This window comes from Staphylococcus sp. GDY8P119P (assembly GCF_017892075.1).
In the GTDB taxonomy this organism is placed as follows: Bacteria; Bacillota; Bacilli; order Staphylococcales; family Staphylococcaceae; genus Staphylococcus; species Staphylococcus ureilyticus.
In genome coordinates this window covers 173,014-230,684 of the sequence record NZ_JAESKJ010000001.1, presented here as the reverse complement: position 1 = coordinate 230,684, position 57,671 = coordinate 173,014, and the positions used below count along the sequence as shown (strand labels likewise).

At 32.6% G+C, this 57,671-nt stretch carries 47 protein-coding genes and 1 pseudogene (1 of these 48 running past the window's edge); 10 read left to right on the top strand and 38 right to left on the bottom strand.

Features of this window, described 5'->3' with window-relative positions:
- Positions 1-27: 27 nt before the first annotated feature.
- From KA830_RS01015 to KA830_RS01000, 4 genes are all read right to left on the bottom strand, one after another.
- Complete coding sequence (locus KA830_RS01015; RefSeq protein WP_070037364.1) at positions 28-1,098, bottom strand: NAD(P)-dependent alcohol dehydrogenase; 1,071 nt, start codon at positions 1,096-1,098, stop codon at positions 28-30.
- A gap of 19 nt (positions 1,099-1,117) precedes the next feature.
- A complete protein-coding gene (gene xylB / locus KA830_RS01010; protein ID WP_046206971.1) occupies positions 1,118-2,602 on the bottom strand; it encodes a xylulokinase in 1,485 nt (494 codons plus the stop codon).
- Between the two features lie 16 nt (positions 2,603-2,618).
- A complete protein-coding gene (locus KA830_RS01005) occupies positions 2,619-3,914 on the bottom strand; it encodes an MFS transporter (RefSeq protein WP_239436884.1) in 1,296 nt (431 codons plus the stop codon).
- 199 nt (positions 3,915-4,113) lie between these two features.
- Positions 4,114-5,139, bottom strand: a complete 1,026-nt coding sequence (locus tag KA830_RS01000; protein ID WP_204179986.1) for a LacI family DNA-binding transcriptional regulator — start codon at positions 5,137-5,139, stop codon at positions 4,114-4,116.
- Positions 5,140-5,601: 462 nt separating this feature from the next.
- Here KA830_RS01000 and KA830_RS00995 point away from each other — a divergent pair, with 462 nt between their 5' ends.
- Positions 5,602-7,581 carry a helix-turn-helix domain-containing protein gene (locus tag KA830_RS00995; protein ID WP_204179985.1) on the top strand — a complete coding sequence of 660 codons (1,980 nt, stop codon included), beginning with the start codon at positions 5,602-5,604 and terminating at the stop codon, positions 7,579-7,581.
- An 85-nt stretch (positions 7,582-7,666) separates the two neighbouring features.
- On the opposite strand, the gene KA830_RS00990 is transcribed toward KA830_RS00995, so the two are convergent.
- Genes KA830_RS00990 through KA830_RS00980 form a run of 3 tightly spaced genes read right to left on the bottom strand, consistent with a single transcriptional unit; the run spans position 7,667 to position 10,442 of the window.
- Positions 7,667-9,127 (bottom strand): ABC transporter ATP-binding protein, encoded by a 1,461-nt coding sequence (locus KA830_RS00990; RefSeq protein WP_204179984.1) that lies wholly within the window; start codon positions 9,125-9,127, stop codon positions 7,667-7,669.
- Positions 9,128-9,136: 9 nt separating this feature from the next.
- Positions 9,137-9,856 carry an energy-coupling factor transporter transmembrane component T gene (locus KA830_RS00985; RefSeq protein WP_046206766.1) on the bottom strand — a complete coding sequence of 240 codons (720 nt, stop codon included), beginning with the start codon at positions 9,854-9,856 and terminating at the stop codon, positions 9,137-9,139.
- Between the two features lies 1 nt (position 9,857).
- Positions 9,858-10,442, bottom strand: coding sequence for an MptD family putative ECF transporter S component (locus tag KA830_RS00980; protein WP_204179983.1), 585 nt, complete (start codon positions 10,440-10,442; stop codon positions 9,858-9,860).
- A 559-nt stretch (positions 10,443-11,001) separates the two neighbouring features.
- Here KA830_RS00980 and KA830_RS00975 point away from each other — a divergent pair.
- Positions 11,002-12,339 carry an aspartate aminotransferase family protein gene (locus KA830_RS00975; protein WP_064209400.1) on the top strand — a complete coding sequence of 446 codons (1,338 nt, stop codon included), beginning with the start codon at positions 11,002-11,004 and terminating at the stop codon, positions 12,337-12,339.
- A 14-nt stretch (positions 12,340-12,353) separates the two neighbouring features.
- Entirely contained in the window at positions 12,354-13,445 is a 1,092-nt protein-coding gene (locus KA830_RS00970; RefSeq protein WP_239436883.1) for a YkvI family membrane protein, read from the top strand.
- A gap of 82 nt (positions 13,446-13,527) precedes the next feature.
- Here the strand turns inward: KA830_RS00970 and KA830_RS00965 are convergent, their stop codons facing one another.
- The 5 genes from KA830_RS00965 to pgsB are packed head-to-tail and all read right to left on the bottom strand — an operon-like array spanning position 13,528 to position 17,967.
- Positions 13,528-15,120, bottom strand: a complete 1,593-nt coding sequence (locus KA830_RS00965) for a gamma-glutamyltransferase (RefSeq protein WP_019470032.1) — start codon at positions 15,118-15,120, stop codon at positions 13,528-13,530.
- Between the two features lie 2 nt (positions 15,121-15,122).
- Positions 15,123-15,281 (bottom strand): hypothetical protein, encoded by a 159-nt coding sequence (locus tag KA830_RS00960; protein WP_019470031.1) that lies wholly within the window; start codon positions 15,279-15,281, stop codon positions 15,123-15,125.
- On the bottom strand, positions 15,271-16,341 hold the full coding sequence (locus tag KA830_RS00955; RefSeq protein ID WP_064209259.1) for a CapA family protein: 1,071 nt from the start codon (positions 16,339-16,341) through the stop codon (positions 15,271-15,273). The genes KA830_RS00960 and KA830_RS00955 overlap by 11 nt, the downstream gene beginning before the upstream one ends.
- A 14-nt stretch (positions 16,342-16,355) precedes the next feature.
- Complete coding sequence (gene pgsC, locus KA830_RS00950) at positions 16,356-16,808, bottom strand: poly-gamma-glutamate biosynthesis protein PgsC (RefSeq protein WP_046206761.1); 453 nt, start codon at positions 16,806-16,808, stop codon at positions 16,356-16,358.
- A gap of 1 nt (position 16,809) precedes the next feature.
- Entirely contained in the window at positions 16,810-17,967 is a 1,158-nt protein-coding gene (gene pgsB / locus KA830_RS00945; RefSeq protein WP_046206760.1) for a poly-gamma-glutamate synthase PgsB, read from the bottom strand.
- 425 nt (positions 17,968-18,392) lie between these two features.
- On the opposite strand from pgsB, the gene KA830_RS00940 reads away from it, so the two are divergent.
- The 3 genes and pseudogenes from KA830_RS00940 to KA830_RS13875 all read left to right on the top strand — a co-directional run.
- A complete protein-coding gene (locus KA830_RS00940) occupies positions 18,393-18,725 on the top strand; it encodes a hypothetical protein (protein WP_046206759.1) in 333 nt (110 codons plus the stop codon).
- 141 nt (positions 18,726-18,866) lie between these two features.
- The gene (locus tag KA830_RS00935; protein ID WP_210134055.1) at positions 18,867-20,024 is read left to right on the top strand and encodes an ArgE/DapE family deacylase; all 1,158 of its coding nucleotides are present in this window, start codon (positions 18,867-18,869) and stop codon (positions 20,022-20,024) included.
- A gap of 324 nt (positions 20,025-20,348) precedes the next feature.
- Positions 20,349-20,534: pseudogene (locus KA830_RS13875) on the top strand (IS5/IS1182 family transposase); the annotation flags it as partial.
- 10 nt (positions 20,535-20,544) lie between these two features.
- Here the strand turns inward: KA830_RS13875 and KA830_RS00930 are convergent.
- The 15 genes from KA830_RS00930 to KA830_RS00860 all read right to left on the bottom strand — a co-directional run bounded on the left by KA830_RS00930 (position 20,545) and on the right by KA830_RS00860 (position 37,021).
- Positions 20,545-21,513 (bottom strand): alpha/beta hydrolase fold domain-containing protein, encoded by a 969-nt coding sequence (locus KA830_RS00930; RefSeq protein ID WP_204179981.1) that lies wholly within the window; start codon positions 21,511-21,513, stop codon positions 20,545-20,547.
- Between the two features lie 104 nt (positions 21,514-21,617).
- Entirely contained in the window at positions 21,618-22,139 is a 522-nt protein-coding gene (locus KA830_RS00925; RefSeq protein WP_046206756.1) for a GNAT family N-acetyltransferase, read from the bottom strand.
- Positions 22,140-22,364: 225 nt separating this feature from the next.
- A complete protein-coding gene (locus tag KA830_RS00920; protein ID WP_204179980.1) occupies positions 22,365-22,694 on the bottom strand; it encodes a thioredoxin family protein in 330 nt (109 codons plus the stop codon).
- A 115-nt stretch (positions 22,695-22,809) separates the two neighbouring features.
- On the bottom strand, positions 22,810-23,793 hold the full coding sequence (locus KA830_RS00915; RefSeq protein ID WP_210134054.1) for a D-cysteine desulfhydrase family protein: 984 nt from the start codon (positions 23,791-23,793) through the stop codon (positions 22,810-22,812).
- 28 nt (positions 23,794-23,821) lie between these two features.
- Positions 23,822-24,337: a VOC family protein gene (locus tag KA830_RS00910; RefSeq protein WP_046206753.1), complete on the bottom strand. Its 516-nt coding sequence runs from the start codon at positions 24,335-24,337 to the stop codon at positions 23,822-23,824.
- A 145-nt stretch (positions 24,338-24,482) separates the two neighbouring features.
- Positions 24,483-25,046: a GNAT family N-acetyltransferase gene (locus tag KA830_RS00905; protein ID WP_204179977.1), complete on the bottom strand. Its 564-nt coding sequence runs from the start codon at positions 25,044-25,046 to the stop codon at positions 24,483-24,485.
- 184 nt (positions 25,047-25,230) lie between these two features.
- Positions 25,231-26,625, bottom strand: a complete 1,395-nt coding sequence (locus KA830_RS00900; protein WP_046206751.1) for a YfcC family protein — start codon at positions 26,623-26,625, stop codon at positions 25,231-25,233.
- 459 nt (positions 26,626-27,084) lie between these two features.
- The gene (locus KA830_RS00895; RefSeq protein WP_046206750.1) at positions 27,085-28,827 is read right to left on the bottom strand and encodes a pyruvate oxidase; all 1,743 of its coding nucleotides are present in this window, start codon (positions 28,825-28,827) and stop codon (positions 27,085-27,087) included.
- A gap of 81 nt (positions 28,828-28,908) precedes the next feature.
- Positions 28,909-29,595: an LrgB family protein gene (locus KA830_RS00890; protein WP_046206749.1), complete on the bottom strand. Its 687-nt coding sequence runs from the start codon at positions 29,593-29,595 to the stop codon at positions 28,909-28,911.
- On the bottom strand, positions 29,596-29,952 hold the full coding sequence (locus KA830_RS00885; RefSeq protein WP_164987245.1) for a CidA/LrgA family protein: 357 nt from the start codon (positions 29,950-29,952) through the stop codon (positions 29,596-29,598). It abuts the gene before it with no gap.
- A gap of 452 nt (positions 29,953-30,404) precedes the next feature.
- Positions 30,405-31,280, bottom strand: a complete 876-nt coding sequence (cidR, locus tag KA830_RS00880; RefSeq protein WP_046206747.1) for a cidABC operon transcriptional activator CidR — start codon at positions 31,278-31,280, stop codon at positions 30,405-30,407.
- Positions 31,281-31,526: 246 nt separating this feature from the next.
- Positions 31,527-32,987, bottom strand: coding sequence for a Na+/H+ antiporter NhaC (gene nhaC, locus KA830_RS00875; RefSeq protein WP_081338766.1), 1,461 nt, complete (start codon positions 32,985-32,987; stop codon positions 31,527-31,529).
- Between the two features lie 428 nt (positions 32,988-33,415).
- On the bottom strand, positions 33,416-34,390 hold the full coding sequence (locus KA830_RS00870) for an SMP-30/gluconolactonase/LRE family protein (protein WP_210134053.1): 975 nt from the start codon (positions 34,388-34,390) through the stop codon (positions 33,416-33,418).
- A 196-nt stretch (positions 34,391-34,586) separates the two neighbouring features.
- A complete protein-coding gene (locus KA830_RS00865) occupies positions 34,587-35,867 on the bottom strand; it encodes a hydroxymethylglutaryl-CoA reductase, degradative (protein ID WP_046206745.1) in 1,281 nt (426 codons plus the stop codon).
- Positions 35,867-37,021 (bottom strand): thiolase family protein, encoded by a 1,155-nt coding sequence (locus KA830_RS00860; RefSeq protein ID WP_064209250.1) that lies wholly within the window; start codon positions 37,019-37,021, stop codon positions 35,867-35,869. The genes KA830_RS00865 and KA830_RS00860 overlap by 1 nt, the downstream gene beginning before the upstream one ends.
- 102 nt (positions 37,022-37,123) lie before the next feature.
- Here KA830_RS00860 and KA830_RS00855 point away from each other — a divergent pair, with 102 nt between their 5' ends.
- Positions 37,124-38,296: a hydroxymethylglutaryl-CoA synthase gene (locus tag KA830_RS00855; RefSeq protein WP_210134052.1), complete on the top strand. Its 1,173-nt coding sequence runs from the start codon at positions 37,124-37,126 to the stop codon at positions 38,294-38,296.
- A gap of 236 nt (positions 38,297-38,532) precedes the next feature.
- Here the strand turns inward: KA830_RS00855 and KA830_RS00850 are convergent, their stop codons facing one another.
- The 9 genes from KA830_RS00850 to KA830_RS00810 all read right to left on the bottom strand — a co-directional run bounded on the left by KA830_RS00850 (position 38,533) and on the right by KA830_RS00810 (position 52,356).
- A complete protein-coding gene (locus KA830_RS00850) occupies positions 38,533-40,092 on the bottom strand; it encodes a BCCT family transporter (protein WP_204179973.1) in 1,560 nt (519 codons plus the stop codon).
- Positions 40,093-40,257: 165 nt separating this feature from the next.
- Positions 40,258-40,791: a methylated-DNA--[protein]-cysteine S-methyltransferase gene (locus KA830_RS00845; RefSeq protein ID WP_046206741.1), complete on the bottom strand. Its 534-nt coding sequence runs from the start codon at positions 40,789-40,791 to the stop codon at positions 40,258-40,260.
- Between the two features lie 271 nt (positions 40,792-41,062).
- Positions 41,063-42,448 (bottom strand): MFS transporter, encoded by a 1,386-nt coding sequence (locus KA830_RS00840; protein WP_064209248.1) that lies wholly within the window; start codon positions 42,446-42,448, stop codon positions 41,063-41,065.
- A gap of 214 nt (positions 42,449-42,662) precedes the next feature.
- Positions 42,663-43,355: an alpha/beta hydrolase gene (locus KA830_RS00835; protein ID WP_204179972.1), complete on the bottom strand. Its 693-nt coding sequence runs from the start codon at positions 43,353-43,355 to the stop codon at positions 42,663-42,665.
- Positions 43,356-43,400: 45 nt separating this feature from the next.
- Entirely contained in the window at positions 43,401-43,865 is a 465-nt protein-coding gene (locus KA830_RS00830) for a hypothetical protein (protein WP_204180005.1), read from the bottom strand.
- Positions 43,866-44,193: 328 nt separating this feature from the next.
- Positions 44,194-45,369, bottom strand: coding sequence for a M20 family metallopeptidase (locus KA830_RS00825; RefSeq protein ID WP_064209399.1), 1,176 nt, complete (start codon positions 45,367-45,369; stop codon positions 44,194-44,196).
- Positions 45,370-45,445: 76 nt separating this feature from the next.
- A complete protein-coding gene (locus KA830_RS00820; protein WP_210134051.1) occupies positions 45,446-46,843 on the bottom strand; it encodes an MFS transporter in 1,398 nt (465 codons plus the stop codon).
- 335 nt (positions 46,844-47,178) lie between these two features.
- Positions 47,179-49,461: a transcriptional regulator AryK gene (gene aryK / locus KA830_RS00815; protein WP_204179971.1), complete on the bottom strand. Its 2,283-nt coding sequence runs from the start codon at positions 49,459-49,461 to the stop codon at positions 47,179-47,181.
- Between the two features lie 357 nt (positions 49,462-49,818).
- Positions 49,819-52,356, bottom strand: a complete 2,538-nt coding sequence (locus KA830_RS00810; RefSeq protein WP_204179970.1) for an MMPL family transporter — start codon at positions 52,354-52,356, stop codon at positions 49,819-49,821.
- A gap of 148 nt (positions 52,357-52,504) precedes the next feature.
- Between KA830_RS00810 and KA830_RS00805 the strand changes: the two genes are divergently transcribed.
- Complete coding sequence (locus KA830_RS00805) at positions 52,505-53,059, top strand: TetR/AcrR family transcriptional regulator (protein WP_064209242.1); 555 nt, start codon at positions 52,505-52,507, stop codon at positions 53,057-53,059.
- A gap of 108 nt (positions 53,060-53,167) precedes the next feature.
- Here KA830_RS00805 and pruA read toward each other — a convergent pair whose 3' ends face one another.
- Positions 53,168-54,712, bottom strand: a complete 1,545-nt coding sequence (gene pruA, locus KA830_RS00800) for an L-glutamate gamma-semialdehyde dehydrogenase (RefSeq protein WP_204179969.1) — start codon at positions 54,710-54,712, stop codon at positions 53,168-53,170.
- 345 nt (positions 54,713-55,057) lie between these two features.
- Entirely contained in the window at positions 55,058-55,489 is a 432-nt protein-coding gene (locus tag KA830_RS00795) for a DUF4064 domain-containing protein (RefSeq protein ID WP_070037304.1), read from the bottom strand.
- Positions 55,490-55,661: 172 nt separating this feature from the next.
- Between KA830_RS00795 and KA830_RS00790 the strand changes: the two genes are divergently transcribed.
- Entirely contained in the window at positions 55,662-57,353 is a 1,692-nt protein-coding gene (locus KA830_RS00790; RefSeq protein ID WP_107365376.1) for a BCCT family transporter, read from the top strand.
- A gap of 224 nt (positions 57,354-57,577) precedes the next feature.
- Positions 57,578-57,671, top strand: the beginning of a protein-coding gene (locus KA830_RS00785) for a putative hydro-lyase (RefSeq protein ID WP_204179968.1). It continues 692 nt past the right edge of the window; 94 of the gene's 786 nt are visible here — the first part of the coding sequence; the start codon lies at positions 57,578-57,580; its stop codon lies off the right edge, out of view.

Here is a 57,671-nt window from a genome sequence, read left to right as displayed (position 1 = left end):
GTGATTTTAGATCTTCTTATAATACTATTACTTTAATTTCCCATTAGGATAAACCATAACTTTTAATGATCCGCTTTTATTGGTTCTTGCTCTTTCCATTGCCTCTTGTGCATCTTCCAAATCATATGAATCGGTAAACATTGTATTTAAATTAGCTGCAGTTGAAGATAACATCTCAAGGCCCATTGGATAAGTATTGGCATATCTAAAGATACCTACGACATTAATTTCATGGTTAGCGATAAAAGGTATATTTAACTCAATATTTTCTTGTTGTGGCAAGCCAACTATTGCTAAAGTTCCGCCATTGTTCAAGACCGCTAGTGCATTTTGTAAGGCTGTTGGATTACCTGCAGTTTCAAAAGCATAATCTACACCGTTATGATTTGTTATTTCATTGATACGGGTAATAACATCTTCTTCTTTAATATTTATAACATGTGTTGCACCAAGTTCTAATGCCTCATCCAATCTTATTTGTTCAAGATCTGACACTATAATTCTTGTAGCACCAAAAGCTTTTGCTGCTACAACAGCCATCAAACCAACTGGGCCCATACCCATTATTACTACCGTGGAACCTGGTTGAACGTTTGCACGTTTACATGCTTGTACGCCAACTGAAAATGGTTCATTTAATGTTGCTTCTTCATATGATAGTGCATCAGGAATATGGAATAAAAATCCTTCAGGATGACTTATATATTGACTAAAAGCACCATCAATAGGAGGCGTAGCTAAAAACTTAACATCAGGACATAAGTTATATTTACCAGCTTTACAGTATTCGCACTCTCCACAGGGAACTCCAGGTTCAATAGCAACTCTATCCCCGGGTTTAAAATGTGTTACTTTTGAGCCGATATCAGCAACGATCCCTGAACATTCATGTCCTAAAATCAATGGTTTTTCAACAACAAATTCCCCTACACGACCGTGTTCATAATAATGAACATCCGATCCACAAACACCTACCGCCATCACTTTTACTAAAACATCTGTAGGTCCTAATTTAGGAACGTCTACTTCTTTAAGTTCCATCTCAAATGGTTTATTTAATAATGAAATGTTCATAGTTTCTGGAATATTATTATTCATTTTAAATTCCTCCTAATAGTTAATTAATATTTAATAAGTTTTCTGTTATCGTTTTTGTCTGAGCGTATATATTCTTATAAATTTCAAAATACTGTTTATATTTTTTATGATTTTCTATATTTGGTTTATATGTCTCTCCTAGCGCTATAAATGTTTCAGCACATGCTTGCATTGTATTAAACCAACCTAATCCATATGCAGCTAACATGGCTGCTCCTACACCTGGACCTTCTTCATATTTCAATGCAGTGACCTGAGTATTGAAAATATCTGCTTGCATTTGTAACCAAAAACTACTTCTAGCGCCACCACCAATCGAAATAATTTCATCAATATGCCTACCGTTTTCTCTCATATATACAATGGATTCATATAGTGAATAAGTAATGCCTTCCACTGTAGCTCGTGCAAAATCCGCTTCTTCTGTATTACTATTTATCCCAATGAAACTTCCTCTAATATATGCATCACCATGTGGTGTTCGCTCACCTTGAATGTATGGTGAAAACAACAAACCATTTGCTCCAATAGTAGATTTCTCAGCAAAATTCAAGATTTCATCAAATGAATATGCTTTAAAAAGCTTTTCTTTGAGCCAATTTAAACTATGACCTGCACTTAATGTGACACCCATTGCATACGACATATTAGGCATGGCATGTTTAAAGAAGTGAATGTTATGTCCATAATCTACTTGATTATTTGTAGTACACGATAAAATCACACCTGAAGTTCCTATACTACATAACGTTTGACCTTCATTAATAACACCTGAACCTAAAGCGCCACATGCATTATCTGCACCACCAGCAAAAACAGCAATATCTTCTTTAATGTTTAGTTCTTTTTTAACTATTTCTGTAACATTACCTACATAACTATGCGACTGTACTAACGGTGGGTATATATCACCAAGTTCCAACTTGTCCCCAATTTCTTTTTCCCAGTCATTTGTTTTTGGATTGAAAAGAAGCGTACCTGCTGCATCACTATATTCCATAGCAATATGACCTGTTAGTCGATAGCGTACATAATCTTTAGGTAACAAAAACACTTCTAATTGTTGCCAATAATTTGGTTCGTTCTGTTTCATCCATAAAAGTTTAGGTAATGTAAAACCTTCAAGTATAGGATTATTTAAAAGTGTCTTCCCAAATTTGTTTTCTAATTCCTCGCATTGTTTAGTAGTTCTAGTGTCATTCCATAGTATTGCATTTCTAATAGGTTGGTATGTTTTATCCAGTGGTACTAAACCATGCATTTGTCCAGAAAACGAAAGGGCGCTAATACGTTTATTTGTCATTGTCTCTGTATTTATTAACTTTTTTATACCTTCTTTTACTGCCTCCACCCATGATTCAGGATCTTGTTCACTGTAGCCAATATATGGCTGACTCAATTTCAAAGGAATACTTGATTGTTCAATAACATGACCGCTTTTATTCACAGCAATAATTTTAACTGAACTCGTACCTATGTCTATACCAAGTACAACCTGTTCCAATTTACATCTTCCTTTCTTAATAATTTTCAATTTGTGCATTTAATGCTTCAACTTTATCGTCCCCAATGCCTGGTTGATGAACTTTAATATAATAAGTGATTGCTGCACCTACGAAATAGCAAATGGCAAAAGCCCATACGACGCCAACTTCGTTGAATAAAGGTAATATAAGCGTGGCAATTAATGGTGCAATAAAATTACTCAATCCAGCAGCAAGATTATGTGAAGAAAGTGTAGCACCAATATGATCAGGCTCTAAAGCTGTAAAAATTGCAAAAATAGGTACAAATGCTGATTGTGTAATACCGAATAATACTGCACATAAAATTGCAATTGCAAACACATCACCACTAAGTATTGGTAAATAATAAAATAATAATGTCGTGATGCCACAACCGATACAACCAAATAACATCACTTGACGTTTCCAACCAATTTTATCAGCAATAATACCCCAAACTACATCACCAACGATACACGTCACATGCATTGTTCCCCATGTCCATAACCATTGTTGCATTGAAAATCCAATAGTTTCCGTGAATAATACTGGAAAGATAATAACTAGCCCAAACAAAGACAATTGATTAATGATGCGTACGATAAAGACTTTAATAATTTCTGGATTCTTATAAACTACGCCGATATCTTTTAATACTTTAGTATATCTTTGTTTAACCGAAAGCGTTATATTCGGCTTTACATCCCGGTTTCCTACAACGATAAATGCAATTAAACCTCCTATAAAAATCCATATTAATGACATCCATAGTGTTCCATTAAAACCTATAAATGGAATAGTGAAACTAGGTAAATAAGTACCAATTACCCCCATTCCAACTGAGAACATTGCCCAAAACCAACCAATTGCTGTGGCTAATCTTGCTTTATCAGTGATATAGGTTACCCATACTAAGAAACCATACAAAAACAAAGGATAACCTAATCCTCTAATACCATATAACACTAACATCATAGGCAAATTTTCCATTCCTATTCCAAACACTAAAAAAAGCACGTGGAAAATTAACCATATTATTGTTCCTAAAGCCATTATTTTCCTAGGACCGTAAACATCAGATAAAACAGCCGCTAACCAAGAACCCACAACTACCATCACGCCATATACAGTAAACACTAAGGAAGCTTGACCACTAGAAAAACCGATATCAACAATATTTTTTGATAAAAATGCCTGTTCAATCCCATCTCCTGTCATAAAAATAAATATAGCTATAAGTGCAATAAAAATAATTTTCGGGATTCCCATCCATGTTTTTGGACTATCTTTAGAAATTGTAATGTTATTCAAAATATTTCCCCCTTATTTAAAAATATAACTAAAATAAACTTAAACGTTTAAGTTTTAGCGATTAAGTTAACGGGATTAAAATCAAATGATTTCAAAAACCCGTCTTGTTTAAACAATTCATAATACAATATCTACTCCAATGTATATAATCATAACAACAATCAACAAGTATCAGACTTGGAATACATTTTAGTTTTTATCATAATGACTTATCTTTTATAAATGAACAAGATTCACGTATGATTAGTTTTGTATTTAGTTCAATCGAAGAGACATTTTCCCCTTGAATTAGATGATTGATCATTTCGCCTGCGACACGACCTATCTCTTTTGTAGGTTGTGAAATGACAGATAATTTTGGAGTATAAATTTCATTCCAGTAACTATCATCAAAACCAATGATAATCATATCTTGAGAAATTTTTTTGCCACTTTCTTTTATTGCTTGTAAAGCACCTAATAACAATAAATGATTAGTTGCCACAACAGCTTGAACCTGTTTGTTAATTAATGATTTAGTCGCATGATACCCACTGTCAATTTGTGCATCCGTACCCAATTGCTGATTGCTATAATAAATGAGTTGCTCATCTAACTTAATATTATTTTTTTTCAACGCATGTTCATATCCAGATTTCCGTTCTGACGTTGTGCTTATATCAGGATTCGCTAACAGTAACCCTATATTTTTACAGGTACTATCAATAATTCTCTGAGTTGCATCAAACGCTGCTTTCTTGTTATCCACGCTTATAGAAGGTAAATATGTACCATCTACTTTCCTATCTATGGTCAAGATAGGTGTTTGGCTCCACTCTTTCTTAAATTTTAATTTAGACTTCACTGGAACTAATATAATAGCGCTTACATTTTGCGCGATAAATGTTTCTATCAACGCTTGTTGTCTTAACTCGTTTTCCTCAGACGACACAACAGCTACATGCAATTGATGTTTTTGACATTCGTTGTTTAATTCTGTCAGTATCTCAGTAAAAAAAGGATTTTGATCAGGTACAATAAAAACAATTAAATTAGACTGCCCTGTTTTTAAACTTCTTGCAAATTGATTCGGTTCATAATGCAATTTATCAATTGCATCTAATACTTTCTGCCTCGTCTTTTTACCTAATTCAGTACTTTTGTTATTCAATACATTGGAAACGGTCGCAATTGATACCCCAGCAACTTTTGCTACATCATGAAGTGTAGGTTTATTTTTTTCCATGCCACTCACCTTAAACGTTTAAGTTATTTGCTTCGACTTATTCATGTCAGCTAGATTCATTATATATATTCACCACAATAAATGCAAGCGCTATCATAAGTATTGAGATTTTTTCTTTTTCAAGTAAATTAAATAGAAACCTATCATTTTATTACTTCAAAAGGCATTTTATTTTCCAAAATAGTGATTTTTCTATCTATACTCATATCCAAAATACGAATTATTAATTCTTAATATCATTTTAACAAACTTTATTTGTAACCTAACTATTTTGTCTGTGTCAGTTGTACAATAACGTTAATCATTTAATTGTGAGTGTAACAAAATAAAGTAAAGGTGATCTTTGTGATAAGCTCTCTATCAATAAAAAATCATTATATGACTGAGTTGGCAAGATGCATAAATGAAATTATTATTTTAATTCCTATAAATAAATCATGTAAAATAAATTTAAATGGATCGATGATAACTATTGATCACGCTTGTATAATCAATAATGCAGACCTTTATCAATATATCGATATTGATAATTTAATAGAACTTAAGATTCCATTACCTTTATTTATAGAAAAAGATAAATCCATCGCTAATGCTTTGTTTGATATCAAACAAATTAAATATATAGAGCAATTTCGAAACTTAGTTTTGCAAAAATTACAGAATCATACTCAAAATAGAAAATGTATGCATCTTTATATATCTAATATTATTGAGTTTTTACTTAAAGAAGCAAAAGTTGATTTAGACGATCAATATCTACCTATTTTGTATACTAAACACCCTCTGGTTCAACGTTTGACTCAATACATACATAAACACATCAATGAACCTTTAACTACAAAACAAGTATCTAATGCTTTTTATATATCACAATCATATATATCTATTTTATTTTCCAAAATATTAAATATGAACTTCAAACAATATACAAGTTCTCTTAAAATTGCATTATCTTTATTTGATTTATTAGAGAAAGAACAAAGCATTTACGACGTCGCATTAAAATATAGTTTCACTAATGTTAGTACATATTCTAAAAATTTCAAATTCTATATAAAGATGCCGCCAAAATTCTATATTCATCAATTCAGAAAAAATGATTTAAATTCACTATACCAAGTTTCGTTAAGCACTCCCAACTTAAGCAAGACTATCAACAAATTATATAATTTTTCTCATAATCAACATATTTCGTCTAATCAAATCGTCTTGAATAAACTGAAGTATACTCAGAAATTTAATATGACACGTACTTTTATCACGTTTAATGATTTACATAAGTTAATCTCATTTAATCAATCTACTTTTTCAATTAATATGCTATCGCTAATTTCAAAACCAAATTTAATTTTACTTCACACTAATTTCGATGATTTAAACAAATTAGACCATCACAATGTATTTGCAGCAATCAAACAATTGCTTATCAAAGGTTTTGAAATAACTTTGAAAGTTGATAATCCATCCTTTTCACAATCAATTGATTACCAAATTATAAAACTATTGACTTCATTAACGCTGCTTAATGAACATATTTCAAATGTTAGTTTACTTATTGAAACAAACCATAAAACATTTAAAAATGACCAAAGATTAATTGATAACTTTAAACAACAGTTCCCCACTATAAAATGTGCGGTTAATGTTGGACATATCTTGGAAAACAGTGGAAACTTTTCAAGATTTCAAAAAAATATTAGTTCATTAAATGCTGATTTTTATTTCATTGATACAGATTGGTATTTACTAAAAAACATTATATCAAGAAACTGGTTCAACACTGATAATGCTTTTGATACCCATCAGACCATTATGTTATTTTTAAACCAATTACATCCAACTATTGCCAAAAAAGTGGTTTTTAATAATCTCACACATTCCAATTTAAAACATTATTATAAAGATATGTCCATTTCACCACATATCTTACTGATGCATTTGCTAATTGATTTTCAAACATTAATTGGTGGCTTTGCATTTCCATATTTTTCTGAAGATGATGAACAATTTATGCTGATTAATCATAATTGTAGTACCATGCCAATCGTTCACGTTTTCAGTTTATTAAAACCTTTTTTAAATTTGCATATCGCTAAATTCCCTTATGGTTTAATTGGTAAATCTAAACATCATTTTCACATGCTATTATTTAATAGTTTAAACTATTCAACACCAACATCTGACCTAATTGCAAATATCGTTCATAATTACATCACTGATTTTCCAGTTTACACACGAGTGCTTAACGAAAATCACGGTATCATTTCACATTTGATCCCAAATAACCTGGACTTAAGCGCTATTGATTCCAAAATTCTCGAACAAATCAACAAGGCTAATACTCCACTTTCTAAGTTAACGATGCATAGTTATCATAATTTACTAACTATTACAGTTACAAAATCAGAAATAAAATATATCATGTTTCCGATTAATTCTTGATTTATCAAAAATACATTAAAAACATGACAAACGAGATAGATATCAATAATATCTATCTCGTTTAATTATTTACATCTTGTATTTTTCAAATGATATTAAAAAATGATTGTAAATATTCAATTGTATCGTTGTTAATTTCATATTGCTTTTTTACTTTTCCTTTTTCTAAATGAAGCACTTCATCTGCACAAGCGAGTAACATTTCATAATCATGAGTTATAACTAATACTGTGTGTCCTTCATTTGCCAATTGGTTAATAATTGTACTCATTTCCCGCATATGGTGACCATCTAAACCGCTAGAAGGTTCATCAAAAATCAATATATCCCTTTTCGTTTCTACTGCACTAGCAATAGCTAAACGCTGCTTCTCACCTCCAGATAGTGACAAAGGATGTCTGTCTAGATGTTCAGAAATACTATAGTTTTGCAAACACCGCTTAATTGTCTCATCATTTAAAGTTGGATTACTTAACCTCAGTTCTTCTTCCACACTTTCAGCAAATAATTGATTGTTAACATCTTGAAATACCAAATAAGCTTCTGCAAGACTTTGTTGTGGTGTTACCCACTTTTCTCCAGTATTAATAGTCCCTTTAAATTTTTTCTCGACTCCAGTTAGACAGCGCGCAAATGTTGATTTACCTGAACCATTATGGCCAATAATCGCTGTCACTTTTCCCTTACTGATACTGATATCATCTATATCTAAAGCTAATTTTTGCCTTCTCTTATATCTAAAATAGTAATTTTGTAAACTTAAGTACCCCACTTTATTATTCACTTTAGTTTTTACTTGCAATTGTTCTAAATGAATAGCTCTTAATCCTAGCTTTGCTAATTGTTTATTTGATAACTTATTAAATTGTTCATTTTTATAAATTGCACTTATTTTTCCGTCATTCATTATCATAAAACGGTCAGCTATTTTAGTTAAATAGTGTAATCGATGTTCAGCAATAATAATTGTTTTTCCTTCCGCTTTCCAAGTTTTGATCATTTGTTGTAACTTTAACATTGTATTAAAATCTAAATTTGACGATGGCTCGTCCAAAATAATCAATTCGTGACCATATACTTGAATAGCACTGCAAGCTAGCAATTGTTTTTCACCGCCAGACAAATTAAATATATCCCTATCTAAAAGGTGTTTAAAATTAAACTGTTCAGCGGTTTCTTTGATTCGTGTCATAATCCGACTAGCTGATACACCATAATTTTCAAGTTCAAATGCCAGTTCACTAGTCGTATTCAAACAAAAAAATTGTGATCTTGGATTTTGGAAAACTGAACCACTTTGCTGTGTTAACTTATAAACATCTTGTTGCTGTGCATCTTTATGATTTATTAAAATTTGACCTTCTATCTGTCCTTTATAAAAATTAGGAATAATACCATTTAGCAACCTTGTTAAAGTTGTTTTTCCACAACCTGAAGTTCCTGTTAAACAAATAACCTCACCATCATCAATAGTAAGGTTAATATTATTTAATATTTTACTTTTGCTTTCATCGTATTTAAAAGATACGTCTTTAAATTGAATCATATCCTACCCTCACATTACATAATAAATGATACAAAGGAACAGTATTAACACTAACAACAACCAATCTAACCAACGTATTTTAAGCGAAATGATTGATGTACGTCTATGCGTTAAATTCAACCCACGTGTAATTGAAGCAATAGTTAATTCGTTACCAATTTTCACAACACTGTTTAGTAATGGAACAACTCGATATTCAACATATTGTATTGGATGTATAAAAGCAATTTTCAAAGATATACCTCTCATCTTCATAGCATCCTTTATAGCAGCCGATTCTTCTCTAATTGTCGGTAAAAACCTAAACATAACGGCAATTGGAATCGTGATTTTTCTAGACAATTTCATTCGTTCTAAACCTGTTATTAGCACTTCAATTTGTGTGGTTTTAAATATATAATAGCCCATTGCGAGGGATGGTAAAAAACGTGTTATGATGCCTGCCGGTACAAAAATTAACAATGTAGCAACTTGGTTACCATCAATCGTTACAAACGCTTCTCCATACCACGCCATCACAGTTAATATCAAGATGACTAGCCCTATAGTATATTTTTTAATACATAATAATAATAATGCTGGCACAAGTATGATTACTGCCCTTAAATACACTTCAACACCTGTAACGCCGCCTGTTAATGCAACGAGTGATATCATCAAGATAAGCGCAATTTTAATTCTAGGATCTAAATTTAGTAAGTGGCTTTGTGGGATCGTTTGACTATACATGTTAAATCATACCTGTACGTTTGAAATGTTTTTTTAAAATTAATTTTGCTATATAAACGCCGATCCATGCACCAATGATTGTAGTAATAATAATAACTGGTATCATTTCTACAGAAAATAAAGTGGCGACCGTTTGCTCATATTCAATACCGTATTTTTCTTGAATAAAGGATAAATATGAATTTCTCATAAAGTAAAATGGTATAAATGTACCAATGGGCCAAAAGGAAAAGAGAATGTACCCTAAACAATTGTGTTTCCAACTTTTATAACGTTTCATAGCCATTAAGCCATCAGCTAATAATATCACAGGAATACTAAATACCAACGCAATCCATGGATGTCCCATAATAGCTAAAATAAGACTTACAATCGTTCCGCATATTGTCAATGCACCAAATTTTTGAACTTTTGATATTAGTAATATAATAGGTATGCCACCTACTAAACCAACCATTGCAGGAAGCAATAACATGAATATAGGTATAATACCTAAAATGCCAGGAGGTGCTATAAAAATAAAATATATAGCCGTAAAGAGTCCTATATTTATTAAATCTTTAACTTCTATCTTACTATTGTTCATCTAAAACTCCCTCTTTACATATAACGATAAATATTATTAATACAAGTAAACATAACTATGCTATAACATTAGTGTAGACTCAAGATACTATAATTGAAAACAATTATCAATTACATCGAATTGTATCGCTCATATCATTTATATTATAAACGAAAAACTTCTCAAAACCTAACTATCCATTTCATCGTTTTATATATTTCATCTTCCCTATGTTTTGCTCAATTATCAATACATCATTTCTATAAAATTTTAATAAATGCATATTTTGTCTTCATACAACGCATTACGAAAGATTATATGTGTCATATTACAAATTTTAAGTGTTATTCAACTTTAAATTTTCAGAATATATTTACAATTCCGAATTTTCTTAGTATATTCATACGTATCACCATTTCATTATATTTAAGAATATTAATGAAATTATATAAAACATATTTAATAACACCTCACTCTTTAAAAAACGGGATATGAAGTTAAAGGTGCGAATTGAATTTGTATAACTTTTAAACCAATTTATATTGAGTAATACATGGGAGGAATGATATTTATGGACAGAATGGAAAAAGCCACTCAATTAATCAATGAAGATAGTCAGTATTTTGCTAAACCAGGACGAATAAAATATTATCCATTAGCTATTTCTCATGGTTATGGTGCAACACTTGTTGATATGGACGGCAATACATATATCGATTTACTTGCTAGTGCTAGCTCACAAAATGTAGGGCATGCACCCCAACCAGTGTCAGATGCTATTAAATCACAAGTAGATAAATTCATACACTATACGCCTGCTTATATGTATCATGAGCCTTTAGTTAAACTTGCTAAGAAACTCTGTGAAATCGCACCAGGAAACTACGAAAAACGTGTTCTTTTCGGACTTTCTGGTTCAGATGCAAATGACGGTATCGTAAAACTTGCAAGAGCATATACAGGAAGACCTTATATCATCAGTTTCGTGAATGCTTACCACGGATCAACTTATGGGTCATTATCGATGTCCGCAATAAGTCTAAACATGAGAAAAAAATATGGTCCAATGTTGCCAGGCTTTTATCATATTCCATTCCCTGATAGCTACAGAGGCATGTTTGGTAGTCCAAACGCTAACACCGTTGATGAATACCTCGCGCCACTTAAAGAAATGTTTGAAAAGTATGTACCTGCTGATGAAGTAGCTTGTATCGTTATTGAAACAATACAAGGTGACGGGGGATTATTAGAGCCAATAGATGGCTACTTTGAAGCTTTACAAGATTTATGCAAGACACATGGCATTTTATTAGCAGTGGATGATATCCAACAAGGTCTTGGTCGAACTGGCGAATGGAGTTCAGTTTCACATTATCATATTGAACCGGATTTGATTACCTTTGGAAAATCATTAGCAGGTGGACTACCTATGTCTGCAATTATAGGACGTGCTGAAATCATGGACACATTAGAAGCGCCAGCACATTTGTTTACAACAGGAGCTAACCCAGTAAGCTGTGAAGCGGCCTTGGCTACAATTGGTATGATTGAGGATGAACATTTACTTCAAGCGAGTACAGAAAAAGGTGAATATGTACGCAAACGCATGGATACGTGGATCGAACGATTCGAAGCAGTTGGGGACGTCAGAGGCAAAGGATTGTCGATTGGTATTGATATCGTTGCTGATAAAGACAGTAAAACACGTGATGCGGAAGCGGCATTAAAAGTTTGTAATCGCTGTTTTGATAATGGCGTTGTGATTATTGCAGTAGCTGGAAACGTACTCCGTTTCCAACCTCCATTAGTCATAACGTATAACCAACTTGATACGGCATTAAATGTCTTAGAATCTGCAATTGAAGATTTAGCATCTGGAAAATTAGATAATTACGACATTGCTGGTCAAGGTTGGTAAAATTGGGGGAATCAATGATGCAACAACAAATTAAACTCACAAATATTATAAAACTTAGCGGTGCTTACATCGCTTATCTCATAGGATCTGGTTTTGCAACAGGACAAGAAGTGATGCAATTTTTTGCTTCCTTTGGCATATATGGTATATTCGGAGCTTTAGTTAGCGCATTATTGTTCTGTTTACTTGGTTCAACTTTAATGATGAAGGGATTTGATCTTCAATTAAAACAACCTGGCAGAATATTTAAGTATTATTGTGGCAATATCCTGGGAACAATGATTGAATACTTTACAATTATTTTTATTTTTAGCATTGTTGTCATCATGATTGCTGGTACAGGAGCTGTAGTTGCAGAGCAATTCCATCTTCCCAATCTAGTTGGTGTACTAGGTATGGGCATTATTGCAATGATTACAGTGATTTTAGGTTTAAAAAAATTGGTTGATATTATTGGTACTGTAGGTCCGATTATCGTCATCTTGACAATAGGTATTTGTCTAATTGTCTTTTTCTCAAATATCGGTAATTTATCTAATATGCTCTATTTACCAGAAAGCGCTAAAAATTTACAACCAACAACACATTGGTGGCAAGCTGGCGGTTTATTTTTCTGTTATAACATCTTAGCAGGAAGTATTTTCTTTTCACAGCTTGGTCAACAATCTAATAGTAGAAAAGAAGCAGGCATTACAGGTATTGTTGGTGGCTCTGTGTTGATGTTAACTGTGGTTGTAATGATTATTGCACTATTAGTGCATTCTGATCATGTATTTGAATTAGAGGTTCCTGTACTTTATTTAGGTAATACGATTGCGCCATTGATAGCATTTATATTTTCAGTATGTATTTTATTAGGCATTTATTCTACAACTGCACCAATGTATTGGTTAGTTAAACATGAATTTATGAAAATTTTTCCAGCAAAACTTAGCGTGCCTGTTACAGTTGTGTTAGGTGTTATTTTTATTATTTGTGGTACTTTACCTTTTGGAGAATTAGTTTCCATTATATACCCATTTGTAGGTTACATAGGTGCAATTGTTGTAGTTATTATCTTTGCGCGTACGTTATATAATAATTTCTCAAATAAGCACAGTACATGAATGATAGAAATTAAAACTCAATAAAAAAGTCCAAGACATCATTTGATGCCTTGGACTTTTTTTATACATTTTTTAAAAAAATCTACCTGTTACCCACATCATGACCGATTTCTACTGTTTTATCATTTTTATTATATAGTGCAGCTTGTACACTACCAAAGTTAGGGTCATTACGTTTTTCTTCAATTTCAAATCCTAAACTTTTGAAAATGTCTATATCTTGCTGGTCTGTAGCATTTTCGTAAAAGATTTTTCCTCCATCGTTATAAAAACGTGGTTTATCAATAGATTCTTGTAGTGTGCCATCGCTACGTAAGTAATCAATAATAACCTCATTGAGCGTAGTAGGAATTTTGTTACCACCTGGCGTTCCTATACCCATGTAATAATCAGGTCCAACTACGATGCTCGGTGAAGTAAATGAGCGTGGTTGCTTATGCTTAGCACCATAGTTTGGACTAGATGGATTAGAAGAGAAGTTACTTAATGAATTATTCATATAGAATCCTTCTTTTACATACTCCCCTGAACCAAAGAAGCTTGCTAACGTATTCGTTGTACTTGTCAACTGTCCATCTTTATCAACAACCACAAAGTGTGTTGTGCTCGTATTATCGATGTTATTTGTATTGAAATTACTTTCAAAATTAATTTCATTTAATCTACCTAACAGGTAATCTTGGGAAAGATATTCATCATAGTCTTCATCTTGCCCATTTACAATATCCCTATTTCGATACATCAAGTCTCTAGATTTTAAAATACCCGTGATATAATCCAAACGATCACCTTGAGCTGCTTGATTATTAGTAGCTTCATCAATTTCTAAACCTTGTAGCATCAGTGATCCTCCTAAAGGATTAGATGCAGCATAAACTTTATTATTTAAATAGTCTGTACTTACTGGCTCTTTTTTCTCTGTTTTATAACTTTGGAAATCTTTTTCTGTCAGTTTGTCATCCGTTTGCTTAGTGATACTTTTACCAACTTTATCGTAGAAATAATTAGGCCCGTTATCTCTAATCCCTTTTAATGTTTTAGCTAAAGCTGGTTGCTTAATGACATCACCTTCTCTTTTGGTTTGCTCTCCTTCAAAGAAAGGTGAATCTCTATCTACATCTGAACCATATAGTTTCAAACTTCTTTCTAATTCTGAATCAACTTCAAAGCCTTCTTCAGCTAAAGGAATAACATAGTTCATGATTTTCTTTCTATCCATTTTTCCTGCCTCTTTATGAGCGTCTTCAAGACCTCGAACGAAACCTGGAACACCAATTTTATCTTTTTGCTTGTAATTAAAAGAAGAAATATCTTTATACTGCCATTGTTTTGGTGCAACATTTTCTTGACCATCGTAAGCCAGCATCGCACCTCCGCCGCCTAGGCCAGAAGAGTGTGGTTCAGTGACAGCAAGGGCATATGACACTCCAATTGACGCGTCAACTGCGTTACCACCATCTTTCAATATTTTTTCTCCAACACGTGTAGCAATCGGATTATTTGAAGCTACACCGTAATTTTTATCCGATATGTCTTGTTGATGATCCGCAATTTTATTTTCATATAAATCATCTTTATCATAATTATCCTTTTTTGTAATCATATAAAATGCAAAGGATATGATAATAGTAAGGAGTAATATTACGATGAGCGTTTTTTTATTATAAATACTCATAGCTAAGCTCCTTTAGATAAATATTGATGGTGTGAAGATTTAAGTTCATTTTGTTCATAACGGTCTAAACCTTCGTTCGCTCTAGCGAATACAATTAGTAAGAATATTATCAACACAACTGCAATTATTGTAATACTTACCCAATGATCTTTAATGTTCATACGTATAACCTCCATTCTCTTTTTTAAGATTTATATTGTCACCTTTAATATTATTTAATAATTTTGTTTCTTCAATTTTGTTAGGTGTAGATTTAGTCAATTTACCGCCCACTGATTTGATAGGTGTAATCATGAATTTAGAATTTTTACCGTTCCAATTCTGTTGGACAGCTAAACCTTGCTTATTTTTTGATAAAAAACCTTCTGAAGTTACATTACCTAAACTATAAAAAATGCTGGCATCTTTATAATTTTCAATTTCCTGAACAACTGTGTTATGTCCGACGATGACATCAGCACCTGCATCTACGAGTGAGTGTGCATACTGTTTTTGCCTTGTTGTTACTGACCTTTCATCGGTTATACCCCAGTCCACATTAACGACTACATAATCATTTTTTTCTTTCAATTTTTTTATTAATGGAACATAAATATTAGGTTCCAAGCTAATGGATGTAGTGTTTTTTAAAGGATCTGTGTAATCAGACTCAACGTCTGTAAAGGAAACATTAGCTACTTTTTTACCTTTTACTGTTTGTTGTACTGTTTTACTGTTGATAGGATTAGAACCATTACCAGTTAAAAAATTATATCCATTTTGTGCCTCAACAGCTTTACTAAAATCTCTTGCTGTAATGTTATCAGTAACTTGATTTATAATATTTAAACTTTTAATATTTAAGCTTTTTAAAAACATTACATTTTCTAAATTTTTATTAATATTTGTTTTTCTATCATCTGAAAACTTGGTTAAATTCAAGCTTGCTGTAGAATAATCACTATCTTTTAACATGTTTTCGACAGCACTAAAAGTATCATTAATATTGTTTTTTCTTGTATGATTGTTTAATTCCACATTACCTAGATATGTTAGCTTAATTTCATCTTTTCCTTTATTCATAGCTTTAACAGGTTCAAAATCCTGTTGCTTTAATACAAATACTAACAAAATGATCGCTATAATTAATATCAAGCCGGTATATATGGAATTCCTTCTTTTATGGCGCTTTGTCCACTTCAAAACACGCTCATCGATAGAAAATCGTTTAGATTGCTTCATATATCTGCTCCTTACTAATTAATAAAGCTATAAAAGAATAAGACAATGTATGTAATACATGTTAATAACATACACGTAGATAAAGTTATTACGACACCTTGTTTTTGTATAGTATTTGCGATGATACCTGGTATTACAACACCAATACCGGACATTTCTACCATCTCAAATGGCGTTAATGGATAAATTAGATCAAATATAAATTTTAAAACCATTCCAGTTAATATCATTGCAGCAAATTTCCTACGCCCATAAAGAATAACAAAGCGGCTAATACCATGGTTCACAATAAAATATGTAATGCAACTAATGATTAGTACAGATAGCAGCATGATTGGTTGATCGAAAATCAGCGCTAGATATCCTGGAACAACTAATCCAGCAGGACTAATGCCGAATTTTTCGGCAAATATGAGGCTTAAAACAATCCCCACGAATAATGAAAAATATAACTCTGAACCTATCATATTAATGTATCCCTTCTATATATTGTGCGATTTCTTTTCCTGGTCCATGAATATTACCAACACAGAATATCAAAGCATTATGTGATTCTGCATAAAGCGCACGTTCAACTTCACTTATATTTTTACCTTCAAAATTCAAATATTTTTTATCGGGTAATTCTCTCATCACTTCCGATACCATTTGGGTACTTTTTCCAGTACAAATTAATGTATCGAACGGTACATCTTTTATGAAATTTTCTACAAATTGTCGGGTTCTATCTACCCTATCTGAGCGACAATTTAAGATTATAACAATTCTTTGATATGGGTAATTATATGATTCTACTTTATTTAAAATTGCTTTAGTAGATTGTGGCTCATTTGCTGCAAAGGCATTCACATAGACATTCGTTGTATTGTTTGCATTAAAGTATTTAACTTCAACAGCACCTACATCTGGTGGTGCGTTTAACATACCTCTTAAGGCAGTGTCTCTGTCGATGCCTAATGCTTCAGCAACTCCCATTGCAATTGCTACATTATCCGGAAAGACAATATATCCAAATTCTCGTAGATATGATTCTGGTACTTCTTCTTTATCGACTACAATTAATTTTGTTTTACGCCGTTTAGCTACTTTAGCAAAAAATTTAGTATAGTCATCCTTCATTACCACGAGATGTCCTTTATATGGAATCGTTGCTGTAAATGCTTGAGCAACTTCGTCTAAAGTTGGCCCTAACACATCCATATGGTCTTCCATCACATTAACAATGACACCAATGTTCGCTTTCACTAAATCCTTTTGGAATGTAATTTGATAGTCTGGATTAACTGCCATACACTCATTGACTAATGCGTTAGCTCTTTGTTTCACAACTTTTCTGACGATATCTCTCTGTTCGCCGATATTTGCACCCTGAGGTTTCCTATATACTGGATATTCTCTTGGTGTAAACCAGTACATCATACGTGCATCTGTACCAGTTGTTTTACCAATCACGCGGTATTTATCTTCCCGCAAAATACTGTAAATCAAGCGTGTAATCGTTGATTTACCTCTAATACCATTTATATTAATACGTATAGGAATCTTTTCTAATCTGTCAGAATGTCTTCTTTTCTCGACAATTCCTAACCATAGAATAACGCCTACACAAATTATGATTAGTAGCAAACTCTGTCCCTCTTTTCATCAGCGTATTTATTAATTACATGCTAAAATCATTAATTTAGCCAAAAACCATTACAAAAATGACCTTAAATTTATAATCTAATCATTATACCTTTCAATAATGACATGCTACCACGTAGTTGTTGATTTTATATAAAGTCTATAAATTAACTGTTAATTGAATGTAAATACACATTTACATTTAATGTAAAATTATATTAAAGATTATATTAAATACTTTCATATCAACGATAATGCTTTTTCTTCAGTTAAAAATTTTAAGCAAAAAATAATATAAAAATTTTTCATCAATTACTAATTAAAGTTAAAAATACGAAATATAATATTTACTTGAAATTTACACATTATTAAAATTCGAATGTTATCTTAAGGGTGAAAGGAATTAAAGATATTCTAGGAGGATGGACATGAGCAAACCTGTAAAGTTAACTGTTTCACTCTATCTCATTATTGTTGCACTTATAACTTGTGGTTATTTAATCATGATTTTAGTAGGCAGTTTCCAAGGCAATGATATGCGTGGTGCAGTACTTGATACAGATAATACGAGACATATTGAAAATGTAGATGAGACTAACAACACCACAAAATCTTCCGAACCATCTACTTCATCTACACAAGAAAATCGTTCTACCCCTAAACATTTGCAATCTAAACACATAGGTCAACCAACAATCAACCAATATAAAACGATAAAAACATGGTCTTTAGATAATGACGCATCTAAAAACCATGTTTAATTTTTGTAACTTATTTTTGACAATTTGTTCAAATTCTCATTATTATGCCTTTTTACGAGGGGTTTAATTTCAAACAGTCTGAATTTTCAGATATAATTATGGTGTTAGTTTTCTTATTATATCTGAAATGGGGTTTTTATTATGAGTAAGTTTACTGATCAAGAGAAAATTCAAATCTTAGAAGACTTGATTAGCATTAAATCCGTTAATAACAATGAAATCGAAGTTTGTGAATATCTGCAAAAGTTATTAGCAGAACATGACATAAATTCCGACATCATTAAAATTAACGACAGTCGTGCAAACTTAGTGGCTGAAATCGGTAAAGATGGCCCAATATTGGGCATTTCTGGTCATATGGATGTTGTTTCTGCTGGTGATGAAAGTAAATGGACATATGGTCCATTCAAACTTACTGAAGTTGATGGCAAACTGTATGGTCGTGGTTCAGCTGATATGAAATCAGGTTTAGCAGCATTAGTCATCAGTATGATAGATATTCATGATCAAAACTTATTACAACATGGGAAAATTCGTTTATTGGCAACTGCTGGTGAAGAAATTGTAGGTGAAGGTGCAAAAACTTTTCAAGATAAAGGATACATGAATGATGTCGATGCACTTGTGATTGCTGAGCCTTCTCAAGATCGAATTATCTATGCACACAAAGGCTCTATGGACATTCGTGTCACTTCCCGTGGTAAAGCTTCACATAGTTCTATGCCACAGCTAGGTTTCAATGCAATTTCACCATTAGTAAAATTTGTTTATAAAGCTGATGAAGGCTTTGAAAAATTCACTAAAAGCAATGATTTGTTAGGCAATGCAATTATGAATGCCACAATTTTCAACGGTGGTAACCAGGTAAATTCAATTCCAGAACATGCTGAATCTGAATTTAATATTCGTACAATTCCTGAGCATGATAACGAACAATTCATCTCATATTTCAGTGAAATATTAAAGCAAGTCGAAACTGAACAAACGGATATTGATATTGACACATACATGTCTAGACCACCTGTTTATACTACAGGAGAAAATAAATTGACTGAACTTGCTGTTGAAATGGGAGAAAAATATTTAAATACTACATTACCAACTGAAGCTTCACCTGGTGTTACCGACGCGTCTGATTTACTGGTAGACAAAGATGAAAACTTTTCATTTATTATGTATGGTCCCGGTGCTGTTAACCAAGCACACCAAGTAGATGAGCATGTGGAAAAAGATGTATATCTAACATTTGTTGATTTATTTACAGATTTCTTCTCTACTTATTTAAATAACTCAAAATAAGCATGATTATAAATCGGCCATCATTACGCTTTTGATATAATCTTATAAAAACATAATAGAATTTGGTACATAAATCCTAGAAAAAAACACGCAAATGATTTAAATCAATTCATCTGCGTGCTTTTTTGTTACTCAATACTTCGTATTATTGGCTCGCTCTTTTATGGGGACAGCTTCAGCCTGTCGTCTTCAACTTATCCTGTTCCCTCAAGCATCTCGCTAAAATACAACGCATCAATATGTAATTTTACATTAAAACACTTAAAAACAAGTCACTTTGATAATTTAATAAACACTAACTATACTAAATTATCAAGGTAACTTATGTATAATGGTTATAACATGGCTCAACATACACTACCAATGGAAACTTCAGTACTTATTCCTACAAATAATATATCAAAGACATGTGAATGAAATTGTTGAAAAACCTCTAAATATATATTCAATGAATTCAAACCTCATCGTGGTGTTTTATCATATCAACCCAAAATGTTTACCGTGTTAATATGTGATTATGTTAGTCTATAATCTTTTTTAACTTTTTGATAAATTGTGCTCTTTCAGGAATTGGGAAAATAGGATGAATATGAAATAGTTGGTATCCTGGGATAAAGTTATGGTGAATACCTTGAGCATTTAACATTCGCGATAGCTTAACAGCATCTGGATAAAGTGTTTCTTTGGTACCTATTGAAATAGTCATTCTTCCTAATCCATTGAATGTTCCATATATTGGCGATACTCTCCAATCCGTTAATGACAGTTTGTCAGCCCATAAGCTAATTAAATATTTGCTTCCTGCAACACCTAACATAGGATCAATTTTTTCATAGCTATGAATTTCTGGATGACTAAATGTACCATCCAGCACAGGTGAAATCATCACAATATCACTTGGCTGTGGTAAGTCCAACGTTCTCAAATATTGTGCGAAAGATAATGCTATTTGACCTCCAGCCGAATCGCCCATAATAACAATACGCTCAGAACTCATCTTTTGATCTAATTCATATCTATAAATTTCTTCTAGTAATTCGAAAGTTTCCTTATAAGTTGCGTGTGGAATTTTTGGATATATTGGCATGATTACTTTTGCGTCAAATGCTGTTGCCAACATATCTATATATTCGAAATGATATGACAGCGGATCTTGGAACCATGCACCACCATGAATGTATATCACTACTTTTTGTTGATGATCTTCTCTATCATTCACAACATAATTGGTTATATCGTGCAATTTTTTAGTATAAACGGCATTGTCAAAGTTATAATCCGTGCCTGCATACTCGCCTTGCGTTTGTGCTTTTACAGACGCAAGCGCTTTTTGTGCGTTTATTTTCTTTTCAAATGGCTGTTTCATCTTTGTCGCTCTAATCATTATTTCATACAAAAAGCTTTGATAACTACGTTTTTCTATAAGCTTGGCAAATAAGTATGAAGCTATCACGCTAACACTTGCAAAGGTTAATATTTTTTTTAGCATCTTATACTACCTCCAATAAACGATTGATTTATGACTAGAAGATTAAGCTCAATTATTAGATAGGTCACTCAAAATATTAATATGTATTGATAACTTATATTAAGTTAACGTTCGAGTATAGCTGAATCTATTGAAAATGATTGATTTATCATCATTGACATATATAGTTCATCATAAAAATGATGATCCATATAAATAGATTCATGTTTAATACCTTCAATTTTAAAGCCTAATTTTTCATAAAATTTAACTGCCGGAGTATTGGTTGTAATGACTGTTAATTCAAGTCTTCTTAACCCTTTCCGCTCTGCCCACTTTATTGTTTCTTGAAACATCTTTGTAGCTAATCCTTGATGATGTTGTTCATTTAACACGCCTGTCACGATGTAACCGATATGTTTAATTTTAGCTAACCTACTAATATGGACAGATAAATATCCTAAGATATCATTTTCATCTGTTTTAACACCAATATAAAAATTATGTTTAATATCATCAACCAGGCTATCTTTATTAAAACTTCTTTCATCAGGTAAATAAAGCATGTATTGTGTCTCTTGATCAATCTTTTTCATGCAAGTATACAGCGCTTCAGCTTCATTCGGACATATTCTTTCTATGCGCATAAATACTCCTCCTCAATTCAATAGATTAATCTTATCATACATTATTTTTATTATATATGATACTTGTGTTTTAATTTACCTCTTTTTTATTTTAGGCAATTTATTTTTAAATATAATCCTTTTAAATTGAAACATCCTATTATTAGTATTACTTTTATGTTAATACACTAACAACAGGATGTCTAAGCACTTATAATATACAATTTTTATCTATTTCACTTTCACTTATGATTTTAAACTTTCATGCATCATGGATAATTGGTGTTCTAACTGTTGCATATCAATAAATCTGCCTTGGCGATGCATTTCTTTACCGTTGAGAAAGATTAAATCAACTGGTACAGTAAATATTGATAATTCACCAGCAATTGCTTCTACATTACTTTGATTAATCACGCCTAACGGTATGTCTGGATATTCGCGCATCAAGTCTTCAATTTGTGGCAATACCGCGTGACAAACACTACAATTTTCTCTCATTACGTGAACGACTACGAGCGGATATTTGTTAATAAATGAATGATATTCATCCATAGAAGTTAATGTTTGCGTCATTTAGAACACCCTCCTTAATTATAAAGTGTTTAATATTATGCACTATATACAGTCTTTTTAGCAATTTATTTGCTTTAGACTACAAAAAGTTATCATAATCCTCAATCTCAATTTATTATAAATTATTATCGAAATGTGGCAGCAATTGTTGAATACGTGTTCTTGTTTCTTCTGTATAACCTTGTAAACCACCCGTATGAATAAACAAAATTGCTTGTTGATCATCATATTTTCCTGCTTGAATTTCTTTAACCATACCTCTAAAAGCTTTCCCTGTATAAGTTGGGTCTAATACAATACCTTCTAGTTGTGCAATGTCAATATAAAATGCTAATTCTTCATCTGTTGCTTGCGCATAACCTAATCCAATATAATTGTCGTTAATGGTGATTGTATCGAATGTGTCTATGCTTTCATCTAAATGATTAATGATTGTTTGCACTTTATTTTTAAAGGCCTCTGCACTTTCATTGACTGCATAGCCAATTATCTTAGTATCAATTTTATCACTGTGCTTACCAAACCATAAACCTGCATATGTGCCACCTGAACCTACGGCGACATTAATAGAGTCAAAATGACAACCTAATTCGGCTTCTTGTCTTAAAATTTCTTCAAAGGCATTGATATAACCATGCGTGCCTATCCAATCTGATGCACCCGTTGGTATCATAAAAGGTGTTTTATTTTTGCCTTCTAGTGTATGTCTCAATTGAGTCATCGCTATTTCTCTAGACTGATTGTCGTCGATCACATGTATATGTGCGCCAAACATAGCGTCTAAAAATAAATTACCTTCAAAAGCTTTCATGGTGCCTTTTAGTACGAGATGACATTCAATTTGATACTTTGCACATAGTGCTGCTGTTGCTCTAGCATGATTAGATGTGATTGCACCGGTTGTAATAATCGTATCATATCCATGATCAATTACATATTGTATCGTATACTCTAACTTTCTTACTTTATTCCCTGATATTTCTGTGCCAGTATAATCATCTCTTTTAATATAAATTTCTTTGCCTAAACGTTGACTTAAGTGCTCTAACTTATGAATAGGTGTGGGTAAGTTGGCGACATCTAATTTTTTGCTTATCATTACTTTTGACCTCCTGTGTCAATATTTTTTACACGTCTGGAATAAATACGCTTGCCTCGCTATCTTTAGGATAGTAATAACCATTTGGTATTGTTTGTAATTCAATCAAACTTCCCCATGGTGTTTTCACATATACAGTACGATTACCATCTGTATCTTCATATTTTGTATTACTATGAGGTTCAGAGATAGGTCGTCCCCCAGCTTGTTTAATTTTATTAAGCGATGTTTCAAAGTCATCCACGTAAAACGAAATATGTGTATAACCAATATCTTGTAAATTTACGGCGCTTTTTTGGTTGGCTTGTACAAATTCAAACATCTCTATATTAGGACCATCATTAAACACCATCATTCTTTTTTTTACAATTTCAGCGCCATTCTCCAATCCTAATACATGTTCAACAAATTGACCTCCTCTAGGTTCATCCATTTTAGTTTGGCTATCATAAGCAATACGACCACCTAAACCTTCCTTGAAGAAAGCTGTTGCTATTTCAATATCAGGTACAGTTAAACCAATATGATTAATGCCTCTAGCCATCAAGTCCGTAACCCCCTTTTTATCATCTTTTTGTCAGCGTATTGCCAAAGTAAATATGGGTCATTTCAATCATTTAACAATTGCTTGAGTATTGGATACACCAGATACAATTAAGCATGCTTGATATAGACAATCAATCTTACGTTTAATTATTTTCTGCCAAATCATAATGATCTCTTAATAAAATATAGCGATTCATATCTTGAAAATTTTCACCATCATTCATGTCTTGAACGTCAGTTGCGACAAAATGAAAACCTGCATTTTCAGCAACTTTATTGCTAGCAATATTTCGCACATCAGCAATAATCGTGAGTTTATTCAGTCCTAAAATTTTAAATGCATAGCCACATATAAATGCAACACTTTCTGTCGCAATTCGTTTACCTGTATAGCCTTTCGCCAGCCAGTAACCTATTTCTGCTTTGCTGTTTTTTAAATCTATTTTATGTAAATCTATTGTGCCAATCAGTTTATCTTCGTAATAGATTAGAAATAATTGACCTTTACTTTCAGCTTGATGTTGTATCATCATTTTTAAATATGATTTTTCTGCATCTACAGTGAGATCCTCTGTAATAAAATCTAAAAATCGAGATAAATGCGCGAAATTTTCTTGAATGGTTTCAAATAATGCCTCGGCCATTTTAAGATCTGGCGGTCTCAATGTAATTTTTGGCAGTATTTCTATAAATGGTCTATATTGCATTGCCTCACCTTCTTTACTAGTGTCTTATCTCATATCTTATTTGTAATTTCTGAATATTTCAACATTTTAATAATTAATAATATAAAAATAGGCGTATATCCAATATTCAATTCATACTTTAATATCAGATACTACGCCTAACAACATAAATTTCAACTTAATTGTATAACTTAATCCATATTGATTAATAACCTATCATCAGGGCTATTGACATACCAATGCAACATATAATGACCCACACTAAAATTAATTTCCAAGCAAATTTAAGCCACTGTGTATAGGATATCTTTCCGACAGCTAAAGCACCCATTAAAATTGCAGAAGTTGGAAATAAGACGTTACTGATTGAATCACCATATTGGAATGCAAGTACAGTAATTTGTCTATTGATATGTAACAAGTCGGAAATTGGCACCATGAGTGGCATAGTAGTTAATGCTTGTCCAGAACCTGATGGTATAAAGAAATTTAAAAAGAATTGTAAGATAAACATCGCGATAATTACTGCCGACGAAGGGACATCTGTAAGCAAGGTAGTCATACCATGGACGATAGTATCTATTACCTGCCCATCTTCTAAAATAACAATAATACCTTTAGCAAAACCAACAATCATTGCGCCAAATAAAATATCTTTCATACCTTCTATCATAGCTTCAAAAGTCCCATTGATGCCCAATCCACCAATGACACCTGCAAGTAAACCTGCTAATAAGAAATTAGCACTCATTTCGTTAAAGGACCAACCATAATTAAAAATACCAAACACATTTAATATAATCGCTGCAACAATGAGTAATAAACCTACTTTTTGTCGCTTTGTAAAGCGTGGTGTATCCATCGTTGCCGTTGACTGTCCTTCAGCTTGTTCCAGTTCGTAAACAATACTTTTCGACATATCTTGTTTCACTTTACGCGCATATATCATTACTGTTGTTATAGCTGCCAATAAAATAAAAATATAAATAATCGAACGCAGTCCCCATCCTGAAAATAGTGGCAACTCCGCTACAGATTGCGCGACACCAACAGTAAATGGATTTAACATACCACCAATAAAACCACTTGCTGCTCCAAGTATAACCATTGCCGCTCCTGTCAACGCATCATATCCTAATGTTCTCGCTATAATAATCCCAATAGGAACAAAGATAATTGTTTCTTCTGCTAATCCAATTGAAAATCCTAATATAGAAAATATCGTCATAGTCAATGGAATCATCAATACTTTATAAGAACCTAATGTGCTCATAGCTTTATTCACACCATTTTCAAAGGCTCCTGTTTTATGGACAATACCGAATGCGCCACCTACTAAGAAAATGTAAAATACAATTTCTCCTCCACTCAATAACCCTTCCGGAATCGCCCGAAATATATCAAAAAACGAAACGCCATGTTGTGATACTTCTTGATATGAACCTGATATAACCAATGTTTGTCCGTCTTTTTTTTCACGTGCATATTCCCCTGCTGGTATTAAATATGTGAGGAGACTTGCTACAACAATGATAAATAACAACAATGCATATGTATGCGGCGTTTTAAATGTTATCCTTTTGAAAATTGATTTGAACATTTTAAATATCCCCCATTAAATTGTTTTTAATTGAAAAATACTGTGACTTAAAACTGACCTGATAAATCAATTTAATAAATAACTATTATAATAATACACTTTATAGATATTATGCTGAATTTTCAATCTATTTTTAAATATCTTAAATTAAATCATCAAATCATCTTTTTGAAAAAGTTTTAAAAAGTGTATTATTAATCTCTTGATAATTAAAATATTGTGATTTTGTCCGTGCATGCTTGCCTGGGAATATGATTCGAGCCTGTAGTCTCTCACTCATATCTTTTCCCTAGGCGTCAGCACGCTACAAAATCACTTTGTATTTATTAGAATCCGGCCGCAACTTGATACAAAACTTTACAAAGCAAAAAACGCCAATTCCTATCATATTTCAATAGGAATTGGCGTTTAATCTTAGTCTGAGAAATTAAAGTCTCTGAATCTTTTATTTATAATGATTTAGAAGAAACGTTTGACAGCTGTTGACATTGGTGGAATTTCATCTAAATCTAATTTTTTATCTTCTGTAATAGATCTGTATGCCCATTTACCATAGTTAATAGCTTCATCTTTTACAATTTTACCAGGTAATGGTGCAGCATTTGGATCAACATAAACGTTGACAATTGTTGGTCTATCTTGAGCCATTGCTTCTTCTACGACTTCATCAATTCTATTTGGATCTTTAAGTGTATAACCAACACCACCACAACTTTCAGCAAATTGCGCTAAGTCTATGTCAGTGAAGTTAATTGCATATTCTAACTCTCCAGCAGCTTGTTGTTCATATTTAATAAATGATAATTCTTGGTTGTTTAAAACAAATATAGTCATTGGTAAATCATATTGAACTGCTGTTGCAAAGTCTTGCATTACCATTTCAAATGCACCGTCGCCTGCTATACCAACTACTTGACGATTAGGATAAGCACGTTTTGCTGCCAATGCACCTGGTAGCGCACAGCCCATCGTACCTAACCAACTAGAAACGATAAACTTATTATTCACTGTTAGATCTAAATAACGTGTTGACCAAACAGTAGATGTACCGACATCGATTGAGAAAATCGCGTCATCTGTTTTTACTTGGTTGATTGCATCCATTAGACGTTCTGGACGAATTGGTGAACTTTCATCTGCTTTATCTTTATCCATCCAAGAATCCCAAGTCGCTTTTCTTTCTAATGTTTTATTTAAGAAGTCACGATTTTTCACATGTTTAGCACTATCTGTTAATTGTTGCAATGCTAATTTACTATCACCAATAATACCAGCATTTACGTCAAAACGATGTCCAATATTTTCTGGATTTGTATCGATTTGAATTGCTTTGATATTTTTCTTAGGTAAATAGTCAACATAAGGATAGTTTGTACCTACCATTATTAGTAAATCAGCATCTTGAATCGTTTGATAAGATACTTTAGTACCAATTTTACCTAAGTTACCTAAATTATATGGGTGTGCATCAGCTAAGATACCTTTTGCTGGTAAAGTAATGATTGAAGGAATTTTAACCGCTTCAATAAATTCTTTCACTTCATCTTTAGCATGTTTAGCACCAGTACCAATAATCATAACTGGACGTTTACTTTTGTTGATCAACTTAGTAGCTTTTTTGATGCTACGTGGTTTTGGTGCAATACGTGCTGGTGGCGCAGTGTCCACTGGTGTATTTGTTGTATCTTTCACTTTGTTTGTCAATAGGTTATTTGGCAGAATTAAAACTGCAACACCTTTTTTCTCATAAGCTGTACGAATAGCTTCATTAACAATACCAAATATATCTTTATCATTTTCAGAGATTTGACGATTATAGACTGCCACATCGTCTACCATTTTACTGATATCTGTTTCTTGGAATGCTTTTGTTCCTAGTGCTGTACTATCTGTTTGTCCTGCTAAAATAAGTTGAGGCACATTGTCCATTTTGGCATCATACATACCATTAAGTAAATGAACGACACCTGGTCCACCGATACTTAATGCAACACCAATTTTACCAGTTAATTTTGTATGACTGGCAGCTGCTAAACTTGCTACTTCTTCATGACGCACATGAACAAATTCAATATTATCTCTTTCAGTTCTTAAACTATCTACTACTGCATCTATAGAATCTCCTGGAATACCATATAAATGATCTATTTCCCAAGCTTGTAATGCTTTTACTAATGCTTCATTTGCTTTAATTTTTGCCATTGTAAAAATTGCTCCTTCCAAATTTTAACGATTTATTTATTATCCCTTAAAATAGTTAATACTGTGCTTTAACACGATTGCTTAATATAAAAAGATTATGAGTATCGGGAGGACGATTGAACTTAATAATGCTGTCAAAATCATTCCAATTGAACTAAACGCGCCTGCTTCTAAATCAATATCAAGTGCTTGAGCTGTACCAAAAGCATGTGATGCATTACCAAAAGTTAGGCCTTTTGCAATAGAAGTTTTAAATCTTCCGAACTTAATCAAATATGCACCTAAAATGCTCCCGATTAAACCAGTTGCAACGATAAATAACACTGCTATGGCATCAACACCACCCATTTGGTGAGATACTTGAATACCTACTGCAGCTGTAATTGATCTTGGCAACATCGTAACAATAACTTCTTTTGAATAACCAAACATTTTTAATATGACATAAACAAATGCAAAGTTCAAAATTACTGCTGTAATTACACTGCTAAATATAATTTTACCATTAGCTAATATTTTATGACGATTTTGATATAGTGGATATGCTAATGTTACAACTGTACAATTTAATAGTTGGTGTATCCACTTACCACCGACCATGTACTGTTGATAATCTAAGTTAAATAATAATAATACAACGATAATTCCAATCGATGATATAAGGGCAGGGTTTAAAAATGGGCTCCGGTATTGAAATTGTAATTTTTTTGCTCCAACGTACATACAAACTGTCAATAGTATCATTAACAATGCTTTTAGAAGTACCATCTAATCTTGACCATTCCCGTATTGTTCAGCTTTAACCATTTTTTCAGCAATAAAACCTGAAATTAAAGCAACACAACATGTGCCTAGAACAATCATGATAAAGAATAAAACAAAATTAATATTAATCATACTAGCGACATCCATAATACCTACGACAGATGGAACAAAGAAAAATACCATGGTAGCTAAGAAAAATTTAGAGCCTTCTTCTACCCATTTTGTCGGAATAATTTTAAATTGCAGTAATAAGAAAAATAAAATTAATCCAACAATACTGCCTGCAATCGGAATATCAAAAATCATTTGAATTTTATTACCAATAAAAGTAATACCCATAATAATTAATGCTTGAAACATAATTTTGACAATCTTTAGCGCTACCTGCAATACTCATCACCCTTTTTAATACTTTTGAACTGCTGACTTTTAACTACTTTGTTGATTACATGACTAAGTATAACGCGCCATTAAATATAATAAAAATATTGTTTTTTCATAATACCTATTACTATTTTCTATGAAAGCGATTTTACATATTCCAAATAGCTATAACCTATTAATTAGATCGACTATTTTTCGATGTATCTTTTCAAATGACTTTTTAAGTATCGTTTTTTACAGCTAAAAAATAGCGGGAATAGGTTTGAAAACAAAACATTCTTTTGATTCCCAAACTACTCCCACAAATATACGGATTATTTAACATCATGATTAACATTTACACGATTATTAACGCATTATTGAGCTAATCATTCTATTCAAATGTTGCTCATACCCTTAGATAAGTACGTAGCGCCTATCTACTTCTTTTATAAACGTTGCTTCATAAAATCTATCCACTGTCTGGTTGCATAACTTAAATATTTATCTCGTTTCCATATCACACCTAATTCCCAACTCATGCCTGGATCTTCAAGTGTTATATTTTTAAAGTCACTGTCTAATAAACCTACGATGTTTTCCGGTAAAATACTGACACCTAGATGAGCATTTAACAGATTTTCAATAAAGTTCCATTGTGAAATCTTAGATATTGTATTAGGTATATAACCGGCATTCTTTGCTGCTTCAATAATTTTATCATTCAAGTAAAAATCTTCATTAAAAAGGATAAAGTCTTCGTCTTTTAACATGCTCATTTTCACTTGTTGATATTGCGCAAGACGATGTTCTTTATTCAAAACTAATTTCAACTCTTCTTGATATAACGGCAACGAATGGAAAATAGACTGGTCTACTGGTAAAGTTGTAATACCGATGTCAATTTCATCATTAATTAATTGATGTTCAATCATTTTGCCACCATTTTCCACTAAATTATAAGTTACATTAGGATATTGTTGATGGAATTCACCTAAAATATGTATAAATTTATTCATATTCATGACTGCAGACAAACCAATACTAATATGACCTGTTTCTAAACCTAGTAGACTATTAATTTCTTTAGGTAAATCTTTGTATAAAGATAGGATTTCTTTACTTTTATGATAAAAAACTGAGCCAGCATCTGTTAGTACAAGTTGGCGTTTGCTTCGATCAAACAGTGGCATATCCAATTCTTTTTCAATGTCTTTAATCGCTTTACTTATTGTTGGTTGGGCGATATATAATGATTTAGATGCATTTGTCATACCATGTTGATTTACGACTTCCACAAAATACTTCATATGTTTAATATCCATATATATGCTCCTCTATATTAAACTTCAATTTGTATATCCTAGTATACGGTTAAATATCTTTTTTTCAATCTTTTAAATCAATTCATCATTTGGAACATTAGCATGATTAGTACGTTGACAAGCCAAAGTAACTTGAGTGATCAAATTTTTGTGCTAAATTTCACTATAAAAGGAGAAAACAAGTAAGTTTCACTTGTTTTCTCCTCTGTTTAGATTAAATGGTTAATTTTTATAAAATTCAAAAAATTAAGCTAAGTTAGTATTATCTGTATGCGCCTTATCTGAATCTTTTAATTTAATTATTTTAAACCCAATGTAGCCAAAAATGACTGAAATTATAGGCACAGTGTAATTCACAATAGCAAATGGTGCATATTCCATTACCGATACGCCTAGCGTTGATGCAATAAATACGCCACACGTGTTCCAAGGAACGAATACTGACGTCAACGTTCCACCATCTTCTAATGCCCTAGATAAGTTTTTAGGATGTAAACCCTTGTCTTTAAAAGCACTCGCATACATTCTAGAAGGTACAATGATAGATATGTATTGTTCTGAACATGTAAAATTAGTACCAATACAAGAAACAATGACTGATGCAATCAATGAACCAGTTGTTCTCGCTACTTTTAAAATCACTGAAATCAATGCAGATAACATGCCTGAGTATTCCAGCACACCACCAAAAGTCATCGCTACTAAGGTCAATGAAATCGTATAAAACATTGATTCTAATCCGCCTCGATTAAATAATTCATCTACAAGTTTATTACCTGATTCAATCGTATATCCTGTTTGCAAAGCTGTCAGCGCTTCTGTTATTGTTCCACCTTGCACAAAAATTTGAGCAAAAAAACCAAATATAATACCGACGCAAATGGCTGGTATCGCTGGGACTTTGAACGTGACCAATACAATAACTACTAAAGGTACTAACAGCAACCATGGTGAAATTACAAAATTATCTTGCATAGTGCTAAGAATTGCATCGATGCGTTTCGTATCAAAATTTTTATTGCCATACTGCATACCAATAAAGAAAAATGCAATTAATGCAATAATTACTGCCGGAATAGTTGTATAGAACATATGCTTAATATGTTCAAATAATTCAACGCCAGATAAGCCTGAAGCAAGATTTGTTGTATCCGATAATGGGCTCATCTTATCCCCAAAATAAGCACCACAAATGACTGCACCAGCAACCATACCAGGAGAAATCCCCATACTAACTCCAATCCCCATTGAAGCTACACCAACAGTCGCCATTGTAGACCAACTACTTCCAATCGCTAACGCTACGACACCACATAATATAACTACAACTGCTAAAAAATACCGCGGATCTATTAATTGTAGTCCATAATATATCATCGTTGCTACAACACCACTACCAATCCATGAACCAATAACTAAACCTACAAGTATAATAATAACAATCGCTGGCAACGCATGCCGTATACCCTTGTACATCATTTCTTCTACTTCACTAAATTCATAACCATGTAGCATTGTCACAATAATCGCTACCGCAGTACCTATCATTAATGGTATATGAGGTTCTTTTTCTAATACCGCCACAGTTATTAACATAGTAATAATCATAATTGACAATGTAACAACTGCCGACGTAACTCCTAACGGCTTCTTTAAATCCTGTTTTTCATCATTATGCTTATCTTTTGACTTTAAAATAGCAAACACCTACCTTTGTTAATTTATATCATACTTAAAAATGTATGCGCTTTCAATAGTGTATTTATAAATTTTTAATGAATTTTATCTCAATTAATTTATTGTTATACTTAAAATTAACAAAGCACCTCGCCTTACGATCGTGTTTATAAACTTCAATTAACAATTTAATGCTATGATTTCTACATAATTAATATATAAAAACTACTAACAAAGATAGTGTATACTGAAAAAGCCTGGGACGACGTTGATTCGTCCCAGACTTTCATATTGTCAGTCATTAAGTTAGTAGGAGTTAAACATGTACTTTAGCTCAGTTAATCACTTTATGCTTTGTTTAATGCTTGTTGTTCTTGTCGCGATGAGATGACGAAACCTTTTTAAGAAATCGAGATTCCTGTCCCACTCAATGACTTAAAACGCTTTTTTATCTTACTTTAATGAAACTGGTAGCTATGATGACCTTTTGCAAATCCCTTTGCTGTATAAATCCAAGAACCGCCACCTTGTTCAATATCATTGGCACAAATCACTAATTGATCCGTACCTGGAATAAATGCAGGATGTGTTGAACGAAGCATATGCCCTTGATCGCGTCCTGGTATTAAAATTTGTCCAATAGGATAACCTTTTTTATTAAACACTAACACTCTGCCTTGTCCGTACATTGCAACATATAAATTATCATCACTGTCTATACAACATGAATCTGGCCCTTCATGGCCAGTAAAATGATAAGGTATAGAAGCGCCAAATGGTGCAATGGTCACGCCATCTTCTAGTAAATCAATGCGATGTAATCGATTCGCATTTGTTTCAGTTACCCATAGTGTTTTTTCGTCAGTACTTAAAGCTATGCCATTAGCAACTGCTAAATTTTGAATCACAGGCGTTATGGATTTATAATCTGGCGCAACATAATATACACCACCTTTAGGATTTGTAGAGTATCCTCTAAAATCAGTGAAATAAAATCCACCTTTACTATCAAACACTAAATCGTCCACACAGTATTCTGTATCAATGTCTGACACAATCGTTTCTTCTGCTTTTCCTTCAGCATTAACCGCAAACACGCCACCCGAACGTTCGAAATCACCCAAATAACAAATAAATAGTCTTCCATCTTTATGGATTTTAACAGCTGCAGGATTTTCTTTATGTGATTTAAAAAACTGAGTGACTTTTTTGTCTGGTAAAGTCACGTGAAAGATAGTTCCACCAAATACTTCACAAAGTGTTAAATCTCCATTTCTATTAAAGCATAACCCTTCTAATTGTAATCCTTCATCTGAAATTTCCAGCCACGGTTCTGCAGTAATTGTTTGTAGGCTTTGTTCCGATGCTAAAAGTGGCACCACAGAATGATTCGTGTGATCATATGATAATGCCGGTATATTATTGCCCATCATATTCCCTCATTTCTTTTAATCTTTTCATTTATATTATATTGAACTCAAATCCCAAAATAAAATATTTATAGTTTAATTCATAATGATTGATTGTACAAAAAGACGGAGTAATGAAAACAATGTATCATCACTCCGCCTTTCATATAAAATGTTTTAAAGACACGATTACACCTATTATAAAAACATCATTTAATTACTAATGTGCTTCTCTCATTTGATTGAGAATTTGTTCTGCCATAGCCGCATTTGCGCTCGGCTTTTCTTTTAACAATTCAGCGACTTTCGTAATTTCGTCACCTTGAGCACCTACGACAATTGCTAATGATTTATATTGTAAACTCATATGACCTTTTTGAATACCTTCTGAAACAAGTGCACGACATGCAGCGAAGTTCTGAGCTAAACCAACTGCAGCTACAACATGACCAAGTTCTTGTGCCGAGTCAACTTTCATTAAATCTAAGGCAGCACGTGCAATAGGTAATACACGTGTCCCTCCACCAACTGTTGCCAATGTCATTGGAACCTCAATCGTACCAACTAATTTTTGACGTGATGCATCATATTGCCAAGTAGCTATGCCTCGATACTGTCCATCTTTACTCGCATAAGCATGAGCACTGGCTTCGGCGCCGCGTGTATCATTACCTGTAGCTAAGACAACTGCGTGAATACCATTCATAACACCTTTGTTATGTGTTGCTGCACGATGAATATCTACTTGCGCTAACACAGATGCCCTTTCCATTCTATGTGCTACTTTGGCCCCGTCACGTCCATCTTTCGATAGTGATTGGACATCTATCTCGCCTTGTACTTTAACCACAGAAGCAGTGGCATGGTTAGAAAGAATACTCATCAATATATCTACATCTTCAATTTCTGTTTTTAAATATGCAGAAATCCCCTCTAATATTGTATTTAACATGTTAGCGCCCATTGCATCTTTCGTATCTACAAATACTTTGAGTGATACGAACTGTGCTTCAGGAAAAGTATCTATTTCAACTCGACGATAACCGCCACCTCTTTTAATAATACTGGGATAAGACTCATCTGCAATTTGCTTAATTTTTGGTTCAAGATTTTTAATATTTTGAGATAAGCGTTGGGTATCCTTTACGTTATCAAAAACAATTTGTCCAATCATTAACCGCTCACTAGCGATGACATGAAAACCTCCTGTTTCATTAACTAATTTTGCACCATAGCTTGCAGCTGCAACAACAGAAGGTTCTTCAACCATCATTGGAACAACATATGATTTGTCATCTACAATAATTTCAGGTAGTAATCCGACAGGTAATGCACCTTGACCGATCACATTTTCAATTAAACTGTTAGCTATTTCTTCTGGAATTAAAGGATGTGTTAATAACATATCCTGATTTTCTTTATTCAACCAACCATATTCGACTAGACAGTTTAACTTTTCTTCACGTGATAAATGACGAAAATCTTTGCCTAATGGTAACATCATGCATCCCCCTTTTCTACATATAATGCAATACCTAAACCGCCACCAATACATGCAGTTGCAATACCATTTTGTTTATTTTCTTGCGATAAGATATTCACTAAAGTTGTCACCAACCGCGTTCCACTCGCACCTATAGGATGACCTATAGCAATAGCACCACCGTATAAGTTAAGCTTATCAGGATGTATCCCCAAATTATTTTTAACCGGTATACTTTGAGCAGCAAATGCTTCTGTCATTTCTACAACTTCAATATCATTTATATCTTTCTTAGCTTTTGCTAATAATTCCGTCACTGCATGGTACGGTGCGTACCCCATATAGGCAGGATCACAGCCAATTTCCGCGTGTTCACCTAATGTTGCAATAATTTCAAATCCTTCTTGTTTTGCATAATCTACATCCATCAAAATAATTGTTGATGCGCCATCGTTGATACTTGAAGCATTTCCACCTGTGACAGTACCATCTTCTTTAAATATTGTTTTTAATGTGCTTAATTTTTCAACACTGCTATTTCCACGAATACCTTCATCTGCTGTCATTAATTGGCCTTCACTATCTGTTAAGGGAACAATTTCATTATCAAATTTACCTGAGCTGGAAGCTTGTGCCGCTTTATGTTGTGAGTCATTCGCAAATTCATCTTGTTGTGCTCGTGTAACATTATATTTTTCTGCTATTTTCTCTGCAGTAATGCCCATTGGTACATTTAGAAATGCATCAGTTAAACCGTCATGCATAAAACTTTCTACTGGCGCTGCATCTTCATTAAGTAATATTTGGGGAGCATTGGTCATACTTTCAATGCCTCCTACTGCTACTACTTTTGCTTCACCTAATTGAATTTGTTGTTTGCCTAATATAATCGATTTCAATCCTGAACCACAGACTTCATTAATAGTCATCGCAGGTGTAGTATTAGGTACACCTGCGTTGATACTAACTTGTCGCGCAGGATTTTGACCATTTCCAGCTTGAAGTACATTGCCATAAATGACCTGCTCTATCATTTCAGGTTTGAGATTAATTGCTGACATTGCAGCTTCTAACGATTTTGTACCTAATTCTACTGCAGTATAATTACTTAATTTTCCTCTGAACTTTCCTATAGGTGTCCGCTTGGCACTTACGATTGCTATTTTTTTCATTATTATTCTCCTTCTGAACATGTGGTAAATCATTGTATTTTATACATGTGATTTGATATGATACAATTGCTTATTTATTAAAGAAAGGTGTCGATACACTTTATGACAGTTGGTATTGATCAAATCAATTTTTATGTTCCAAATTTTTATGTAGACATGGCTAAACTTGCCGAATCTCGTCAAGTTGACCCAAATAAATTTCTTATTGGTATTGGGCAAAATGAAATGGCAGTCAGCCCAATAAGCCAAGATATTGTATCTATGGGTACCAATGCTGCCAAAGAAATCATCTCTGAAGATGATAAAAAACAAATTAGCATGGTTATTGTTGCAACTGAATCTGCTATAGATTCTGCTAAAGCATCTGCAGTTCAAATACATAATCTTTTAGGTATTCAACCATTCGCACGTTGTATTGAAATGAAAGAAGCTTGCTACGCTGCCACGCCTGCAATTCAATTAGCGAAAGATTATATCGCTAGCCGTCCCAATGAAAAAGTTTTAGTTATTGCTAGTGACACTGCGCGCTACGGCCTAGAATCTGGCGGTGAGCCAACGCAAGGTGCAGGTGCAGTTGCTATGATGATAACACAAAACCCACGTATTCTTGAACTAAATGATGACGCAGTTGCATTTACAGAAGATGTATACGATTTTTGGCGTCCAAGTGGACAACCGTATCCACTTGTGGATGGTGCATTATCAAAAGATGCCTATATCCACTCATTTCAAGAAAGTTGGAATGAATATGCACGTAGATATAATACTACACTAGATACATTTAAATCATTATGTTTCCACGTGCCATTTACTAAAATGGGTAAAAAAGCACTTGATTCTATCTTAACTGAAGATATCAACACAGAAACTAAAGAACGTTTAACTTCTGGATATGACGCGGCAACTTATTACAACCGTTATGTAGGTAATATTTATACTGGGTCATTGTACTTAAGCTTGATTTCATTATTAGAAACACATACCGAATTAAACGCTGGTGATACAATTGGTCTATTCAGCTATGGTTCAGGCTCTGTCGGTGAATTCTTTAGCGGTAAATTAGTAGAAGGTTATCAAAATGCGCTTGATATAGAAAAACATAAAAATCTATTAAATCATCGTACAGAAATCTCTGTTGACACATATGAAACATTTTTCAAACGTTTCGACAACCTTGAATTTGACCATGATGTTGAGCTAGCAAATGAAACAAAAGGTATTTTCTATCTCGAAAGTATCAATGATCATATTCGTAATTATAATACATTAAATTAAGTTTCAATTCACTTAATCTTATCTCACTTTATTCAGAATGATTAATGACATAAAAAGGACTATATCTGAATAACTTTATCTAACATCAAAGATTATTTATAAACCCGTAAATGAATTTTTAATATTCACTTACGGGTCTTTTTATATAAAAGAAAGAGGATGCCTTTTACATCACTTACATAAAGGCATCCTCTTTTATCATATTAAAGTCACTATGTTGAAATTTCCTATAAGAATTAATCACGATTTGTTTCGTTTAAATCTTGTGTTTCAATCTCTCTTTTGGGTTGTAACGATAACCCTAAATATTTACGCTCTTCATTTCCATCTTTATATAAGGAAATCATCATTAATATAACGACAAAACTAAACGGTAAAGCAGAAATAATTGCCGCTGATTGTAATGCATCTAGTCCAGTATCACCACCAGCTAATAATAATACGTAAGCGATAGCTGCTAATGCAAGTCCCCATACAATTTTGATAAATCCTGAAGGATTCAAAGTACCATATGCAGTTTGCATACCTAGAACAAAGGTTGCAGAGTCTGCAGAAGTGATAAAGAATGAAGCAATTAATGCTAACGCAATAATTGATAATACAAAACCAAATGGTAACTCATTAAAAATACCGAACAATTGCGTTTCTGGTGGCATTTTAAATATCTCGCTATGAGCTTGTCCAACATCTATGCCAGTTACACCAAAAGCACTAAACCAAATAATACTAATCACAACGGGTACGCCTAATACGGCAATTACAAATTCGCGAATACTACGACCTTTTGAGATTCTCGCAATAAATATACCCACGAATGGACTCCAACTCATCCACCAGCCCCAATAATAAATCGTCCAACTTTTCAACCACTCAGCTTTTTGTTCATTTAATGGTGCTACATCTAAACTATTAAAAATCAGTGAATTAAGGTAATCACCAGTACCGCTTGTCATCATATTTAATATCAATACGGTTGGTCCTACAATAAAGATAACAATAAGCAACAATGCTGCTAAAAACATATTTAAATTACTTAAATATTGGATACCTTTACTCAAGCCACTCCATGCACTATATAAAAATAATACGGTAACTACAGCAATAATAATTCCTTGAACAACAGAGTTATTCGGCACACCAAATAAATAATTTAAACCACCGTTTATCTGTATTGCCCCTACACCTAAAGAAACCGCAACACCAATAATAGTTGCAAATACCGCTAAAACATCAACAATGACACCAATTGGGCCATCTACTTTATCGCCCAACACTGGTCTTAGCGTTCTAGAAATTAAGCCATTTTCTCCTTTACGAAATTGAGAATATGCCAAACCTAATGCCACTACGCCATAAACTGCCCAAGGATGAAATCCATAATCAATAAATGAAGACCTAAAGGCTTGTGCCATCGCTTCTTTCGTTTCAGGATCTGCTGTTGGCGGTGCTAAATAATGTGATATCGGTTCTGAAGAACCATAAAACACCAAACCTATGCCCATACCTGCACTGAATAACATCGCTAACCAAGATACTGTATGAAATTCTGGTTTATCTGTCGGTTTGCCTAATTTCAATTTTCCAATAGGACTGAATACTAAAAATACACAAAAACCTAAAATTACTGTATAAAGTAACATATAATACCAACCAAACGTTTTTGTCACCCAAGAAGAAATAACACCGGTAATTTCCCCAAATTTAGCTGGAAAAATAGCTCCAATAACTACTAATAAGCCTACGACTAGTGCTGAATAAATAAACACACTAGAAAACGACTTTTTTGTATTATCCAAATTTTCCACCCCTCTAATAATAATAAAAAAGACGTTTTATAGGATAACACACTGAGCAAGAGAAACAACTTTATATTTTCAGAAAATTTTATTGATAAAAAATACAAAATGTATAAAATAATAATATTTATTTACAATAATTTTCAGTCATGCGCAGATTTACGCTTAAGGTTTCGTACTATATTTTGGTCTGTAAAGCGGTTGCATATCTACTTTTTCCAATTTCAACAACTCTATTTTTGTATCAATGCCACCACCGTATCCAGTAAGACTGCCGTTTTTTCCAACGACTCTATGACATGGAATTATAATAGAAATCGGATTTGTACCAACCGCACCACCAACTGCTTGTGAAGACATATTTGGCTTATTTCTTTTAATACCTATTTCTTTCGCAATTTCACCATAAGTAACAGTCTCTCCATATGGTATTTTCAATAAAACATCCCAAACTTGCTCTCTAAATTCGGTTCCTATAGGTTTCAGTGCAAAATCAATTTTCGGGTTATTTCCTGAAAAATATTTATCGAGCCAACTAATAACTTTTTCAAAAACTGGTAATTCCGCTTCTGTTAATGCCTCGTCATAATTTGATTCGAAATCATCGTGTTTCGGTAACCACAAGCCTGTAATTGCTTCACCATCTGACGTAAGTGCAATCCGACCAATCGGTGACTCATAATATGTTTTATAGTGCATCATACCACTTCTTTCTAGTATATTTTGTGATTATCATAATCCTTTTATATTTTAATGTAAAATAGATACAGTTGATACAAGTCATGATAGAAAAACACGGTAATCGCGCTTTAAGTCATTGTGTAGCAACAAGATTAGTTATACTTATTAACAACATTTTGTCATGATATATATTCCTCATAATCACTCCATTTCACATGTTTAGTAAAAAAAGGCGTGGAACGAATCATAATATCAGACTCAACCTAGCGATTAATAAACGAAATACCCTTCACTGACTCACTTTCCGTGTTGGTATAACAAGTGCACTTGCTAATACACCACATAATACTAAACAAGTCCCCATGATAAAACCTACACCCGCTGCAATGTGTATGCTATGACCACTTTGAATTATACCAGTAAAAATAGAAGTCATAATTGCTATACCGAATGCACCGCCTAATGTAGATCCCATTTTAAAAATCCCTGAAGCAACACCTACTTTTTCAGGTGGAGTCGTAGAAACCGCCGTACTTAAAGCTGGTGTCGCAAATAATCCTGTACCGCCACCAAAACATATAGCACCAATTAGCGCTACAACAACATAAAGCGTAGTATCAAAAAATGTCAAACTGAACATTAATACACCCAAGCCAGTAAATATTGGGCCAATAATCATTGCGCGTTTTGCACCAAATCTTTTAATACTCTTCTCACCTAAGCGAATGACTAGCAATAATGAAATTAAATAAGGTAAAGTTAACAATCCTGCTTGGAAAGCTGTTAATTTCAAGCCGGATTGTACGTACATATTTAATAAAGCAATCACACCTACACCGGTATTCAATAAAAAGTTAGCTAAAACGGCACCAATATAAGGCCTATTTTTAAATAAATCTAAATCGATAAACGGCACCTTTTTGACACGTTCTACTTTGAAAAATATGTATATACAAATTAAAAATATGACAAATAAGATTACTGTTACAGCATTTAACCAACCTATTTTATAGCCTTGCGTGATGACAAAACTAATGCTACCAATCATAATAATAAAAATGATTAAACCGATATAATCAAACGGGCTCGTTTCTGCTTTATTAATACGACTTTCTGGTAATTTGCGCAGTAAAACTAAAGCTACAATTGATAATATGATCGATAATATAAAAATAGACTGCCAAAAAATAAATGTAGCCAGTGCTCCTGCAAAAAAGGAAGATAACCCAGTACCACCAAATGCACCGATTGACCAAAAACTGAGTGCTTTTTGTCTATCATCACCGTCAAAAAAATCATTCACTATAGAAATTGTGGCTGGCATGATAATCGCTGCAGAAAGTCCCTGTACAATACGACCAAGTAGTAGCATTACAACATTTCCTGAAACAATCAACATCAAAGAACCAACAATACTTAACACTAAAGCAATTCTCGTCAATTTCACTTTACCAAATTTATCTGATATATTCCCAGCTACTACCATAAATACACCTGTTACAAATGAGGTTAGACTCACTGAAATATTTACGATATCCGGACTCGCATCAAAAGTAGTTTGTATTTTAGGTCCAATATTTAAAAATGCTTGGGCAAATAACCAGTATGTTAATATAGATAAAACAATGCCAGTTAATAACTTACTACCTGAAACTTTTTCTATTTTCACTGTCATAAAAACATCCCCTATTTCAATGTTAATAACGATATATTCATTCATGTATTTTACAAATCTGAAAATTGCAATCAGTGATAATACAATTTATAAAAATACATATAACTAAAATATTACCATTGTTTTATTGAAAAGGGGGATATTGACTGCAGATTATTATGAATTTTCTGATAATTTAAACTAAATACTTAATTTTTTCTTAAAATTGACAATATCAAAATAATTTCTTAATTGCTTTAGCAAAATAGCTTTTAAAATACAATACATTGTGTTTACCGTTCCTATTAGTAGTATAATAAAATATTGCTTTGTCAGAAAACAGTAATTCACTTAATATATCTACAGCGAATTCTGTTCGAACAAACATCTCTTGTTTAACGCTAAATTGTTGTTGTCCTTCGAGCGCTCCGACATACCAATAAATTTGTTTGTCATCTTTAATAACGGTTTGTTGTTTCATAAACTGTACAAATCCTGGGTACCATACAGAAGGTGATATTAATATGTAGCTGCCAAAATTTTCTGGACTTTTAAATAATGTATACAAAGCAAGTAATCCACCTAGTGAAGCGCCAGCTATACAGATATCTTCGTTTCTTTGTGATATATTAAAACATTTTCTTAAATAAGGAAGCAAATGCTTAGTCATCCATAAAATATAAGCATCCGCTTCCCCTTTATAATGAACCCCATCTACAACCGTTTCCCATGGGCTATAATCCTGATTTCTATTGTTGGACTGTACTCCAACCAATATCATATCTCGCTCAATATCTTTAAATAACTCGTCTCCATCTTGCACTAATATAAGTGAATAACCACTTTCTTTTGCTTCATCGTATGCTTTGGGCAATTTCACAAAAATATCATGTTGTTGAAAATGAATTTTAAATGTTCCAATATTCATTTTAATCACCACTTTCTCAGCAGTTCAAATACACATAGATTTTAACTAAGCAAAATTAAATAAATTTATTTTATTTTTCTTAGCATATTCTAATGCTAAAATTTCTAAAATATTGATAAAAGCTAAATTATCTTTAACCTTAATGTATTGAAACTTTAAATTTTTTTCACTTGCCTTAATATTTTTCATTTCTGCTTCATCTAAACCATGATGCGCTAAATACGCTTTTCTAAATTTTGCAGTACCAGCGTCTGAAGCTGAATTAAATTGGCCTAATTTGTCAGATAAATCTTTTTGTGTAAATTTAAAGCCAGTCATAAATCCACCAGCTTGCCCAACAAATATTGGTTTTTTATTTTCAAAAATTACAAAAACACCTTTTTGTTCTGCGACTTTACTTCTACTTTCATTATCAAAACTCAGTGCGTTTGCTTTATCATACTTAAATAATTTCTTTAATTGCTTTTGATAATCTTCTAACAGGGCGTTTATTTTTTTCTCGCCATTCAATGTAATCATTCCTTTCTTTTTTTCAATTTACATATACACTAAATGACCTAATATTAAACCTTTTGTTATCATGATCAATTTTTAATTAACGAAAAACCTCATTAGTTATTTAATGTAATTTTATTTTTGTCCTATATCAACGTGTGATTTATAAAACAAAAAAACAGGTGTATACGTATGGTTGGTTTATCAAGTAATAAACCTCGTATGCGCCTGTTTTTTATTTATAAATATTAATTAGGTTTATAACACTAATCAATATTCTACTATCGTAAATCATGTATTCTACTGCAATAGAAATGTATGGTAGCTTTCATAAGTAATAGTATTATTTAAGATAATTTAATACTGTTAGTCCTACTGCTTCTGCAGAAACTCGCATTGAACTTTCACTGATATTAAATTTAGGATGATGGTGGGGATGGATTTCACCATTTTCTGGTGCAGCACCAGCATAAATAAATGTGCCTGGAATTGTTTTTGCATAGTAAGCAAAATCTTCTGAAGGCGGTTGTGGTTCACATCTTTCAACATTTTTAATGGCATCAGTATCCGCTTCTTTTATTGTGTCTACAACAAATTTTGTAAACTCAGGATCATTGTACAATGCTGGGTAATCATCATGGTAGTCTAATTCACATTTGACACCAAACATCGCTTCCAATCCATCTGACAAACGCGTCACTTCTTTTTTAATTGTGTTTTTAGTATCATCTGTTAACGCACGTACGTCACCTTCTATTTCAACACTATCTTTAATCACATTGAATTGTCCTTTACCATCAAATGAACCTATGGTAACAACACCTGTTTCAAATGGATTTAAGCGTCTGGAAACAACGGTCTGTAAAGCATTTACAAAATATGCACCTGCTACAATACTATCATTTGCTGTATGTGGAGAAGAGCCATGTCCGCCTTGACCATTGACTTTAAGCTTAAAGAAGTCACGCCCAGTTTGTACATTTCCTTCTCGATAATAGATATTACCTGCAGGCATATGACTCATGACGTGAACACCTAGTACGTGATCAACACCATCTAAAACACCATCTTTAATCATTGACTGAGCACCACCAGGAGGTACTTCTTCGGCAGGTTGATGTATAACAACCACTTTACCATTAAATTGGTCTTTCATTTCAATAAGTGTCTCTGCAAGAATCAACATATATGCAGTATGCGCATCATGCCCACATGCGTGCATCACACCATCATTTTTAGAAGAAAATGCTAGACCGGTGTCTTCTTGAATTGGTAAAGCATCGAAGTCAGCACGAATTGCGATTGTCTTACCTGGTTTACCGCTATCTATAATAACTTTCAAACCATTTGGTCCTACATTCGTTTCAACCTTACAATCTTTACCTTCATAAAACGACTCTATATACTTAGGTGTTTCTTTTTCACAAAATGATAGTTCTGGGTGTTGATGTAAGTATCGACGTATCTCAATCATACGTGCTTCTTTTTCTTTCAATTTTTCAATCAGTTGTTTCATGATAATCATTCCTCCAATGAAATATACGATACCTTAATGTCATTATATACTTTTCAAATGACAACGTTGTAATATTGAATTATGCTTTATTTTGTTTCTTAAATGATGGCACAGCTAAAAGAATAATAACGAATGAAAGCAATGCCATTAATACATTTAGCCATAAACCAGCCATCGCTCCAAATTTCACATTTGTAGCTTCTGTAACAACGCCATATAATGCTCCTGATAAAGCTATACCAAACGCACCACCTAATGAGGAAGCCATTTTATAAATACCCGATGCTACACCAACTTTATCTTCAGGAGAATTAGATATCGCCATATCTGTAGAAGGTGTCGCATAAAAACCTAAACCTAATCCATATAGTAAATAACCTATGATACATACTACGACATATAGTGCGCTTGGCAAAAATGTAAATGATATTAAAATAATACCAATCATATTAAATGTTGTACCTAACAACATCGGTTTTTTAGCACCCACTTTTTGTAAAACTTTTTCACCGACTCTAATCATTAACAATACAGTAACCAAATATGTAATCGATAAAAGTCCTGTTTGGAATGCGTTGAAACCTATACCTTTTTGAACGAATGTATTGGCTACCAGCAAGGCACCTGCAACACCATTAAGTAAGAAATTGGATAATGTCGCGCCTGTATAAGCTTTATTTTTAAATAATTTAAAATCAATTAATGGATTATGCTTTTTGTTTTCAACTATGACAAAAGCTATAGTTGTGATAATAAATACAATAAGCAATCCTATTATTATAGGTGAAAGCATGCCAAATGTACCACTTTGCGTAATCACGACATTAATACTTAACATCATAACTACAAAAAGAATTAGCCCAGTAAAGTCAAATTTCAAGTTTGTTGTACTATCAGATTTCGTTTCCGGTGTCCCTTTTATTAATAACATTGCAATTAGTGCAACAATGATAGATAAAATAAAAATCCATCTCCAACCAATAAAAGTTGAAACCATACCACCGAATAAGGATGCTAAACCTGAGCCACCCCATGAACCAATCGACCAATAACTCAGTGCACGCTGTCTATCTTTACCTTCAAAATATGTCTTCATAATTGCTAAAGTTGAAGGCATGATTGCTGCTGCTGATAAACCTTGAATTACCCTTCCTATGATAAGTAGTATTGGTAGATTACTAATTATAATCAATAAAGAACCAATGATACTTAACCATAAACCAAAATATGTTATTCTCACACGTCCTACTTTATCCGCTAGACTTCCTGCACCAACAACAAACATCCCTGAGAATAATGCTGTAATACTAACAGCAATACTGATTGTTCCAATATTACTATCAAATGATTGTTGTAACGTAGGAACTACGTTTAATAAAGATTGCGCAAATAACCAAAAAGTGACAACCCCTAATACAATACCTAATATTAATTTGTTGTCACCTTGATAACTCTTCGTATTTCCCTGTTGCGTCATTTGTTCATCCTCCTAAAATATTTTTAAAATGACAAATAGGGAAGATTAGCTTAGTTGGAAAATGTACTTATCTCTCGACATTTTCAATAAATCAATAAATGATACTTGCTATCCTCTCTATAAAATATAGTAGTCGGATATATTTTGCTAAAATATATAATAATTGTGGTTTTAGTATCGATTATTTTCTAAATAGCATTTGTGGTTTTAAATGACAAAAATGGACTATGCTATTTTTGTCATTTTGCATTTAACATTAAACAAATTTGATGACCATTTTATCGTCAAACATACTACTCAGCGAATCATATTGTATTTTTTCTCTATAAATATAATTAAAAGTATTTTTTAAATTCAATTATCTGTATGGCGTTGGTTTGTAATTTCAAATGATAAGATATCGTATCTACGACATCAACTTCACTGACATCTAATTTAGGATAAGAGATTCTATTCACATAATTAATTGTTTCTATATCCATACCATGTTGTGTATTGTACTGTTGCCAAACTTGATAAAGCGCACCATTATTTTTATCTAGTGTTAAATGCTTTATTTTATATGATCCAGTAGTAGCATTTAATATATTGAGCTGATACTCTTTATGACTTAAATAATCTGTTTGTTCATTCGTCATATAATATGGATTGTAATGTTCTGCATCCCATATTACGATTTGAAAATGATCACTCTGTCCTACAACCATACAGTCTTCATTTTTAAAAAGTACTTGATTAAATAATTTTTTAAAAAACATACTTGTAAAAAATGCAGGTCTTTTTCCATCAAACTGATGATATAAATCAATACCATTTAATTCAGAAGTAACCTCATTTGAATTATATTGATGGTGTAATTCGTGATTGAGCCAATACCCAATTGCGTTAATTTGATGATTCATATCAATCAATTGCTCAAATATGATACCTGCTCTAAAATATTCACCATTTGTAAGGCTTGTATTACCTGTTAAAGTGTTCCAATTAAGTAGGACAATTGAAACATCTTTTCCTTTTATATTAAATTGTTCAGTGATCTTATTATACTGTTCTATGATATGTCTTTTAGCTAAATCATACTGTTGACTTTCAATTGATTTGAAATTAATAATATCATTTTGGTTTGCGCTAAACGCTATACTATCAACATCTTCACTGGAACTATCCAAGATTTGTTGGGCAGTTGTCACTTCATTAATATCAGTGATATCCGTATTAAGTATAATCTGAGTATGTTCAAAGTATTCCTTAAATAACATTATTATTTTTAATAGCATATTGGCTTTTTTGCCCTTCAAGTAAATGACTAATTTGAATTGTTGTCTATTCGGCACAGTATTATAAATATGCTCTAATAAAAATCTTAATTCTTTTGTATATTCCACAAATTGGGATGGTAATGTTGGAGGATCAATTTCAATTCCTAAACCTATGTGATGTTCAAATAAAAAACTTAAGCATTCATCTACTTTCATATAAGGATGCATAGTAGGAATAAGTTCATCACTTTCAATAACTTTATGATCAATGTAGCCTTTTAAAATAGGATCTTTAATCAAAACATGATCCAAGCCTAAAAATTGTTGCACTTCTATCAGTTGTTTTCTGTATCTTTGAAGGCGCAATGTATCAAAACTACCAATTTGAATCACATGGTTATAATCTGATAAATCGTGTGTTTGATCGTAATTCAATGTAATATCAATAACTTTTTGATTATAGGGGGATTGGATCATAGTACCTAGCGTTTGTTGTATATAAGAATTTAAATAGTATAGATACATTTGATAGTTTTCTGACTCAGTGGTTTTTTCGGCGGTGCTCACTATATCTTCTACCTGATATTTTTTTCTATATTGCGAAGGCGTTAATGCTGTGTCTAATTTAAAATATTTCAACAGCATATTAGAGTTACTAAAGCCATTTTTAAAAGCAATTTGAGTAATAGCATCATCTGTTTGTATTAAGTCATTTTTACAATGTTCAATTCTAATATGGTTAACATAGTGATTGAAACCGATACCCATATGTTTTGTAAATAATTTAGACAAATATGTGTGACTTAAATGCACCTTTTCAGCTACTTCACTTAATGTGATTGGTTTGGTGAAATTTCTTTCAATATATTTACATACAAATGCTAGACGATGATCATTGACATGATGTTCATGATTTATATTTTCATAAGCTGGTAAATATCTTACAATCATAAACATTAAGTCAATTAACAGTTGTTCCATATATAATCTATAAAATTTACCTTTTCGAATATAGACGACACCTATCTTAGCCACAACATTCAGAATTTGTTGATAAATGACGTTTTGCAATGTCTGGGAATTTAAAATATATACTTTATCATTATAATCACTGATATATTGTTTTAAATACGATGCTTTCAAATGAATAGCGGTATATAAAGTGTCATCCTCCTCAATCAGTCGATAACGCTCTCGATGATTGATAATAAAAACATCACCTGCTTGAAATTTATGAATACTAGTCCCACTGACAAATTTTAATTTATTTTTTAATACGAGAACGATACGTACACCATCATTAAAATTAAATACTGAATTATTGCTTGGATTAAATTCGATATCATAAAATTTTTCCATAACACACCTCTTTATTAAAATATATTTTAATAAAATAAGTGCGTATTTGCTATTTTGATTTTAATTTGTCGTTAATTGGACAAAAATCTACCTATCTTCAAATAAAGTCTCTGATTTTGTTGATGGTCATTTATGTGCTTAATATATCTTGCTAATTTATGGATATGCTAAAACGATGTTAAAGTGTGTTAAACTGGTATGCTTTAACACTTCAAGTGAAGTAGATACAGAATCGAACGATACTCCAACAGACTTTTAAAAAAACTTTAGCTCTAGGAATATTATAAATAAAAAAAATACTAATCCGTACACAACGGATTAGTATTTTTCTGAGAACAGTGTTAATTCCCGGAATTTTTACTTTTTATTAATTGTTTTTTCAATTAGTTCATTTAAATGTCGAATGTTTTCACTTTGTTGTGCTAATAGCTTAACAATTTCATCATCTTCACGGCCACGCGTACTTTCGTTTTTATTCTCTTCGTGTGTAGCGAAGGATGTTGATTGTTCACTTTCATTTTGCGACTGTGCTAAATCTTTTTTATATGATTTTAAAGCTTCATATAAAAATGCACGTTGCGTTGTTTGTTGTGCAATTTCGTTATATAACATTTTCGTTTTTTGATCCACAGATATTGTATTATTTTCTTCATTATATGTGTTTTGTTGTTTGCGGATGCTAAATGTACGATCATAACTATCATTACCAGCAGACTGATTGATATGTGCATAATTAGATGCAGGCATCTCGCCTTGTAAAGCATGCCCTTCAATATCTACGTGAGGTAATATTCTATTTAACCATGCAGGCATATACCAAGACGCTTTTCCAAATAATTGTGTCAACGCAGGAATCAATAATAAACGTACGATAAATGCATCAAACAATATACCAAATGCAAGTGATAATCCCATAGATTTAATCATTACATCATCTTGGAAGACGAATGCAATAAACACACTGAACATAATAAGTGCTGCCGCAACAACGACTGGACCACTTTCTTTAATACCTACTTTAATCGCGTGCTCATTATTACCTGTTTTACTGTACTCTTCATGAATACGAGACATAAGAAATACTTCGTAATCCATCGCCAGACCAAAGAGCAAGCCAATTGTAATAACCGGTAAGAAAGCTAGTAATGGTCCCGTTGTATCTACGCCAAACAGTTCAGACATAAATCCTTCTTGCATTATTAAAGTCGTAAAGCCTAATGTTGCCACTAAAGAAAGGACGAAACCTAGAACTGCTTTTAGTGGAATAATGATAGAACGGAAGACAACCATTAATAGTACGAACGCTAATGCTACGATAACGCCAGCAAACAATGGAATAGCTTCATTTAATTTTTGCGACATATCTATATTAATTACACTTTGTCCAGATACTTCGGTTTTGAAATTATATTTGTCTCTAGCGTCATCATTATAATCTCTTAAATCATGAACTAAATCATTAGTAGATTTAGCATTTGGACCTTTATCAGGAATTACCGCTACTAATGCATAATCTTTACTTTTGCTCAATTGTGGCGGTGCAACCATCTTCACATTATCCATATCATTAATATCTTTACTCAAACTTTGTAAATCTTTTTGCAACGCTTCAGGATTATCATTTTGATCTTTCACATTGACAAGCATTGCAATTTGACCATTATATCCTTCTCCAAACTTATCAGATACAATATCATATGCTTTTTTCTGAGTTGTATCCGCTGGTTTCATACCATCATCAGGTATACCTAAACGCATATCATTAATCGGTATAGCAGCTACAACTAAGATAATAAGTCCAATAAGCACTGCTGCAAGTGGTTTTCCAACTACAAATTTGGACCATTTCGTATCTACATCTCCCTCAAACTCAGTTTTCGTTTGTTTAGGATGAATTTGCTTATGGAAAATACTAATCAATGCTGGTAATAAAGTTAATGCACTAATCACTGCGACAAATACACTAATTGCAGAAGCGAAGCCCATTACGGCTAGGAAATCTATACCAACAAGTGATAATCCACAAACAGCAATAATGACTGTAACACCTGCAAAGATGACTGCACTACCTGCAGTTCCTACAGCTAAACCTATTGCTTTAATATGATTTGGTTCGCTTTTAACAATTTGACGATATCTAAATAAAATAAATAGTGCATAATCGATACCTACTGCTAAACCAATCATAACCGCTAATGTTAAAGTAACATTTGGAATATCAAATGCATACGTCAATAACGATATGATACCTACACCCGTGCCTAAACCAAGTAAAGCACTAATGATTGGCATACCTGCTGCAATAAACGATCCAAACGTAATTAGAAGTACAACAAATGCGACAATCACTCCGATTAATTCAGAAGAACCGCCAATTTCAGTCGATTCCATACCTGTACCCATCAGTTCTACTTGTACATTATGCTCATCTTCTAATTTTTCAACTTGGTCTTTCACTTTATCTTTTGAATCTTCTTTTAATGACGTTGCAGACACATCATAATTAATATCAGCGATGGCTGTCGATTTATCCTCACTGATTTGTTTATTGTCATAAGGGTCTGAGATATTTTTAATATCTCCATCATCATCTTTAATATCTTTCAATGTATCTTTGATATCTTTAGTCATATCTTGCTTCACTATGCCATTATCTGAATCACTTTTAAAGACTGCTCTAATTTGAGCTTTCTCACTGTCTTGCCCAAATTCGTCTTCTATTTTGTCATTCGTATCTAATGACTGTAATCCATTCATAGTTATATCATTATCAAACTTAGGTGAACTTATTGTAAGCGGTATAATAATTGCTGCAAGAATAATCACCCAAGCAACAACACTCCACCATTTGTGCTTTGCAACAAATGAACCTAATTTGTATAAAAATTTCGCCAAACTATTGCCTCCTTAATTAATCAACGTTATAGTTTATACATATACTGTAGATTATTTCTATTGACATCTTATAATGATTTACCCTATTTAAAAAAGAACTAAATATCCAATTCCGTATATTTAAACTACAGATTAGGAGAATTGTAGAATGAATGAAAAAGATTTGCGTGTAATCAAAACAAAACGGGCATTATCTCAAAGCTTATATGTACTATTAGAAAAATATGCGTTTTCAACTATTTCTGTTAATCAAATTTGCAATGAAGCGTTAGTTCATCGTACAACCTTCTATAAGCATTTCTATGATAAATACGATTTACTTATTTATTTAATGACTTACTTAACTCAAGATTACTTTTCCACAGATATTAAAGATCGTATCAATAACCCTTTTACTAGCATGGAACAATCCGTCACACACATTGACGATTTTAGTAAAATAAAGCATAAACAAGAAGACGATAAAGAATTTGAACGTACAGTTGAAAATCATTTTATCCGTATACTGCAAAATGATATTAAAGCAAACGAACACCGTATAACGGTTGACCAAAGCGTTCCAATAGATTTAGTATTTTATGTTTACGGTGCGACTTTATACGGTTTTATGGAATGGATGCGTGAACATAATAGTAATATGTCGTATGAAGCCATTGATGCACTTTTTCATAAAATGATTAATATTCAAGTTAATGATGAATAAAAAGAAGCACTCAGATGAATTGAATAAATCATCTGAGTGCTATTTTTCTGGGATTTATCCCAGAATCTTTATTTTACTAGAAATGTTATCCTAGCCGATTGTTAACAATTAAAACATTTCTGAAACAACTTTTTGTTCTAAGAAATGTAATAGATAATCTGGGCTACCTGTTTTTGCATCTGTACCAGACATTTTGAAACCACCAAAAGGATGATAACCAACAACCGCTGCAGTACAACCGCGGTTTAGGTATAAGTTACCAACGTCATATTCTTTAACAGCTTCAATCCAGTTTTCGCGATTATTAGTAATAACTGCACCTGTTAATCCATAATCTGTGTCATTAGCGATTTCTAATAACTCATTAAAATCTTTTCCTTTTACAAAACCAACAACAGGCCCAAAGATTTCTTCTTGCATGATTTGATCGCTTGATTTAAGTCCAGAGAAAATCGTAGGTTCAACAAAGTAACCAGTAGCACCATCTGTACCGCCACCTTGTTCTAACTTACCTTCTTTTTTACCAATTTCGATATAATTTTTAATTTTATCAAATTGTTTTTGGTTAATAACTGGTCCCATTGAAGTGTTATTTTCTGTATTTCCTAAAGTTAAATCTTGTGTAAGTTTAACTGCTTTTTCTAATACTTCATCATATACATCTTGATGAACGATCGCACGTGAACAAGCAGAACATTTTTGACCTGAGAAGCCAAACGCTGATGAAACAATAGATTCTGCTGCCAAGTCTGTATCGATCTCTTTGTCAACAACAATCGCATCTTTACCGCCCATCTCAGCGATAACACGTTTTAAAAATTGTTGTCCTTCTTGAACTTTTGCAGCTCTTTCAAAGATTCGTGTACCTGTTGCGCGTGAACCTGTAAACGTAACAAAGTGCGTATGAACACTATCAACAAGATAATCGCCAATTTCTTTTGGATCACCTGGTACAAAATTCACAACACCTTTTGGTAAACCTGCTTCTTCTAATACTTCCATTAATTTATACGCTGTTAACGGGGTATCTTCTGCAGGTTTTAAAAGAACTGTATTACCAGCAACAACTGGCGCTAAAGTAGTACCCGCCATAATTGCAAATGGGAAGTTCCATGGTGGGATTGTTACCCCAGTACCAATTGGTTTATAAAAATATTTATTGTGTTCGCCTTCTCTATCTAATACTGGTTTACCGTCTGCTAATTCCATCATTGATCTAGCATAATATTCGATAAAATCAATACCTTCAGCTGCGTCACCAACTGCTTCATCCCATGGTTTACCAGCTTCATACACCATCACTGCTGATATTTCTTCTTTGCGTCGTCTAATAATAGCTGCAACTCTAATTAAAAATTCAGCACGATCTTTGTGCGTCCAACGTTTCCAAGATTTATAAGCTTCATTAGCTGCATCAAAAGCTTTATCTACTTCTTTTGTTGTAGCTTTTGATACTTCAGCAATAACTTCAGAAGTGTTCGCAGGATTGATAGACTGAAATGTATCCTTAGTAAAAATTTTCTCCCCATTAATCACTAACGGAAGTTTTTGATTTAATTCACCTTTAACTTTCTTTAATGCTTCTTTGAATGATTCGACATTGCTATTATCAGTAAAGTCAATGCCTGGTTCATTTGTATAGTTGACAACCATTTTTTCTACCCCCATGTAAGTTTGTAAATAGAAAACTAAAATGGAAAAATTCCATTCTTATTTTCATTGTATAGGTATCACACAACAAATGCAATCGCTTACAATAACTTTTATAAAAATAAATCGTATTTTATGTCTAACTTTTACTTTTAAAAAACTGTATTGCGCTTGATTTATATCGTTCAAGTGACTTCAAAAAACACTTTCTTTAAATTTTTTTACATTTATGAACTTAAAGAAAGTGTTTAATTCGTATAATGTCACATTAAAATTGTTACAACGTCCATTCAATTCAACCATCGTTGAATAATGACATTTATCAAGTCAACAAACAATATTTAATTTTTATGTACTTTTTTGACTTTTATTATGTTTATGTGGTTTTTTAACTAACAGTATGATGCCTGCAATTAGCCATAACAATGCTGTAAATATATTTAATGTAAACACACAGACAATTGCAAGTAATATAAATACAACACCTGCAGTTTTTGGTATCTTCTTGATTAATAAAACAAATATTAATGCTAAGATTGTCGTTACAATAACTAAGCCTAAAGCAACGATAAATAATTGACTAATACTATCTAATAATTGTGATGTTTCTGTTTGAGTTAAATTATCGCTAATAGCATCTTGATTTTTAAAAGAACCCATTAATGAACGTTTAAAACTCCGATCGTTTAAAAATGGTGCAGCAATAGCCATTAAAAAAATCAGTACAAATTGTATGAAAATTCCTAGCCAAATTAGTACTTTTTCCAAAGTACGTTTCATATGCAACCTCCTTTGCAATTTATAATTTTTCATATGTTCTATACCCATAAAAATATGAATCATGCAACGTCATCCATATTATAATAGTCGCTAGCATTTTCAATGAATAGTGTCATTGTATTAGGGTAATTTCTTAATATAAATGAAAACAAAGGGATGATTTAACACTATTATGAGTGACAAAAATGCACACGACAGAAAGAAGAAACATAGAAATCTTGTTTATATGATATCTGTTGCAATTATTGTACTTATTACATTAATTGCAGGTATTTTCCCTAAAAGTTTTGGTAATCACGCACAACAAGTCTACGATTATATAGCAAATAGTTTTGGATGGCTGTTTTTAGTAATTATTTTTATTTTAGATATATTTTTAATTGCGTTAGCCATTTCACGTTATGGTCGCTTTAAATTGGGTGATGATAATGAAGCTCCTGAATTTTCTATGATGTCTTGGATTGGGATGCTCTTTTCTGCAGGTTTGGGTGTCGGCATTGTATTTTGGGGTGTAGCAGAACCATTAACGCATTATTTACATTCTCCATTTCCTGGAAAAACGCCAGACGCTTCTTCAGAATCAGCGCGTGTTGCTATGGGCTATACTTTTTTTCATTGGGGTATTTCTCAATGGTCTATCTTCGCAATTGCCGGTTTAACAGTGGCGTACTTCCAATTTAGAAAAAAACGTGATGGTCTCATTTCAACGGCGATGGAACCTGTATTTGGTGAATCTTATAAACGACCATATCGAAATGTGATAGATGTATTAGCCATTATAGCTACAGTAATGGGGATTGCCACATCTATTGGTTTAGGTATTATGCAAATTAGTGGTGGGCTACAACATGTCTTTAACGTTCCTAACAATAATGTTACCAAAATATCAATCACTATTTTAATGGTAGGTATTTTTTTAACATCAGCGATTACTGGTTTAAATAGAGGTGTAAAATGGTTAAGTAATATCAATATTGGCTTAGGCGCAATATTACTTATCTTCATGTTTATTTTTGGTGATTTTAAATTTATTTTAGAATCTTATACATTAGCAATCGGTGATTATCTACGTCATTTCATTGAATATAGTTTACGCATCAGCCCATATACAGGCGATAACAGTTGGATACAACAATGGACTGTTTTCTATTGGGCATGGGTTATATCTTGGTCACCATTTATTGGTGGTTTCGTAGCTCGTGTCTCTCGCGGTAGAACGATTAGAGAATTTGTTATTGGTGTATTAATTATCCCACCTTTAATTTCATTTACTTGGATAGCTGGATTTGGTGGTACAGCTGTTAAAATAGCATTGAATGGTAACGACAATATCGCTAATATTGTCGACAAGGATTATACTGTTGCTCTTTTTGAATTATTATCCAAATTTCCTATCGCTGACATCACAAGTGCATTAGCAATCGCACTTATCTTTATATTTATCATTACAAGTGCTGATTCTACTACACATATTGTTGCGGGTATGGCAACTGGTGGTATTGCTAATCCTAAAATCAAACATAAAATTATTTGGGGCATATTAATTGGTGCTATATCTGTTTCTATGACAATTGCAGGTGGTTTAACGAGTTTACAAACTGCCTCAGTTGTAACAGGTCTACCATTTTCAATTATTTTATTACTCATGATTTTTTCTTTAATGCGTGCATTGAGAAGAGAACCAACAGAACACTTTAAAATGACCTACATCAATGATGATAAAGATTATTCTATACCACTAGAAGAACGCGAAACAAATCATTTAGAAACCGATGAGGATTCCCCGATAGAAGAAAATGAACCAAGTAATCATAACGATAATGGCAAAAACCATGATAAAGATACCAAAAACAAAGATGATTAATCTATCATACTGTTTAAACTCATCCAGCTGACCCAATAAATTACCATTGTTTAATTGAGTATTAAATATCACAAACGGACATCGTATTGAAATCCAAATGTACTTTAATTTCAATACGATGTCTTTTTATATTTTCCAAAAGATTCTGAACATTTTATACAACTTATATGCTACTTTTTGCTAAAATGTAGCTAAGACGTTAAATTTAAGGGGATGAACACTTAATGAATTTACAAAACCAACACCCAAGTATATTAAGAAAAATGATTAGTAAAAATGAACTTACAGGTCATACAAGCGGAATGGCTAAAGGTTATG

Bases quoted from the DNA above. Each gene is read 5' to 3' on its own strand.
- KA830_RS01015 (WP_070037364.1), bottom strand. From the start codon at position 1,098: ATGAATAATAATATTCCAGAAACTATGAACATTTCATTATTAAATAAA.
- KA830_RS01000 (WP_204179986.1), bottom strand. From the start codon at position 5,139: ATGGAAAAAAATAAACCTACACTTCATGATGTAGCAAAAGTTGCTGGG.
- KA830_RS00995 (WP_204179985.1), top strand. From the start codon at position 5,602: ATGATAACTATTGATCACGCTTGTATAATCAATAATGCAGACCTTTAT.
- KA830_RS00990 (WP_204179984.1), bottom strand. From the start codon at position 9,127: ATGATTCAATTTAAAGACGTATCTTTTAAATACGATGAAAGCAAAAGT.
- KA830_RS00985 (WP_046206766.1), bottom strand. From the start codon at position 9,856: ATGTATAGTCAAACGATCCCACAAAGCCACTTACTAAATTTAGATCCT.
- KA830_RS00980 (WP_204179983.1), bottom strand. From the start codon at position 10,442: ATGAACAATAGTAAGATAGAAGTTAAAGATTTAATAAATATAGGACTC.
- KA830_RS00975 (WP_064209400.1), top strand. From the start codon at position 11,002: ATGGAAAAAGCCACTCAATTAATCAATGAAGATAGTCAGTATTTTGCT.
- KA830_RS00970 (WP_239436883.1), top strand. From the start codon at position 12,354: ATGATGCAACAACAAATTAAACTCACAAATATTATAAAACTTAGCGGT.
- KA830_RS00965 (WP_019470032.1), bottom strand. From the start codon at position 15,120: ATGAGTATTTATAATAAAAAAACGCTCATCGTAATATTACTCCTTACT.
- KA830_RS00960 (WP_019470031.1), bottom strand. From the start codon at position 15,281: ATGAACATTAAAGATCATTGGGTAAGTATTACAATAATTGCAGTTGTG.
- KA830_RS00955 (WP_064209259.1), bottom strand. From the start codon at position 16,341: ATGAAGCAATCTAAACGATTTTCTATCGATGAGCGTGTTTTGAAGTGG.
- pgsC (WP_046206761.1), bottom strand. From the start codon at position 16,808: ATGATAGGTTCAGAGTTATATTTTTCATTATTCGTGGGGATTGTTTTA.
- KA830_RS00940 (WP_046206759.1), top strand. From the start codon at position 18,393: ATGAGCAAACCTGTAAAGTTAACTGTTTCACTCTATCTCATTATTGTT.
- KA830_RS00935 (WP_210134055.1), top strand. From the start codon at position 18,867: ATGAGTAAGTTTACTGATCAAGAGAAAATTCAAATCTTAGAAGACTTG.
- KA830_RS00930 (WP_204179981.1), bottom strand. From the start codon at position 21,513: ATGCTAAAAAAAATATTAACCTTTGCAAGTGTTAGCGTGATAGCTTCA.
- KA830_RS00925 (WP_046206756.1), bottom strand. From the start codon at position 22,139: ATGCGCATAGAAAGAATATGTCCGAATGAAGCTGAAGCGCTGTATACT.
- KA830_RS00920 (WP_204179980.1), bottom strand. From the start codon at position 22,694: ATGACGCAAACATTAACTTCTATGGATGAATATCATTCATTTATTAAC.
- KA830_RS00915 (WP_210134054.1), bottom strand. From the start codon at position 23,793: ATGATAAGCAAAAAATTAGATGTCGCCAACTTACCCACACCTATTCAT.
- KA830_RS00910 (WP_046206753.1), bottom strand. From the start codon at position 24,337: ATGGCTAGAGGCATTAATCATATTGGTTTAACTGTACCTGATATTGAA.
- KA830_RS00905 (WP_204179977.1), bottom strand. From the start codon at position 25,046: ATGCAATATAGACCATTTATAGAAATACTGCCAAAAATTACATTGAGA.
- KA830_RS00900 (WP_046206751.1), bottom strand. From the start codon at position 26,625: ATGTTCAAATCAATTTTCAAAAGGATAACATTTAAAACGCCGCATACA.
- KA830_RS00895 (WP_046206750.1), bottom strand. From the start codon at position 28,827: ATGGCAAAAATTAAAGCAAATGAAGCATTAGTAAAAGCATTACAAGCT.
- KA830_RS00890 (WP_046206749.1), bottom strand. From the start codon at position 29,595: ATGGTACTTCTAAAAGCATTGTTAATGATACTATTGACAGTTTGTATG.
- KA830_RS00885 (WP_164987245.1), bottom strand. From the start codon at position 29,952: ATGTTTCAAGCATTAATTATTATGGGTATTACTTTTATTGGTAATAAA.
- cidR (WP_046206747.1), bottom strand. From the start codon at position 31,280: ATGGATATTAAACATATGAAGTATTTTGTGGAAGTCGTAAATCAACAT.
- KA830_RS00870 (WP_210134053.1), bottom strand. From the start codon at position 34,390: ATGATGGGCAATAATATACCGGCATTATCATATGATCACACGAATCAT.
- KA830_RS00865 (WP_046206745.1), bottom strand. From the start codon at position 35,867: ATGTTACCATTAGGCAAAGATTTTCGTCATTTATCACGTGAAGAAAAG.
- KA830_RS00860 (WP_064209250.1), bottom strand. From the start codon at position 37,021: ATGAAAAAAATAGCAATCGTAAGTGCCAAGCGGACACCTATAGGAAAG.
- KA830_RS00855 (WP_210134052.1), top strand. From the start codon at position 37,124: ATGACAGTTGGTATTGATCAAATCAATTTTTATGTTCCAAATTTTTAT.
- KA830_RS00845 (WP_046206741.1), bottom strand. From the start codon at position 40,791: ATGCACTATAAAACATATTATGAGTCACCGATTGGTCGGATTGCACTT.
- KA830_RS00840 (WP_064209248.1), bottom strand. From the start codon at position 42,448: ATGACAGTGAAAATAGAAAAAGTTTCAGGTAGTAAGTTATTAACTGGC.
- KA830_RS00835 (WP_204179972.1), bottom strand. From the start codon at position 43,355: ATGAATATTGGAACATTTAAAATTCATTTTCAACAACATGATATTTTT.
- KA830_RS00820 (WP_210134051.1), bottom strand. From the start codon at position 46,843: ATGACGCAACAGGGAAATACGAAGAGTTATCAAGGTGACAACAAATTA.
- aryK (WP_204179971.1), bottom strand. From the start codon at position 49,461: ATGGAAAAATTTTATGATATCGAATTTAATCCAAGCAATAATTCAGTA.
- KA830_RS00805 (WP_064209242.1), top strand. From the start codon at position 52,505: ATGAATGAAAAAGATTTGCGTGTAATCAAAACAAAACGGGCATTATCT.
- pruA (WP_204179969.1), bottom strand. From the start codon at position 54,712: ATGGTTGTCAACTATACAAATGAACCAGGCATTGACTTTACTGATAAT.
- KA830_RS00795 (WP_070037304.1), bottom strand. From the start codon at position 55,489: ATGAAACGTACTTTGGAAAAAGTACTAATTTGGCTAGGAATTTTCATA.
- KA830_RS00790 (WP_107365376.1), top strand. From the start codon at position 55,662: ATGAGTGACAAAAATGCACACGACAGAAAGAAGAAACATAGAAATCTT.